Annotated in this window: 46 protein-coding genes (1 of these 46 running past the window's edge); 20 read left to right on the forward strand and 26 right to left on the reverse strand. The window is 38.7% G+C overall.

The features are described 5' to 3' along the window. Positions 1–946: 946 nt before the first annotated feature. Together rpiA and AC07YT_RS17740 are read left to right on the forward strand one after the other, a co-directional pair. Complete coding sequence (gene rpiA, locus AC07YT_RS17735; protein WP_086549404.1) at positions 947–1,636, forward strand: ribose-5-phosphate isomerase RpiA; 690 nt, start codon at positions 947–949, stop codon at positions 1,634–1,636. Positions 1,637–2,152: 516 nt separating this feature from the next. Further along, positions 2,153–2,542, forward strand: a complete 390-nt coding sequence (locus AC07YT_RS17740) for a LiaF transmembrane domain-containing protein (RefSeq protein ID WP_086547638.1) — start codon at positions 2,153–2,155, stop codon at positions 2,540–2,542. A 428-nt stretch (positions 2,543–2,970) separates the two neighbouring features. Here AC07YT_RS17740 and AC07YT_RS17745 read toward each other — a convergent pair whose 3' ends face one another. Continuing rightward, positions 2,971–3,957, reverse strand: coding sequence for a GlxA family transcriptional regulator (locus AC07YT_RS17745; RefSeq protein WP_086547637.1), 987 nt, complete (start codon positions 3,955–3,957; stop codon positions 2,971–2,973). A gap of 143 nt (positions 3,958–4,100) precedes the next feature. On the opposite strand from AC07YT_RS17745, the gene AC07YT_RS17750 reads away from it, so the two are divergent. The 5 genes from AC07YT_RS17750 (at position 4,101) to AC07YT_RS17770 (ending at position 7,919) form a co-directional block, all read left to right on the forward strand. Next, positions 4,101–4,511, forward strand: coding sequence for a transcriptional regulator (locus AC07YT_RS17750; protein WP_086547636.1), 411 nt, complete (start codon positions 4,101–4,103; stop codon positions 4,509–4,511). Between the two features lie 6 nt (positions 4,512–4,517). Continuing rightward, entirely contained in the window at positions 4,518–4,931 is a 414-nt protein-coding gene (locus tag AC07YT_RS17755) for a VOC family protein (RefSeq protein WP_086547635.1), read from the forward strand. A 2-nt stretch (positions 4,932–4,933) separates the two neighbouring features. Continuing rightward, positions 4,934–5,311 carry a DoxX family protein gene (locus AC07YT_RS17760; protein WP_086547634.1) on the forward strand — a complete coding sequence of 126 codons (378 nt, stop codon included), beginning with the start codon at positions 4,934–4,936 and terminating at the stop codon, positions 5,309–5,311. A gap of 159 nt (positions 5,312–5,470) precedes the next feature. Continuing rightward, the gene (locus AC07YT_RS17765) at positions 5,471–6,790 is read left to right on the forward strand and encodes an alpha/beta hydrolase (protein WP_086547633.1); all 1,320 of its coding nucleotides are present in this window, start codon (positions 5,471–5,473) and stop codon (positions 6,788–6,790) included. Positions 6,791–6,950: 160 nt separating this feature from the next. Further along, positions 6,951–7,919 (forward strand): YihY/virulence factor BrkB family protein, encoded by a 969-nt coding sequence (locus AC07YT_RS17770; RefSeq protein WP_086547632.1) that lies wholly within the window; start codon positions 6,951–6,953, stop codon positions 7,917–7,919. Here the strand turns inward: AC07YT_RS17770 and AC07YT_RS17775 are convergent, their stop codons facing one another. From AC07YT_RS17775 to AC07YT_RS17825, 11 genes are all read right to left on the reverse strand, one after another. Continuing rightward, on the reverse strand, positions 7,920–8,342 hold the full coding sequence (locus tag AC07YT_RS17775; protein WP_086547631.1) for a secondary thiamine-phosphate synthase enzyme YjbQ: 423 nt from the start codon (positions 8,340–8,342) through the stop codon (positions 7,920–7,922). Between the two features lie 133 nt (positions 8,343–8,475). Then, complete coding sequence (locus AC07YT_RS17780) at positions 8,476–9,510, reverse strand: DUF2157 domain-containing protein (protein WP_086547630.1); 1,035 nt, start codon at positions 9,508–9,510, stop codon at positions 8,476–8,478. Positions 9,511–9,613: 103 nt separating this feature from the next. Then, on the reverse strand, positions 9,614–11,827 hold the full coding sequence (locus AC07YT_RS17785) for a cation:proton antiporter domain-containing protein (RefSeq protein ID WP_086547629.1): 2,214 nt from the start codon (positions 11,825–11,827) through the stop codon (positions 9,614–9,616). 667 nt (positions 11,828–12,494) lie between these two features. After that, positions 12,495–13,481, reverse strand: coding sequence for a bifunctional riboflavin kinase/FAD synthetase (locus AC07YT_RS17790; protein WP_086547628.1), 987 nt, complete (start codon positions 13,479–13,481; stop codon positions 12,495–12,497). Between the two features lie 11 nt (positions 13,482–13,492). Then, positions 13,493–14,353 carry a YitT family protein gene (locus AC07YT_RS17795; RefSeq protein ID WP_086547627.1) on the reverse strand — a complete coding sequence of 287 codons (861 nt, stop codon included), beginning with the start codon at positions 14,351–14,353 and terminating at the stop codon, positions 13,493–13,495. Further along, positions 14,350–15,081, reverse strand: coding sequence for a tRNA pseudouridine(55) synthase TruB (truB, locus tag AC07YT_RS17800; RefSeq protein ID WP_086547626.1), 732 nt, complete (start codon positions 15,079–15,081; stop codon positions 14,350–14,352). Before truB ends, AC07YT_RS17795 begins: the two co-directional genes overlap by 4 nt. Positions 15,082–15,315: 234 nt before the next feature. After that, on the reverse strand, positions 15,316–16,110 hold the full coding sequence (locus AC07YT_RS17805) for an undecaprenyl-diphosphate phosphatase (RefSeq protein ID WP_086547625.1): 795 nt from the start codon (positions 16,108–16,110) through the stop codon (positions 15,316–15,318). A gap of 129 nt (positions 16,111–16,239) precedes the next feature. Next, on the reverse strand, positions 16,240–16,515 hold the full coding sequence (locus AC07YT_RS17810) for a type II toxin-antitoxin system VapC family toxin (RefSeq protein ID WP_145954270.1): 276 nt from the start codon (positions 16,513–16,515) through the stop codon (positions 16,240–16,242). Then, positions 16,515–16,718, reverse strand: coding sequence for a type II toxin-antitoxin system VapB family antitoxin (gene vapB, locus AC07YT_RS17815; RefSeq protein WP_086547624.1), 204 nt, complete (start codon positions 16,716–16,718; stop codon positions 16,515–16,517). The genes AC07YT_RS17810 and vapB (AC07YT_RS17815) overlap by 1 nt, the downstream gene beginning before the upstream one ends. A gap of 39 nt (positions 16,719–16,757) precedes the next feature. Then, positions 16,758–16,985, reverse strand: a complete 228-nt coding sequence (locus AC07YT_RS17820; RefSeq protein ID WP_029275801.1) for a DUF3098 domain-containing protein — start codon at positions 16,983–16,985, stop codon at positions 16,758–16,760. Next, entirely contained in the window at positions 16,985–17,863 is an 879-nt protein-coding gene (locus AC07YT_RS17825; RefSeq protein ID WP_086549403.1) for a cell division protein FtsX, read from the reverse strand. Before AC07YT_RS17825 ends, AC07YT_RS17820 begins: the two co-directional genes overlap by 1 nt. 251 nt (positions 17,864–18,114) lie before the next feature. On the opposite strand from AC07YT_RS17825, the gene AC07YT_RS17830 reads away from it, so the two are divergent. Then, entirely contained in the window at positions 18,115–18,492 is a 378-nt protein-coding gene (locus tag AC07YT_RS17830; RefSeq protein WP_145954269.1) for a hypothetical protein, read from the forward strand. A 371-nt stretch (positions 18,493–18,863) separates the two neighbouring features. After that, positions 18,864–21,650: a leucine--tRNA ligase gene (leuS, locus tag AC07YT_RS17835; protein WP_086547622.1), complete on the forward strand. Its 2,787-nt coding sequence runs from the start codon at positions 18,864–18,866 to the stop codon at positions 21,648–21,650. A 184-nt stretch (positions 21,651–21,834) separates the two neighbouring features. Here leuS and AC07YT_RS17840 read toward each other — a convergent pair whose 3' ends face one another. The 3 genes from AC07YT_RS17840 to AC07YT_RS17850 all read right to left on the reverse strand — a co-directional run bounded on the left by AC07YT_RS17840 (position 21,835) and on the right by AC07YT_RS17850 (position 26,273). After that, positions 21,835–23,133 (reverse strand): DEAD/DEAH box helicase, encoded by a 1,299-nt coding sequence (locus AC07YT_RS17840; protein WP_086547621.1) that lies wholly within the window; start codon positions 23,131–23,133, stop codon positions 21,835–21,837. Between the two features lie 227 nt (positions 23,134–23,360). After that, complete coding sequence (locus AC07YT_RS17845; RefSeq protein ID WP_086547620.1) at positions 23,361–24,695, reverse strand: MFS transporter; 1,335 nt, start codon at positions 24,693–24,695, stop codon at positions 23,361–23,363. Between the two features lie 240 nt (positions 24,696–24,935). Next, positions 24,936–26,273 (reverse strand): APC family permease, encoded by a 1,338-nt coding sequence (locus AC07YT_RS17850; RefSeq protein ID WP_086547618.1) that lies wholly within the window; start codon positions 26,271–26,273, stop codon positions 24,936–24,938. A gap of 488 nt (positions 26,274–26,761) precedes the next feature. Between AC07YT_RS17850 and AC07YT_RS17855 the strand changes: the two genes are divergently transcribed. After that, entirely contained in the window at positions 26,762–28,633 is a 1,872-nt protein-coding gene (locus tag AC07YT_RS17855; RefSeq protein ID WP_086547617.1) for a DNA topoisomerase IV subunit B, read from the forward strand. A 155-nt stretch (positions 28,634–28,788) separates the two neighbouring features. On the opposite strand, the gene AC07YT_RS17860 is transcribed toward AC07YT_RS17855, so the two are convergent. Genes AC07YT_RS17860 through AC07YT_RS17870 form a run of 3 tightly spaced genes read right to left on the reverse strand, consistent with a single transcriptional unit; the run spans position 28,789 to position 37,109 of the window. Beyond that, a complete protein-coding gene (locus AC07YT_RS17860) occupies positions 28,789–29,811 on the reverse strand; it encodes a YihY/virulence factor BrkB family protein (protein ID WP_086547616.1) in 1,023 nt (340 codons plus the stop codon). A 7-nt stretch (positions 29,812–29,818) separates the two neighbouring features. Then, complete coding sequence (tamL, locus tag AC07YT_RS17865; RefSeq protein WP_086547615.1) at positions 29,819–32,134, reverse strand: translocation and assembly module lipoprotein TamL; 2,316 nt, start codon at positions 32,132–32,134, stop codon at positions 29,819–29,821. Further along, positions 32,118–37,109: a translocation/assembly module TamB domain-containing protein gene (locus tag AC07YT_RS17870; RefSeq protein WP_086549402.1), complete on the reverse strand. Its 4,992-nt coding sequence runs from the start codon at positions 37,107–37,109 to the stop codon at positions 32,118–32,120. Before AC07YT_RS17870 ends, tamL begins: the two co-directional genes overlap by 17 nt. 148 nt (positions 37,110–37,257) lie before the next feature. Here AC07YT_RS17870 and AC07YT_RS17875 point away from each other — a divergent pair, with 148 nt between their 5' ends. The 3 genes from AC07YT_RS17875 to AC07YT_RS17885 all read left to right on the forward strand — a co-directional run bounded on the left by AC07YT_RS17875 (position 37,258) and on the right by AC07YT_RS17885 (position 43,926). Then, positions 37,258–37,746, forward strand: a complete 489-nt coding sequence (locus tag AC07YT_RS17875; protein ID WP_086547614.1) for a cytidine deaminase — start codon at positions 37,258–37,260, stop codon at positions 37,744–37,746. A gap of 596 nt (positions 37,747–38,342) precedes the next feature. Further along, entirely contained in the window at positions 38,343–40,028 is a 1,686-nt protein-coding gene (locus tag AC07YT_RS17880; RefSeq protein ID WP_086547613.1) for a GLPGLI family protein, read from the forward strand. Positions 40,029–41,028: 1,000 nt separating this feature from the next. Then, positions 41,029–43,926 (forward strand): DNA gyrase/topoisomerase IV subunit A, encoded by a 2,898-nt coding sequence (locus AC07YT_RS17885; RefSeq protein WP_086547612.1) that lies wholly within the window; start codon positions 41,029–41,031, stop codon positions 43,924–43,926. A gap of 173 nt (positions 43,927–44,099) precedes the next feature. Here AC07YT_RS17885 and AC07YT_RS17890 read toward each other — a convergent pair whose 3' ends face one another. Continuing rightward, positions 44,100–45,962: a Xaa-Pro dipeptidyl-peptidase gene (locus AC07YT_RS17890; protein WP_086547611.1), complete on the reverse strand. Its 1,863-nt coding sequence runs from the start codon at positions 45,960–45,962 to the stop codon at positions 44,100–44,102. Between the two features lie 455 nt (positions 45,963–46,417). Here AC07YT_RS17890 and pnuC point away from each other — a divergent pair, with 455 nt between their 5' ends. Both pnuC and AC07YT_RS17900 read left to right on the forward strand, forming a co-directional pair. After that, positions 46,418–47,038, forward strand: a complete 621-nt coding sequence (gene pnuC / locus AC07YT_RS17895; RefSeq protein ID WP_086547610.1) for a nicotinamide riboside transporter PnuC — start codon at positions 46,418–46,420, stop codon at positions 47,036–47,038. Between the two features lie 30 nt (positions 47,039–47,068). Then, positions 47,069–48,157: an acyl-CoA dehydrogenase family protein gene (locus AC07YT_RS17900; protein ID WP_086547609.1), complete on the forward strand. Its 1,089-nt coding sequence runs from the start codon at positions 47,069–47,071 to the stop codon at positions 48,155–48,157. Here the strand turns inward: AC07YT_RS17900 and msrA are convergent, their stop codons facing one another. The 7 genes from msrA to AC07YT_RS17935 form a co-directional block, all read right to left on the reverse strand. Beyond that, positions 48,158–48,700 (reverse strand): peptide-methionine (S)-S-oxide reductase MsrA, encoded by a 543-nt coding sequence (msrA, locus tag AC07YT_RS17905; protein WP_086547608.1) that lies wholly within the window; start codon positions 48,698–48,700, stop codon positions 48,158–48,160. Between the two features lie 203 nt (positions 48,701–48,903). Then, a complete protein-coding gene (locus tag AC07YT_RS17910; RefSeq protein WP_086547607.1) occupies positions 48,904–49,953 on the reverse strand; it encodes a hypothetical protein in 1,050 nt (349 codons plus the stop codon). A 96-nt stretch (positions 49,954–50,049) separates the two neighbouring features. Next, on the reverse strand, positions 50,050–50,931 hold the full coding sequence (locus AC07YT_RS17915; RefSeq protein WP_086547606.1) for an RsmD family RNA methyltransferase: 882 nt from the start codon (positions 50,929–50,931) through the stop codon (positions 50,050–50,052). 4 nt (positions 50,932–50,935) lie between these two features. Next, on the reverse strand, positions 50,936–51,319 hold the full coding sequence (locus tag AC07YT_RS17920; protein ID WP_086547605.1) for a type II toxin-antitoxin system VapC family toxin: 384 nt from the start codon (positions 51,317–51,319) through the stop codon (positions 50,936–50,938). Continuing rightward, the gene (gene vapB / locus AC07YT_RS17925; RefSeq protein ID WP_086547604.1) at positions 51,319–51,561 is read right to left on the reverse strand and encodes a type II toxin-antitoxin system VapB family antitoxin; all 243 of its coding nucleotides are present in this window, start codon (positions 51,559–51,561) and stop codon (positions 51,319–51,321) included. The genes AC07YT_RS17920 and vapB (AC07YT_RS17925) overlap by 1 nt, the downstream gene beginning before the upstream one ends. Positions 51,562–51,581: 20 nt before the next feature. Next, positions 51,582–52,334, reverse strand: a complete 753-nt coding sequence (locus AC07YT_RS17930) for an ABC transporter ATP-binding protein (RefSeq protein WP_086547603.1) — start codon at positions 52,332–52,334, stop codon at positions 51,582–51,584. Beyond that, a complete protein-coding gene (locus tag AC07YT_RS17935; protein WP_029275780.1) occupies positions 52,334–53,068 on the reverse strand; it encodes an MlaE family ABC transporter permease in 735 nt (244 codons plus the stop codon). Before AC07YT_RS17935 ends, AC07YT_RS17930 begins: the two co-directional genes overlap by 1 nt. 146 nt (positions 53,069–53,214) lie before the next feature. Between AC07YT_RS17935 and AC07YT_RS17940 the strand changes: the two genes are divergently transcribed. From AC07YT_RS17940 to ispG, 5 genes are all read left to right on the forward strand, one after another. Beyond that, entirely contained in the window at positions 53,215–53,904 is a 690-nt protein-coding gene (locus AC07YT_RS17940) for an SDR family oxidoreductase (RefSeq protein WP_086547602.1), read from the forward strand. 19 nt (positions 53,905–53,923) lie between these two features. Further along, the gene (locus AC07YT_RS17945) at positions 53,924–54,619 is read left to right on the forward strand and encodes a PspC domain-containing protein (RefSeq protein WP_478359753.1); all 696 of its coding nucleotides are present in this window, start codon (positions 53,924–53,926) and stop codon (positions 54,617–54,619) included. Positions 54,620–54,624: 5 nt separating this feature from the next. After that, the gene (locus AC07YT_RS17950; protein WP_086547600.1) at positions 54,625–55,608 is read left to right on the forward strand and encodes a toast rack family protein; all 984 of its coding nucleotides are present in this window, start codon (positions 54,625–54,627) and stop codon (positions 55,606–55,608) included. A gap of 104 nt (positions 55,609–55,712) precedes the next feature. Next, positions 55,713–56,324: an RDD family protein gene (locus tag AC07YT_RS17955; protein WP_086547599.1), complete on the forward strand. Its 612-nt coding sequence runs from the start codon at positions 55,713–55,715 to the stop codon at positions 56,322–56,324. 301 nt (positions 56,325–56,625) lie between these two features. Next, a protein-coding gene (ispG, locus tag AC07YT_RS17960; RefSeq protein ID WP_086547598.1) for a (E)-4-hydroxy-3-methylbut-2-enyl-diphosphate synthase crosses the window boundary here: on the forward strand, positions 56,626–57,671 show its 5' portion. It continues 931 nt past the right edge of the window; only the first 1,046 of its 1,977 coding nucleotides appear in the window; it begins with the start codon at positions 56,626–56,628; its stop codon lies beyond the right edge, outside the window.

The raw sequence follows: 57,671 nt of genomic DNA on the forward strand, positions 1-57,671 counted from the left end.
CCCATCATCTAAATTAACGCTCTCATATACATAAACGCTATAAAAACGATTTATTGTATTGTGATTGAAATTTTTTCGCTTTGATTTGTGTAAGGGTAGTTCAGCTGTTGCGGGCTTCGTCATTTCGACTGAAGCGTAGCGAAATGGAGAAATCTTCAAGTTAGCCCGTCACCCTGAATTTATTTCAGGGTCTATTAAATGAAAAGATCCTTCGACTCCGCTCAGGATGACATAATGTATGGGAAAAAAGAAATGGGGATTCCACTATTGCAGAATCCCCATCATCTAAATTAACGCTCTCATATACATAAACGCTATAAAAACGATTTATTGTATTGTGATTGAAATTTTTTCACTTTGATTTGTGTAGGGTAGTTCAGCTGTTGCGGGGCTTCGTCATTTCGACTGAAGCGTAGCGAAATGGAGAAATCTACAAGTTAGCCCGTCACCCTGAATTTATTTCAGGGTCTATTAATGAAAAGATCCTTCGACTCCGCTCAGGATGACATAATGTATGGGAAAAAAGAAATGGGGATTACACTATTGCAGAATCCCCATCATCTAAATTAACGCTCTCATATACATAAACGCTGTAAAAACGATTTATTGTCTTGGCTGTAAATTTTTTTCGCTTTGATTTGTGTAGGGTAGTTCAGCTGTTGCGGGTCTTCGTCATTTCGACTGAAGCATAGCGAAATGGAGAAATCTTCAAGTTAGCCCGTCACCCTTAATTTATTTCAGGGTCTATTAATGAAAAGATCCTTCGACTCCGCTCAGGATGATATAATGTATGGGAAAAAGAAATGGGGATTCCACTATTGCAGAATCCCCATCATCTAAATTAACGCTCTCATATACATAAACGCTGTAAAAACGATTTATTGCATCAGCTGTAAATTTTTTTTTCGTTTTTGGGATGTTTATCATTAAAACCTATTTTTACCTTATGGCTACTACAAATAAAACCCAACAAGATGCAGAGAAACTGGCGGCTGCCCTGGCTGCAGTAAAATTTGTTAAAGATGGTGATGTAGTAGGACTGGGGACCGGATCTACCACAGCCTTTGCCATTAAGGAATTGGGCAAACTTGTAAAAGACGGACTGAAGATAAAGGCAGCTGCCAGTTCCATCCGAACAGAAGAACTCGCAAAATCTTTGGGTATCGAAATTCTTGATCTTGGGCGTTTAAGTAAAATTGACATCAGCATTGATGGAGCCGACGAATTCACGGAGTCGCTCGATCTGATTAAAGGCGGAGGTGGGGCATTATTCAGGGAAAAAATTATAGCTTCTGTTAGTAAAAATGCCATCATCATTACTGATGCTTCTAAGAAAGTTAAAAAATTGGGTGCTTTTACGGTTCCTGTCGAAGTGATACCTTTGGCTTATCAATATGTGTCCGATCAGATTAATGCGCTCGGAGGAAAGGGGATATTAAGGTTAGTAGAAGGCAAAACATTTATTACCGACAATGGAAACCTGATTATTGATGCTGATTTCGGTCTTATTGATGATCCTGCAAAACTAGCTGCTGATCTCAATCAGATTAACGGATTATTAGCTCACGGCTTGTTCATTAACATCACTTCAAAAGTAATCATGAGCGAGGGGACAGATATTATCATTTTTGAATGATAATTGGTTCACTGGTTCATGAGTCATTGGTTTATTTGTTATTAGCTCATATCCCTATATTCATTGCGAACTGAAGGGCTGGGATTGCGTCGTGTGAAGCAATCTCTACGGTTCATTGTTATGGGTAATTGATTAATCGACTTCGGACTACGGACTCCCGACTGTTGATTAATCTTTTTGAATGATAATTGGTTCATTAGTCATTGGTTTATTTGTGATTAGCTCATAATCCCTATACGTCATTGCGAACTGAAGGGCTGGGATTTGCATCTTGCGAAGCAATCTTTGCGGTTCATTGTTATGGTTAATTGATTAATCGACTTCGGACTTCGGACTCCCGACTCCGGACTGTTGACTAATCAACAATTTCACCGACAATTTCATATGCTCTTATATTCCTATAAATTTTTTACCGACAGTTTTATTTCACTTACCGATAAAACATCCCAACTAAGGGAAAAGCCATTCTCCAGCGTTGGTATTCGTGATACATTTGAATCATAAAAACAAACGGTCATGGAAAATTTAATCAAAAAAAATCACGCAGATAAACAATTTGGTTTAGGTGTTTTAATCATCGTAATCGGTTCAGTGTTCTTGTTAAGAAACTCTGGAATAGATGTTCCACATTGGATATTGAAATGGCATACCATTATGTTAGGTATTGGTTTGTGGATGGGTTACCGTAAAAACTTCCAGGGTAGTAGCTGGTTAGCCTTAACGATAATAGGTGGTTTATTTACCCTTAAAGCGATAACCATCTTTGATTTCGACCTTTCACGAATCAGCACTGCTTTAGTATTAATCGGATTAGGACTGTACGTAATTCTAAAACCTAAAAAAGTGCAAAACTTCGATCAGTATTTTGAAAAGAAACCAGCTGATTTTACTGATAAAGAAAGCTAAAATTCTTAACTCCATCATATATCTTAAAAAGGGACATTTTTTAACAATGCCCCTTTTTTTATTTGAAATAATTGAAGTGCAATTGCTTAATCATTTGAGTTCGATTATTTAGTTCCTTTACTTCCTTGTGATCGTCATGCTGAATTTATTTCAGCATCTTTCAGATATGATTGACCTTGATCCCGATGTTACAATCGGGACAGGGTGACGACTCCAGAGGATAAATATTGGCAGAGGGGACGAAGCCTGGAGCTTGATCGATATGGGCTCTGCTCCATACACTTTGACCACTGCTAAAAAAGAAACGGGGATTCCACCCTAAGGCAGTATCCCCGTCATCTAAATTAACGCTCTCACATACATAAACGCTGTAAATAGAATATATTGTGTGCAGCTTAATTTTTTTTATTTTTTTTCTACAAGTGCTATTAAACCTGTAAAACAGGTATAGCTTTGTGGTATTTGTTCCGGTACTCAATGGGGGTTAAACCGGTAATTTTTTTGAAAACATCCCTAAACGATTTTGTATCGGTATAACCTACATCAAACATCACCTCAGTTATATTTTTTCTGCTCGATTCGAAACTTCGTTTGGCCGCTTCAATTTTAACCCTCTGAATATACTCGATCACGGTATTTTTGGTCGCACTTTTAAATCTCCGCTCGAAACTTCTTCTTCCCAATGCCAGCATATCGGCCAGTTGATCTACTGTAATCCGGTCTTGATAATTGCCGTCAATAAATTCCTGCGCTTTTTTAATCTTCGCATCTTCATGTCCTTTTTGTCCCTGAAACATCATAAAAGCCAGTTGGCTCTCGCGATCGATATCAATGGCGAAGTATTTTGCCGCTAAAATGGCGGTATCTCTATCGGTATGTTTCTCCACCAGGTATAAAAGTAAGTTCCAGTAAGAGTTTGCACCACCGCTGGAGTATAAACCCTGGGCATCGGTAATAATGCTGCCATCAACCAGCTCTACTTCAGGGAACATTTCTCTAAACTGATTGGCAAACAACCAATGCGTAGAACATTTCCGTCCATCTAATAATCCCGTTGCAGCCAGTAAAAATGCACCCATACAAAGCGAAGCTACTTCTGCACCCCTGGCATGATGTTTTATAATCCATGGTAATAAATCCTGATTTGCTTCCATCGCATAACCTATATTGCCGCTAATGGCTGGTACAAAAATAAGGTCGGTATGATCAACCTCATGCAGCAGTTTATCGGCGTGTACAGAGAAAAGGCTGTTATTTAACCTAACCTCTTTCGTCATGCCTATCAGCTCAACTTTAAAAAGCGGAAGCTTTCCTGATGCCTGTAAAAATTCGTTAACAGCGGTAAATAGATAGCGGGGATCTGCAATGGCTTCAATCACGGCAGTCTCTGGAATTAAGATAGATACATGTTTCATAATTCAAATATAACGAGGCTATTTGTCGTAAACAACCCCCGCAATTGTCGTTTCTACATATTTAGCTTCTTAATTTCTGCCCGTATGTTTGTGTTGTTAATCGCTCACCGTTAAATTTTTAAAGTGGCAATGCCGATCATGTTATGGAAGAATATATTTTAAATGAAGATATTAAGGTGATGTGCATTACGGCCGAATCTTTCCCCAGCGGGGTTTTAGCTGCGCACCAAAAACTACATGCCTTGTTTCCGCCCGATAAGCAACGCAGGTACTTTGGGATCAGCAGGCCTAACGAAAAACGGGAGGTTATTTATAAAGCAGCCGTTGAAGAAATAACAACTGGCGAAGCAGAGAAATTTGGTGTCGAAACTTTTATAATAAAGAAGGGAACCTTTATCAGTGAGCTGATTGTCGATTTTATGAAAGACGTTAGCCAGATAGGAAAAACTTTCGAAAAATTGCTTGATCAACCCAACATCGATCCACAGGGCTATTGCCTCGAAATGTATATTAATGAAACCGATGTGCGCTTAATGGTGGGCATCAAAAAATAAAATCAATTGGCAAGTATAAATTCATATCTCACTTTTAATGGCAACTGCCGGGAAGCAATGACTTTTTATCAGAATTGTTTGGGGGGAGAACTGACCCTCGAAACCATTGGAGAATCGGCTATTGTTGATAAAATGCCCAATAATATGAGGCTGAGTATTATACATGCTGTTTTGGCCAAAGATGATTTGGTAATTATGGCAACAGATATGGTAGAAGAACGTGGATTAATTAAAGGAAATTCGATTTCGATGATGCTGAATTGCAATTCGGAAGAAGAGGCCCACTCTTTTTACCATAAACTTTCAGCGGGAGGGAAGGCCTCGCATCCGCTGCAGGAAACATTTTGGGGCGCGCTTTTTGGCGATTTAACAGATCGTTTTGGGAATAACTGGTTAATTAATTACGATAAAAACAGATAAATATGAAGAAGCTAAAAACATGGTATTGGATTGCCACCATTATTTTTGCATTAATGATGATAATGGATGGCATTGGAGGAATTACCCAACAGGAAGCAGGTAAAGAAGTGCTTAAACACCTCGGTTATCCGATGTATCTGCTCATCATTGTGGGGATTGCAAAACTGCTGGGAGCAGCATCCATCTTACAAAATAAATTCGCAGCCATTAAAGAATGGGCATACGCTGGTTTTGCCATTAATTTTATTGGTGCTTTTGCCTCCCGGGCATTTGTTGGCGATGGTATATCCCTTTTAATCCCTCCACTGGTTGCGCTGGTCATTATGTTTATTCCCTACATTTTATGGAAGAAACTGACATCAAATGTTAAAATTAGTTAAAACTAAACGGCTAGTTTAGTTAAAGGCTTTTCAGAACCAAATATTGTTAACTTTGGGTATTGTAAACAACCAAACACAATACATGAAACCTTCATGGTTTTCAGATCCCCACAAGGATAAATCATGATCGCTCATTACCATTAAAACAAAAACACACGAATGAAAAAGAGCCTTTTATTCATAATCGCTTTATTATTTACGACCTCAGCATTTTCTCAAAATGTGATCCAGCTGTTCAACGGTGCAAACGATTTTTTTAAGTTATTACAGGAGGACAAATTTAAAGATGCACATGCTTTCTTTGACGATACTTTAAAAACTAAATTAACAGAAGAGAATTTAAAAAAACTTTGGGGAGATATTGGGACAAAATATGGGAAGGCAGAATCATTAGACGCTATTCAGAGTAAAGCACAGGGCGAATTTTTCGCAGTAACCGTAGAAGGTAAATTTGCCAACGGCGATCAGAATTTTATTTTAGGTTTTAATAAACAACAGAAAATAGTTGGAATTTTCCTCGCACCTTCACGAAAGGCGGCCGCTTATTTAAAACCTACTTATGTGGATACCAGTTTATACAAAGAAACTTCGGTATACATTGGCCCGGCAGGAAAACAGCTGGCAGCCATTATCACCACCCCCAAAAATGCTAAAAATTTCCCGGTAGTGGTTTTTGTGCACGGCTCTGGTCCTGCCGATATGGATGAAACAGTTAGTGCCAATAAACCCTTTAAAGATTTAGCTGGCGGTTTTGCTTCTAAAGGAATTGCTTCTATCCGTTATGTAAAACGAACTTTAATTTACCCGAACGAATTTAACAAGGCTTTTACAGTAAAAGAAGAGGTATTGGATGATGCAACTGCAGCTATTGCGCTTGCCAAAACAGTTGTTGGTGCTAATCCTAAAGCTGTTTATGTATTCGGCCACAGTTTAGGCGGGATGTTAGCACCAAAAATGGCAACACTGACGCCAGATTTAGCAGGGATTATTTTAGCGGCAGCACCTGCAAGAAAACTAACAGATATTATTGTAGATCAAAATAAGTATATGTTCGGTCAGGCTAACGATACAACGGCTGCCTTTAAAAAACAACTTGCAGATGCTTATGTAGAAATTGATAAAAGTAGAATTTCACAGTTGGGAACAACGATAAAACCTGATTCTTTAATTTTAGGTCTGCCTGCAAAATATTGGACAGATTTAAATACCTATAATCAGGTTGCTGTAGCAAAAAGCCTTTCGAAACCTAAAATATATGTATTGCAGGGTGGTAATGATTTTCAGGTAAGTAAGGTTGACTTCGATTTATGGAATACTGCTTTGAGTAAAAAGAAAAATGTGGTTCTGAAATTTTACCCGGATTTAAACCACCTGTTAAGTTCTCAAACCGAAAAAGGAACAATGGCCCAATATCAGGCTGCCGTAAGCGTATCCGAAACTTTAGTTAACGATATTGCAACATGGATTAAGGCCAAATAAGATAAAATCACATCATTTAAAGCACAAAGCTCCGACCAGAAATCGGGGCTTTTTTTTGTGCGTTTAATTTCTTTACACCGGGCAATCGTTCATTAATTAACAAACAATTCAAAAAATAAGCGGTTTAAGTTTAAAGCATCTCATCTTAAATCATTTATTTATGGCAAAGAGTAAAGTCACTTTAAAGGGAATCTGGGGCATTTTAAAAGCTTCGTTTACAGGATTTAACAATCATAAAGTAACCAAGCTTAGTGGCTCATTGGCTTATTATACCGTGTTTTCTATGGCCCCACTGCTGGTGGTTATTATTTCTTTATGTGGCATATTTTTAGGGCGGGAAATAGCCGAAGGTCAGGTTTATGCCCAGCTTGAAGGATTTTTAGGCAGAGAATCAGCCATCTCACTTCAGCAACTTATCAAAAATGCCTATTTGGATGGAAAAAGTACCATAGCTTTAATTGTGGGGATCATAACGCTGTTAATTGGAGCTACTACCGTTTTTGGCGATATCCAGGATTCTATCAATACCATTTGGGGGCTAAAACCTAAACCGAAAAGAGGATGGGTGAAACTGTTGCAAAACCGCTTCCTGTCATTTTCTGTAATTATCAGTTTAGGTTTTGTACTGCTGGTATCATTGGCCGTTACCTCTGTACTCGATGCCTTTAGTAACCGTTTGCAGGCCAGGTTTGCCGAAATATCTGTTATCGTGTTTTATATCCTTAATCAAGTTGTAACCTTAGCCGTTATTTCATTAATATTTGGCGTAATATTTAAGGTTTTACCCGATGCAATTATAAAATGGCGTGATGTAATTGCCGGTGCGATAGTTACCGCTGTATTATTTATGATCGGCAAATTTGCCATTTCAATATACATTGGGCAAAGCAATGTTGGTGGAACATATGGCGCAACAGGCTCATTAGTCGTTGTGCTTTTATGGACTTATTACTCTTCTATCATTTTATATTTTGGCGCCGAATTTACCAAGGCCTATGCCGTTGCTTTTGGATCTGAAATTTATCCTTCTCATTATGCGGTTACCACAAAAGAAATTGAGATAGAAACAGAGGGTAAATCTATTCAGGATAACCATCCCGAAATTAAAAAAGAGGTTAAGAAGGCTTAATTATTCTCCCCAGGCTGTAATAACTAATCTTCTTTGCCCGCCACGGTTGCGGTGTTCGCAAAGATAAATGCCCTGCCAGGTTCCCAGCGCCAGTCTGCCATTTCTAATCGGAATAGTTACAGAACTGCCTAAAAGTGCCGATTTTAAATGGGCAGGCATATCGTCCGATCCTTCATAGTCGTGCTCGTAATCAGGATCGTTTTCCTTTACGGTTTTATTAAAGAACATTTCAAAATCTGCCCTTACTGTAGGATCGGCATTTTCATTGATCGTAAGCGAAGCTGAAGTATGCTGTATGAAAACCTGACAGATGCCGATATTAATCTCATTTATTTGAGGCAGGGCATCTTCAACTTCATCGGTAATGATATGAAAACCTCTTCTCCGTTCTCTAAGTGCTAAAGCCTGCTGATATATTTTCATTTGATTTTAATTCCTTATCAATTTCTGAAACATTGCCTCGGAAATTGATATGTTTTAAGATTGAAATATTAATTATAGATTTTTCTACTACGGTCGAGATGATGACTACTGTAATTTAATTAATTCCTGGATTTTACTTCAAAAACTCTACATTCCATATCTTTTCTGCTTTTCTGCCAATTAACCAAAAAGACGCAGCTAATACAGAAAAAAACAAGGCTTTATGCCAGCTGTCCCAGAAATACTCAAAATAACGGGTATACAGGTTAATAAAGAGAAAAGTAATCCCGAATTCTCGGGCGATATCATCACGGTATTTTAAACCAAATAAAGTACTCGCCACACAAATCGCCCCTGAAATTAAAGCCCAATAAAACAAGCTTAGCTGCCTCACTTTGTACCATTCTTCTAAACTGGCAAAGTTGCCGAATACTGATAAAGCCCAGAGCGACACAAACAAATAAACCATCCCGGCGATATAAGTAACTTGGAAAAAGTTTTGTGTTTTCGGAAAAGCTTTCATGATAAACGATGCTGCAGTTAATGCGGCACCAAATGCCACAAAACGCAAAGGATAATTCATGCCAAGGAAATAATAATTCCACCGGCTTAAATACCCCGTTTCCGTACCAAACCAGGCCCCTAAGGATATCAAAGCAAAAATCCAGATTAAACGCGAATTGAAGATATAACCTAGCGCACCGTAAATAAAAACTGATATGAGAATTAGAATAGAGAAATTGCCTGAACCGTTATCCATTGCCTTTCCAAAATAAGCAACGGCATTAGCGGTGAGTAAAATTGCAGAAAACACAATGGCTTCATTGCTAAACTTTAAATGCGCCAGTTTCTTCTTCCGTCTGAAACCCAGAATATAAAGCCATGCTGCCAATCCACCAGAAACCAGGGCAATTACAATGTTTGGTGTATTGTAAACGCGTTTGAGATAGTCTAAAATCGAATTATCAATCAGTAATGATCCAAGTGCAATAAAGCCACAGGCCAAAGCTACCCAAAATGCATATTGGGCTAAACGGAGCCAATCAAAATTTTTAGCCTCATAACTTTTGCGAAGTTTATCACCTGTTTCATCATTAATTAAGCCGTCACTTTGCCATTGCTCAATCATATCATCAAGAAATTCACTCTTTTCTCTGTCAACTTTCATAGGTTAGGTTATACACGAAGATAGGTTTTTTAGTCCTTAGTCAAAAGTCCTTAGTCCGAAGTCTAAATTGACTAAAGACTCCAGACTAAAGACTCCGGACTATCTATATAACCTCTTTAATCTTCTTATTGTTCCCAACAATCCAAATGACATCGCCGTTATCGAATATAAAGTCTGATGAAGGATTCAATATCCGGTCGGTACCCCTTTCTATACCAACAATTAAAGCCTGAGCCTTTTCGCGGATACCTGCGTTTCTGATACTAAGCCCATAAACAGCCGATTCGGCATGAACAACAACCTTTTGCAGGGTCATTTCTTTATTTGGGAAATTATTTTCTTCGGCTGTTTCCGGTGCATCAACTTCTAACAATGCTTTAACCGCAGCCAATTGATCATCAGCACCAATCAATAACAGTTTATCGTTTGGATAAAGCCGTTCATCCCGGCCCGGTGTTGGAATGTTATTTCTTCCACGCTCTATTAAAGCAATGTTTACCCCATATTTTTCCCTGATCATTAATTCGGTAAGCGTTTTTCCAACCACTTCCGATTCAGGAGAAACCGTGAGTTCTGTTAAGTGGGTATCCCAGGGTAAAATATTCGGTTTCTGGCTTTCACGTGCATTTAAATTCAACATGAAACGCCTTTCCAGTTTATCATAAAATGACTGCAGTTTCCGTGAGAAGATGAACATACCGATGATGATTAGGCCCAATGCAATCACAGCGGCAACCCAGGTATCAAAAAACTCATACATTAAAAAACCTACAAAGAAAATTCCTAAGGCAATTCTGAAAAATTCAATTGCAATTAACGGGCCGCGCGTATATTTTTTGTTCAGCCAAAGATGGGAATAGGCAGTCCGCTGGATTCTTCGTAAAGATAATGCCCATAAAAACGGCGACATTAAAATAAAAGAAACCACTACGCTGATGATAATAGAAGTTAAACTATTGGCAATACTGCTCACAATAAATGGCTGGACGTACCTGTAGGCCAAAAAGATGATCGCGATGATAATTACCGAATGGATAATGGTATTAAAAATATATGACCTTAACAAAACCTTCCAATCGCTCAAAGTGGTAATTCCTTCGGTACTGGAGCTATATCTTTCTATACCATCAAGCCATTTTTTGGGTAAAGCACGGTTCAGATACTGGTAAAAAGGTTCAGATAGTTTAATCAGATATGGCGTGGTAAATGTGGTAATCGCCGCTGCTGCAACTGCGATGGGGTAAAGAAAATCGCTGGTTACTTTAAGGGTTAAGCCTAATGAGGCAATGATGAATGAAAACTCACCAATTTGCGCCAAACTCATACCCGATTGTACTGAAGTTTTTAGCGGCTGGCCGGATAATAACGCGCCTAAAATGGTAAATATAATTTTCCCTAAAATAATCACTAACGTAGCCACGATAATAGGCACTGCGTATTTAACCAGCATGGCCGGATCAATCAGCATACCAACTGAAACAAAGAAAACAGCAGCAAATAAATCTTTAACCGATTTGGTTAAATGCTCTATTCTTTCGGCCTGCGTGGTTTCGGCTAAAATAGATCCCATAATAAATGCACCTAAAGCAGGAGAGAAGCCCACCTTATCGGCCAATAATACCATTACCAAACATAAACCTAACGATACCACCAGCATGGTTTCATCATTCATTAATTTCTTGGTTGCTTTAAGAAATGAAGGAATCAAAAATATTCCACCCAGGAACCAAAGTACCAGGAAGAACGCCAGTTTTAAGATGGAATAGAGCATTTCTGTGCCCGCCGATTGCTGACTTACCGCTAAAGTAGAAAACAATACCAGTAACAAGATGGCAACCAGGTCTTCAACAATTAAAACCCCAAAAACCAGTCCTGCAAACTTTTTATGCTTTAAGCCCAGTTCTTCGAAGGCTTTAATCGTAATCATGGTTGATGATATGGATAAGATTCCACCTAAAAACAGACTGTCCATATCTTTCCAGCCCATACCTTTACCAACAAGATAACCAGCCAGAATAATAAATAAAACTTTTACGATGGCGGTGATGGAAGCCGAACCACCAACTTTAACCAGTTTTTTGAAACTGAATTCTAAACCAAGGCTAAATAGAAGGAAAATCACACCAATTTCGCCCCAAATGTTAATACTCTTGGTATCGGTAACAGATGGAAAAAAATCTAGATGTGAGCCAACGAGCAGCCCAGCCAATATGTAACCCAAAACCAGGGGCTGTTTAATTTTTTTAAATATGAGTGTGGTTATTCCTGCAGCGGCAAGGATTAATCCTAAATCGGCGATTAAATCGGGTAAATGCATCTATAAAAAATGGTAATGATGTTTAAATAATTTATTCCCAGATATCATTTAACACCTGGCATTTTATTGAAAAACCCACATTGAAGGGGTTGAAAAATGAAATTACTTACCAAAAAACATGTTTTGGATAGAGCATCTTAAACAAACACCAATAATTATACTTTAATCTTTTGATGACAACTTTGGCATTGATTGTTTTGTTCTTGAAAAAAAGGAGTAGCAAAAAAGACAGGAGAATACAAACAACCGAAGATATTTTTACAATAGAACTGTTGATGAAGTCTTTTTGCAGGCTTTCGTTATCTTGATTGAAATCGGAATGGAGTTTGATGATTTTTTTGCCTGTAATGAAACTTATTTTGGTGTTTTTAAACGGGACATCATTTCTTTTATCCTGCGATGCGAAGGCCGCAAAATTTATGGAGATACACAAAAAGAAGATGACGTAAAAAAGCCTCATTGCCGCTAATATAACGAAAATGAGGCTTTTTTGAAAGGAAAATTGGATTTAAATTGATCTGATCTTGCTGTTTTAACCTTAATTTCTAAATTGTACTATTATTCAATAGTCTCGTCATGCTGAATTTATTTCAGCATCTATTAGACCCTGAAATAAATTCAGGGTGACGACCTCGTTTATTTACATTCTGTAATGGGAGTTAACATATTACTCATTAAAATAAGCTAGTGTTGCCTCCTTGTCTTTTTGTAGTTGAACGGTTAAAGCTTCTAATCCGGTAAATTTTACATCATGACGCAGGAATTTTAAGAAATTCATCTTGATATCCTGCCCATAAATTTCCTGGTTAAAATCGAAAATATTAACCTCGATATTTCTGGTCATTCCGTTAATGGTTGGACGCTGCCCGATATAGGCCATACCTTTGTAAGGTTTAAGGTTTAAGGTTGAGGGTTTAGGGGCTATATCTTCGGACTCCGGACTTCGGACTTCGGACTCCATTTCTACAGTTACTGCATAAATGCCATCGCCCGGAATCAGTTTGTACGTTTCTTCTACAAAAATGTTGGCTGTTGGGAAACCAATGGTTCTGCCAATTTTATCACCTTTAATTACCCTTCCGAAAATAGAAAAAGGATACCCGAGGTAATCGTTCGCTAAACTAACGTCTCCTGCTAAAAGTGCCTGACGGATTTTGGTCGAGCTTACCGCAACGTCGTGAATATCCTGTTCCATAATTTCCTCCACACTAAAGCCATAATGTAAACCAGCGGCTTTCAAATCGTTTAGATTGCCCGAACGGTCTTTCCCAAAACGATGGTCATAACCAATAATAATGTGTTTGGTGCCGATATTGTTCACCAACGTGTTTTTTATATAATCTTCAGGCAGCTGATTAGAGAAATCTCTGGTAAACGGGGTAATAATCAAATGATCTACACCTAAACCTTTTAAAATTTTGGCTTTTTCATTAATAGTATTAATCATTTTTAAATCCTGGTTTTCAGGATCGATGATCATTCTCGGGTGTGGGAAAAAAGTTAATATTACGCTTTCTCCTTTATCGGATTTTGCTTTTTCTACCAGTTGTTTAATAATTTTTTGGTGCCCGAAATGTACACCATCAAAAGTGCCAATGGTTACAATGGCATTATCTAATTTTTTAAAATCCGAAAGGTTATGATATATCTTCAATGGGATGGAAATTAATGTAAGGCATGGCGTTTTACTACCCCGCCTTTTAAATCGGCAATTTGTTGTTGTATGACAAAGGCATCCGAATCGATCTGTCTGATAGCGGTTTGCAATTTGCTCATTTCTAGTTTGGTAACAACGGTGAAAATAATATCGATATCTTTTTGTTCTCCGTAACCACCTTCACCTTTATAAATGGTAACGCCGCGTTTCATTTCGTTAATGATGAATCCCTTTATGGCTTCCTGGTGTTCTGAAATAATGGTAACACCGGTGTATTGTTCTATGCCGTTTACAATGAAATCGATAGTGCTTGATGCTGATAGATAGGTTAAAATAGCATATAAAGCCGTTTCGATGTTTAAGAAATAAGCAGCGAAAAAGAAAATAATGATATTTAGAATGAGGATAATATTTCCAACAGTTAAAATGCTGTTTTTACTAATATAAAGGGCTAAAACCTCTGTTCCATCGATTACACAGCCGCCGCGCATGGCCAATCCAATTCCTCCACCCAAAAATAAACCACCAAAAAATGCAATAAGCAATTTGTCGTGCGTAATGGGCTGAAAAGGCAGGAAAATTAAAGCCAGAGAGAGCGCCCCAATAGCGATGGCCGTTTTAAGCGCGAAACCTTTACCAATTTGTCTGTAACCTAAAATAACGAATGGAATGTTAATGATGGCAATAAGGTAAGATAAATTCCAGCCTGTTAAGGTGCTTAACAAAAGGGAAATACCGGTAACACCACCATCAATAAAATGACTGGGCATTAAAAAGCTTTTTAGGCCAAAACATGCCGAGGTTACACCTGCAATAATTAAAAGAATCTCTTTTATAAATCTGATGTTCCTGTTTTTGATGCGGTTCATGCCTCTGCTTCAGTTTTAGCTTCTTCTTTCTTGCTACGAATATAATTAACAAGTTCTAATACCTCAAACGCATCTTTAAGCAAAAAGTTTCCGCTTCGGGTACGGGTAAGTTTAGAAAGGTAGGCTCCTCTGTTTAAAGTTTTGCCAAAATCAGATATCAAAGAGCGGATATAGGTGCCTTTGCTACAAACGATTCTAAAATCAATTTCGGGTAGCTCGATCCGTGTAATTTCAAATTCCAGAACACTCACAAAACGTTTACGCAGTTCAACTTCCTCACCCAATCTTGCTTTTACGTATAAACGTTCGCCATTTACTTTTACTGCAGAGTGTGCAGGTGGATATTGTTCTATATCGCCAATAAAAGGTTTGCAGGCGGCATAAATTTCGTCTTCACTAATATTGCTGATGTCGAACGTTTGGTCCACTTCCGTTTCCATATCGAATGATGGAGTAGTAGCACCCAGAATCATGGTTCCAGTATATTCTTTCTCTTCCGCTTGAAAAGTGTCTATCTGCTTGGTTAATTTGCCGGTACAGATAATTAAAAGTCCTGTTGCAAGAGGATCTAAAGTGCCGGCATGACCAACCTTTAGCTTTAACGGCTTTAAAGAATTACGGATTTTGCCCACCACATCAAATGATGTCCATTTGTATGGTTTGTTAATTAAGAGCAATTCGCCTTCAGCAAAATTGAAGTCTTTAAATTTTGAATTTTCGGTACTCACAAATCTTTTTTGCGCAAAGATACAGATTCAATGTCGTTTGCTTAAGTTTTTTTAACCACAGATAAAAGCATAAGATTCTGTCATCATTACGGGTTTGTCATACTGAGCTTGTCAAAGGACTTATTTAAATACCTCTCAAAGTGTTTCGACAGGCTCAGCATGGCATCATCTTCGAGGAAATTGTTTTATGATACAACTTCATCTGTGCAAATATGTGGTTAATATGCCTGCAGATTATATAATTTGTAAGTTGTGGCCACTCAGTAACAAGATAATAATAATTAAGCCGGCAGCAATTCTATACCATCCAAAAACTTTAAACCCATTTTTGTTTAAGTACCCGATAAAGCTTTTTATCGCCAAAAGTGCCACTATAAAAGCAACCACATTACCAATAATTAAAAGGTTAGTCTGCTCATGGGTAATGGTGTGTCCTTCTTTGTAAAAATCATATAGTTTTTTTGCTGTTGCAGCAAACATAGTAGGTACTGCGAGGAAGAATGAAAATTCTGCGGCAACTTTTCTGCTTAATTTCTGGCTCATGCCACCAACAATAGTTGCGCCTGAACGCGATACGCCCGGTATCATGGCAATACACTGGAAGAAACCGATTTTCAATGCTGTTAAATAGGTTACTTCCTCTTCTTCATTGATAGTGGGTTTGTTAAACCATTTATCAACAAATAATAAGATAATGCCACCAACTAAGAGTGAGATGCCAACAGCCATCGGACTTTCCAATAATTCATCTATTTTTTTACTTAATAGTAAACCAAATATTGCCGCTGGAATAAATGCCACTATTAATTTAATGTAGAAGTTTATTGATTTGAAGAATCTCTTGAAATAGAGTACAAGCACTGATAGTATTGCACCCAATTGGATGGCAATGGTAAATAGTTTTACAAATGGTTCTGATGCAATGCCCATAAACGATGAGGCAATAATCATGTGTCCGGTGCTCGATACAGGCAAAAATTCAGTTAATCCTTCAACAATAGCAAGGACAATGGCTTCAAAAGAGTTCATATGTTTTGATTAATGGGCTAGTCCCATTGTAATTTTACTTTGTAGTTTTTTAATTTTTTGTCTCTCGAGATCAGGATTAAATCTTCTGAAATTGCCTGTGATACAATAATGCGGTCAAAAGGATCATTATTAATGAAATTCGAGGCTTAATAATGTTGTAAGATGAGTTTCATTAATAGAGATGATCTCGATCTGATTTCTTTCTGCAAAACGAAACAATTCATCAAAGCCAATTTTTAAATCGAGTTTTCCAATTTGTTTTTTGATGGCAATTTCCCAAAGAGAAGCAATGCTTAAGAAACAAGACTCGTTTATATCAGATAGCTTTTCCTTTACTGAAACCGGAAGTTGATCATCTCCAGCCACAAACCACAAAAAGGTATGCGTATCTAATAAGTAGGCCATTAAATATAATCAGAAAACATTTCTAAAGGCTCATCAAAATCGTCAGCCAATTTGATTTTGCCTTTTGCGTATCCGAATTCGCGCGCTTTTAACTTCGGCTTATTTTTGTGCTTTGCTTTTAAGAATTCAACAAAATCTGCCACTTCCTGTCTAAGGTTTAGGGGAAGCGAATTTATTTCGATATGCAAATTTGTTGTGGTCATATTATAAAGTTAAAAAAACACCTTAGCTAATACAAACAATTATTTCTTTAAAATCGCATAAATGCCAAAAGCAAAACCTGCTAACACTACTATCGGTGCCAGTAAAGTTCTTCTGAAGTCATAAATATCACCAGTGGTGCCCATCATCAGGATAAAGCCAACCGCAACAATTGCAATGCTGATCAATAATAACTGGTAGTTTTTTTTGGTAAAAACCAATTCGCTTTTAACGTCCTTTACAACCGGACCTGTTTTTTTTTCTGCCATTATCTATAAAGATGATAAGATTTTAAACGTAAATACCTGCTTACTGCAAACCATGTACTAATACCTGTTATAAAAATACCCACTATTAAAAGGCCTATAAATACGAAGCCGAATTCCTGGTAGTTATTTAAAATAATAATTTCCGGCACTTCTTTACGTGCATAAATTAAAGTTGCCAATAAAATAATGATAGCAATAAATGCAGCAATTAAGCCATGCAAAGCAGCATACAATAAGAAAGGACGTCGAATAAAGTTTTTCGTTGCACCAACCAGCTGCATACTTTTAATTAAAAAGCGTTGCGAGTAAATTGCTAATCGTATGGTGTTGTTAATCAGGGCAATAGAAATGATCAGTAGTAGCGCTGCAAAGGCTAAAATAATTAAACCAATGGTGCTGATATTTTTATTTACCATGTCAATTAAAGAACTTTGGTAAACCACCTCTTTCACTACAGGGTTTTTAGAAATACTGGCTTTTAAGGCATCGATGCTTCTATTGTTCGCATATTCTGCTTTTAAATACACATCGAAGGTAGAAGTTAGTGGATTGTATCCTAAAAAGTTAACAAAATCTTCCCCTAAATCCTGCGTTAAATTTCTTGCAGCAAGCTCTTTATTTACATATTGAGTTTGTTTTACTGCAGGATTTGCATTTAATTCTTTCTGGAAGGCTAAAACATCAGCTTCTTTAGCACCTTCATCAACAATAATGTTTAAAACGATGTTTTCTTTAACGTAGTTAGAGAGGTTTTTGGCATGTACAAGTACCAAACCAAGTAGCCCCAGCATTAGTAAAACCAAGGCAATACTGATTATAGTAGAGATATAAACGGTTTTGGTTTTCTTAGATGCATCACTTACTTCGAATTCTTCCATGTATTTCATTTTTGTTTCTGCGAAAATATAAATTATACCTGATAAACACCAATTAATGATTGCTAAATGAATACTAACGTACACGATTAGCTTTTAGTTTGAGGATTAAGTTCTTAAACAAAATTTGATTTTTTTCGAAATGCGGTACGAAATTTGTTGAAACGGCGTTAATTATGGATATCTTAAAACTAAATTTAACTATGAAAAGACAAATTACTATTCTGAGCCTATTCTTACTTATCGCCTCTACAATGGTTTCTTGCAAGAAAGATGATACTTCTTTAAAAGCTCAAATGATGGGCAGATGGACTTTAAATAGAATTGTAACTACAGGTTATACAGCAGAAGACACCCTAAAAGATCCTAAAAAAGTAAATGGGGATGTGAAATATGGCACTACAAGCGATTATATAGACTATAAATCAAATGATGACGATCAGGTAGAGTTGAGTTTGTCTGGTAACAGAACAATTGGTACATATCTGATTATTTACTCTGATCAATTTACAATGGACCTAAATGATGGAATGAATTATTGTAAAGTCAACAGCATTACCCCAAACAAATTAGAGTTTACTGCTAAAATTGATAAAACAAACGTTACTAAAGTATATTATTTAACCAGATAAGATCTTAATCCCCCGATTATTTGCTGCGCCATTGGTTTTTTACATCAATGGCGCATTTTTTTTATCTTGAATCTTAGGTTCGTCATGCTGATTCATTTCAGCATCTTTCCCACAAGATAGACCCTGAAATGAATTCAGGGTGACGATCTCGTTAGGTAATAGAGCTAAAATTGTTTATTATGATAAATATTTAGCAAAACGTTTATTTGGCATAAAGCATCAGATGATATCTAACTACACAAAAGAAGCTGAGGTTTTACCCCTAACTTCTTCTGATTCTGCATTTCTGTTGGCAAAATATTATCCCGAATCTGCTTTTTTAAGCCCCTTAATTTCCGTATTTTCGCACCTTTAAAAATTTAAAACTGGCAATGGATTACCAATTCAAAGAAATAGAACAAAAGTGGCAGAAATTTTGGGCAGATCATCAAACGTTTAAAGCCGAAAGCAATTCTGAAAAACCAAAATATTATGTGTTAGATATGTTTCCTTATCCATCAGGAGCAGGCCTGCACGTTGGTCACCCACTGGGTTACATTGCCTCAGATATTTTTTCGAGATATAAACGCCTTAAAGGTTTCAACGTATTGCACCCCATGGGATACGATTCGTTCGGATTACCTGCAGAGCAATATGCCATACAAACCGGACAGCACCCTGCTATAACTACCGAAGCTAATATTGCAACCTACCGCAGGCAGTTAGACCAAATTGGTTTTTCTTTCGACTGGAGTAGAGAAGTGCGCACCAGCGAGCCCTCCTATTACAAATGGACGCAGTGGATTTTTATGCAGTTGTTTAATTCATGGTACAACATCGAAAACGACAGGGCAGAAGATATTACCACTTTGATCGAAAAATTCAATGCTTCTGGTACGGCTGATGTTAAAGCTGTTTGTGATGAAGATACTAAAGAATTTATGCCGAGCGATTGGGCAACCTTTACTGATGAAGAGAAACAGATTGAATTGTTAAAATACCGTTTAACTTATCTTCGCGAGAGTACCGTAAACTGGTGCCCGGCATTAGGAACGGTTTTAGCTAATGATGAAGTGAAAGACGGTTTCTCTGAGCGCGGCGGTTTTCCTGTGGAGCAAAAGAAAATGATGCAGTGGAGCATGAGAATCACGGCTTATTCTGACCGGCTTTTACAAGGTTTAGATACCATCGACTGGCCAGAACCGATTAAAGAAATGCAGCGCAACTGGATCGGTAAAAGTGTTGGTGCATCAGTTAAATTTCAGGTAGAAGGAAACGATAAACAGATTGAAGTTTTTACCACTCGTGTTGATACTATTTTTGGTGTTTCTTACCTGGTTTTGGCGCCGGAGCATGAGTGGGTTGCAGAACTGACTACTCCTGAACAAAAACAGGATATTGCAAATTACATTGCTTTAACTAAAAAGAAATCGGAATTAGACCGTATGGCCGATACCAAAACAGTATCTGGTGCTTTTACGGGAACCTATGTGATTAATCCGGTTAGCGGCGAACGCGTGCAGTTGTGGATTGCTGATTATGTGTTGGCAGGTTACGGAACTGGTGCGGTAATGGGTGTTCCGAGTGGCGATCAACGCGATTGGTTATTTGCTACACACTTTAATTTGCCGATTATCCAGATTTTAGACGGACAAAAGGATATAGATGTTCAGGCAGACCCGACAAAAGAAGGAAAATATATTAATTCGGGTTTTATTAACGGAATGGAATATAAGGAAGCCGTTTCGTTTTTGAATAACTGGTTGGAAGAAGAGAAAGTAGGAAAAGCTAAAGTAAACTTTCGTCAGCGTGATGCGATTTTTGGTCGCCAGCGTTATTGGGGTGAGCCGATTCCGGTTTATTTTAAAGATGGATTGCCTTATCTGGTTAATGAAGAAGAATTGCCTTTATTACTTCCTGAAATTGATAAATATTTGCCAACCGAAACAGGCGAACCGCCTTTGGCCAGGGCCGAAGATTGGGTTCCTAAAGATGGTGGTCACTATGAATTGAGCACCATGCCAGGTTGGGCAGGAAGCAGCTGGTACTGGTATCGTTATATGGATGCCAATAATAACAACGATTTTGCTTCAAAAGAAGCTGTAGAATATTGGAAAGATGTTGATTTATACATCGGTGGTTCTGAGCATGCTACAGGTCACCTGTTGTACAGCCGCTTCTGGAATAAGTTTTTGAAAGATTTGGGTTATACCAAAGAAGAAGAACCTTTCAAAAAACTGATTAACCAGGGCATGATCCAGGGTAGAAGTAATTTCGTTTACCGTATCAACGATGAGAACGGAAAACCAACTAATACCTATGTTTCAGCTGGATTAAGAAAAGAATACAAAACTTCAGCATTACACGTTGATGTGAACATTGTTGAAAATGATACTTTAGACATCGCTAAGTTTAAAGCCTGGAGAGAAGAATACGCTACTGCAGAATTTATTCTCGAGGGCGGAAAATACATTTGTGGTGTTGAAGTAGAGAAAATGTCGAAATCAAAATTCAATGTGGTTAATCCAGATGATTTGATTGAGCGTTACGGAGCTGATACTTTAAGGATGTATGAAATGTTTTTAGGTCCGTTAGAGCAGAGTAAACCCTGGAATACGAATGGTATTGAAGGTGTATTTAAGTTCCTGCGTAAATTCTGGCGGTTGTTCCACAACGAAGACTGGACTTTCCATGTAAACGATACTGTGCCTACAAAAGCTGAATTGAAATCGTTGCATAAAATCATCAAAAAAGTACAGGATGATATCGAGCGTTTCTCGTTCAATACTTCTGTATCGAGTTTCATGATTGCAGTAAATGAGTTAACTGATCTGAAATGCAAAAACCGTCAGATTTTGGAAGATATGGTGATTATCCTTTCACCTTATGCTCCACACATCTGCGAAGAACTTTGGGTATTATTAGGTAACGAAGCTGGAACTTTATCCTATACAGCCTTCCCTACATTTAAGCCTGAATATCTGGTAGAAGATGAGTTTGCCTATCCGGTTTCAATCAACGGTAAAATGAAAATGAACCTGAACTTGAGTTTAACCCTGGCCCAGCCAGAAGTGGAAAGCATTTTATTGGCTGATGAGCATTTCCAGAAATTTTTAGACGGAAAAGCACCCAAAAAGATCATTTTCGTTAAAGGAAAGATTATTAATGTCGTAGTTTAAAGGTGAAAGGTATAAGGCCTAAGGTTTAGGGTTTTCCTTTCTCTTCCCTTAAAACAGAAAAACCCGATTTGCGTTTTGCAAATCGGGTTTTTTGTTATCACTTATAAGATACGTCATGCTGAATTTATTTCAGCATCTATTTTGTAAGTAAGATTCTGAAACAAGTTCAGAATGACGACCGCGATTATCTTTCGCCTCTTTTCCTGTTCCCACCAAATCTTCTGTTGTTGCTGGCGTTACGTGGTTTGCCGCTCATATTGCCATCACCACCTTTTTTGCCACCTCCGCCTTTTGACTGTGCTTGTGGTTTGCGTTTAACCTGATTTTTGGCCAGCATACTTTCCCAGCTTAACGGGTAAGGATGATCGTCAACAATAGGTAAGGTAATTTTAATCAGTTTCTGAATATCCAGTAAGTATTCGTTTTCTTCCGCATCACAGAAAGAAATTGCAATACCGTTTGCACCAGCACGGCCGGTACGGCCAATTCTGTGTACATATGATTCAGGAATGTTCGGTAATTCGAAATTGAAAACGTGCGATAGCTGATCGATATCAATACCACGTGCTGCAATATCGGTAGCAACCAAAACACGGATTTTCCTGTCTTTAAAATCAGTTAATGCCCTTTGTCTGGCATTTTGCGATTTGTTACCGTGGATAGCGGCTGCTTTAATTCCGGCATGCGCTAAATCCTTAACAATGCGGTCTGCGCCATGTTTGGTACGGGTAAAAACCAGTGCCGTTTGAATATTTTTATCTTCTAACAGATGGATCAATAATTTTTTCTTATCTGGCTTATCAACAAAATAAACCGACTGAACAATCGTTTCTGCCGTCGACGAAATAGGGGTAACTTCTACCTTTGTCGGACTCGATAAAATGGTATTTGCCAGCTTCTGGATTTCATCAGGCATGGTTGCCGAGAAAAATAAAGTCTGACGTTTAGCCGGTAATTTAGCTACTACTCTTTTCACATCGTGAATAAAGCCCATATCCAGCATACGGTCGGCTTCATCCAATACGAAAAGTTCGATGGTATTTAAGCTAATAAAACCCTGGTTCATTAAGTCTAATAAACGACCTGGGGTGGCGACTAAAATATCAACGCCTTTTCTTAAAGCTTCTACCTGCGAGTGTTGATTTACCCCACCGAAAATTACCAAATGGCGTAAATTTAAATGACGGCCATAAGCTTTAAAGCTTTCTTCAATCTGAATGGCAAGCTCACGTGTTGGCGTTAAAATTAATGCCTTTATGTTTTTTGTAGCTTTGGTATTAATGTGTTTCTCGTGCAGTAACTGCAACATCGGGATGGCAAAAGCTGCTGTTTTTCCGGTTCCGGTTTGTGCACAGCCTAATAAATCTTTGCCTTTTAATATTGTTGGGATGGATTGCTCCTGTATCGGTGTAGGTTGTGTATAACCTTCGGTCTCAAGGGCCTTTAGAATCGGCTCAATGAGGTTTAATTCTTTGAATAACATGTATGTTTCTGTGTAATATTTATCGAAGAAGCTAGAACAATCATTTGTTGAAGGACTAACTTGCGGAGAGAATATGCCATTCAGAATGGCAAGCCCTTATTCCTGCTTCGGCGGCAAAGATAGGTAAAATATGTGAGATAGGCGAAATGTAAGATGAGTGAGGTAAGATGGAAGATGTTGGAGGGATGTTTAGGTGCAATGCTCAACGCAAAACACCAAGCTCCAAACTACTTCTCCTCTTTAAACCGGCTAAAAAACAACAGCGCAATTAAACAAAGTCCGAAGCCTACAATTCCATTCAGGCGTAGTCCAAAATCGTTACCTGGGTCTTTGCCATAAATGGTAAGCATGGCGAAAATGGCAATACCTAAGGTTTGGCCGAGTTTTACAAAAAGGTATTTCACGGCGAAGAACATGCCCTCGTGGTTTTCACCTGTTTCTAAAGTATCTCTTTGGGCAATATCAGCCAAAATAGCCGTGGGTAAAATACCGAGGGCAGCTAAGGGAAACGAGGCTGATAATACCAGAATATAAATCTGCGTATGTGGCCCAAAAGGTAATTTCCCTAAAAAGAAAATGGTAACAAAGATCAAACAAAGTACAGCGAAGGCAAGCAGCACAAAAGGTTTTTTGCCAATTTTAGCCGAGCCAAAATTAACCAGGGGATAAAACAGCAGGGAAGCCAAAACCATGGCACCCATAAATTTTCCACCTTCCGATTCTGGAAGCCCTAGTAAAACCGTGCAGAAAAACAATAAACCACTCGAGATGATGCTTAAGGCAGTATAAAAAGCAAAATCAGATATGAGGTAATATTTAAAATTACTGTTTTTAAAAGTACTCCTAATGGCAGGCCATAAAGGTACATGGGTAGGTTTAGCCACCGAAAACTCTTTTTCGTTGATGAAAAAAACCGGTAATAACATCACCAGGCCCGATAAAATACATAAACCCCATATGGCAATCTGAATAGCTTCGCTGCGGTTGGCCACATGGAAATTATCTTCAACCAGGTCGGCAAAGTTGTTGGTGCAGGCCGATAAAATAATGCCAATTACAAAACCAACCTGCTGATAGCTGGACAGTTTAACTTTTTGCCTTGGCGTATTGGTTACTTCGGCCAGTAAAGCGTTATATGGAATGATATAAGTGGTAACCGATACAAAAAATAAGCAAAGGGTAATGGTAAGCCACCAGGCATTGTGCAGGCTCTCTGCTTTTTGGATGGGATAAAAAACAAGTCCGCAGAAAAGCATGGCGGGAATAATAGCCCATTTCATAAAAGGCATCCTGCGACCATTTTTGTTGGTGCTGGCATCGCTTTTAGAAGCAATGAAGGGATCGTAAATGGCATCAACCAATCTGCCAGAGGCGGCAATAATGGAAAGGATATTAAATGCACCCAATAAAACAAGTTGTGGAACCAAGGGCGGTAAACCTGCATTACTTGGCGGAAGATAGAAATAAGGAAGCATGACGATGATAATGTTTGTCATCGTGCTCCAACCAATCATACCGGCAGCGTAAGCAATTTCTTGTTTTAAGGAGAGTGTTTTGTTCATTAATTATTTAAAATTTTTTTATGCTTTTTGTAAAGCAGGTTTCTGTGTCAATCGGTTAGATCAGTCCTGCTTTCCATTTTATCCCGATGAAAAATCGGGATGTTCATTCCAATCAGGTTTATTTTACTTAGGTCTGCCTTTGGCAAATCCAAAGCGCTGGCGTCATTCCCGCGCAGGCGGGAATCTTAAAGCTTATGCATTAGGATTCCCAATCAAGTTGGGAATGACGGTCCGCTGGTACTATTTTTTATTAAACCACCTGCTTACAAAATAAATCGCCAGAAAGCCTGCAAAAATATATAATCCGTTCAGCGCTGCATTCGGATCATCGGCATAAATGCTAAAGGCCACGAAAGTATAAGCAGCTATAAAAATAATAGGCAATATAGGATATAAAGGAACAGTGTAGATGGTTTTTTTATCAAGATGTGCCGTTCTTTTTCTGAGGATGAAAATTGTTGCGGCAGAACTGGCCATGCTGATGCTTTCTAAGAAAATGGTATAATTTAAAATCTTATCGAAAGTTTTGGCATAAAATATAATCACCACCGCGATTAAAGTAAAAATGCTAAGGCTGATGGTTATTACCTCGGTTTTTTTATTCATCCTGCTGAATATTTTGGGAAGCGCACCTTCTTCGCCCATAGCAAACATCGCCCTCGGGTTACTTAACAGGTTTACGTTTACATAACCCATTACCGAGAAAAAGATAATGACAGAAAGGGCATTAAAGCCGGCAGGGCCAAATATTTTCGAGGCCAGTATCGCCGCTATACTTTCTGCTGTTTTTAATTCTTCGAAACCAATAACCTTTACATACACATAATTGATGGCCAGATAAAGGATCACTATTATGGTTAAACCAATAATAATCGAACGGGGAATTACTTTTTTTGCTTCCTTAACCTCGCCCCCAAAGTTGATGGTTTGTGCATAACCCGCGTAGGAGAAAGAAACCGCAATTAAACACAAGCCTAATGCTTTCCCGTAATCGGACCAGGTTGGCATTGCCCCACTTACTGTTTTAAAAACAGGCGTAACGGTTTGTGTTTGTCCGCCGAAAAATATAGCACAGATTAAGGTTAAAATCATTCCGATTTTAATTACCGTTAATACGTTTTGTGTCTTGGAACTCGCTTTTAGGCCGAGCAGGTTAATAAAATAGAAAGCCAAAATTGTGGTGATGGCTATAGCAACACGATAGGTTTCAGTTTGTTTATCAACAGGTAAGATAATTTTACTCAGGTATTCTGCCCCAATAATTGAAATTGCCGCTACGGATGCAGCACTCGAAATAATAACGATACAATTAATAGCGAAAGCGATGGAAGGGTGATAAGCCGCCGAAAATATTTTATAATATCCACCAGTTACAGGAAAACGCGAACCAATTTCGGCATAGGTTAAAGCACCACAAAAAGCCACAAAGCCCCCAATAAACCAGGCCAGGTAAAATAACTCCGGAATTTGTGCTTTCGCCGCTACGTTTACAGGCGTACGGAATACACCCATTCCAATAACCAGACTCACCACAATCATGGATAAATCGAATAGTGAAAGTTGCTTCTTTTGTTGCATTAAACAGGATTTTGAATATGGGATGAAGATAGGGAAAATTGAATGATTGAATGAGAGAATGTTTGAGGGATGGGAGAAGTAAAATGGAAGATGGGAGATGGAAAAGGGATGATGGAGCATGGAAGATGAAAATGAATAACAATTAGCAGTTGGCGATTGACAATTAGCAGTTCTCAACAGGAATTAATCAGGTAACCAAATGAACCAATGAATTCATGACTCGCCATCATCCATCTTACATTATACCTCCTCCATATTTTTGTGGAAACTTTCTTTTGCTAGCCTCATGGAATAAATCTATTATTGTATGATATTTCTGAACAGGAGATTTGAAATTAGCTATTCTAAGCTTTTCGGGTTTTTGAGATCGGATTTATTTCTACAAATTTGTCATGTTGATTTAAGACATGCACCGAAATCGCTCGGTTTTGTCGCTTTGCAAGTCAAAAAAATGCAGGGTTTTCAAGTGATGAACAGATAAACACAGTATGGCAGAAGTAATTTATAACGACGACAGTATTCGTTCATTAGATTGGAAAGAGCACATCAGGCTTCGTCCGGGGATGTACATTGGTAAACTTGGCGATGGTTCTGCTCAGGACGACGGTATTTACGTTTTGCTAAAAGAAATTGTAGATAACTCTATCGATGAGTTTGTGATGGGCACTGGAAAAACCATCGAGATTACGCTTTCAGAGCAAAAAGTAAATGTACGCGATTATGGCCGTGGTATTCCATTAGGTAAAGTGATAGATTGTGTAAGCAAAATTAATACAGGTGGTAAATACGATAGTAATGCCTTTCAAAAATCGGTAGGTTTAAATGGGGTGGGTACAAAGGCCGTTAATGCGCTTTCTACCAGCTTTACCGTACAATCGTATCGTGATGGAAAAACGAAGAAAGTTGAGTTTTCTAAAGGGGAAATTGTAACCGAGCAACCTGTTATCGATACTACTCAGCGTAATGGTACAGCCATTACTTTTTATCCGGATGAAACCATTTTCAGGAACTACCACTATATTCCTGATTTTGTAGAAAGTATGGTTTGGAATTATGTGTTCTTAAACACCGGTTTAACGGTAAATTTCAATAACCAGAAATATTTTTCGGAGCGAGGTCTTTACGATCTGCTTTCTAAATTTAATAAGCCAGAGGAAATCCGTTACCCGATTATCCATATGATTGGGCCAGATATCGAAATTGCAATGACCCACGGGCAGCAATATGGCGAAGATTACCATTCTTTTGTAAACGGACAGCACACCACACAGGGTGGAACACACCAGGCAGCTTTTAGGGCGGCGGTAGTGAAAACCGTTAGGGAGTTTTTCAAAAAAGAGTTTGATGCGGCTGATGTGCGTTCATCAATTATCGCGGCAATTTCTGTACGTGTACAGGAGCCGGTTTTCGAATCGCAGACCAAAACAAAACTGGGTTCGCAAAACATGGGACCGGAAGGCCCATCGGTAGCAACTTTTATTAACGATTTTGTTAAAAAAGAGCTTGATGATTACCTGCATAAAAATCCGGATGTGGCCGATGCGCTGCTGAAAAGAATTATGCAATCGGAACGGGAGCGTAAAGACATTGCAGGTATTAAGAAACTGGCAAACGACAGGGCAAAAAAGGCCTCGTTACACAATAAAAAACTGCGCGATTGTAAGGTGCATTTTAATACCACACACGAGAAACGTTACGAAACCACTTTGTTTATTACCGAGGGAGATTCGGCATCGGGTTCCATCACAAAATCGCGTGATGTGGATTGCCAGGCGGTATTTAGTTTAAAGGGTAAACCCTTAAACTGTTATGAATTAACAAAAAAAGTAGTTTACGAAAACGAAGAATTTAACCTGCTCCAGCACGCTTTAAATATCGAGGATGGTTTAGAAGGTTTACATTATAACAATATTGTAATTGCAACTGATGCCGATGTGGATGGCATGCACATCCGTTTGTTGATGATGACTTTCTTTCTTCAGTTTTTCCCCGATCTGGTTAAAGCAGGTCATGTTTATATTTTACAGACACCGCTTTTCAGGGTTAGGAATAAAAAAGAAACCATTTATTGCTATAGCGATGAAGAACGCAAAAATGCGATCGAAAAACTAGGCAATAAACCAGAAATTACCCGGTTTAAAGGTTTAGGTGAAATTTCGCCTGATGAATTTGGCTTGTTTATCGGAAAAGATATCAGGTTAGACCCGGTTATTTTGAAAGACCAAACGATAAAAAGTTTGCTTGAATATTATATGGGCAAAAATACGCCCGACAGGCAGCAGCACATTATCCGTAACCTGAGGGTAGAGAAGGATGAAGTAACGGAGGAACCTAAAGTGATTACTGACGAAGTAGCATAAAAAAAGAAGTCAAGTTTAATTACCAATGACAGATTGTAAAGGATTGGTCGTCATTCCCGCGCAGGCGGGAATCTTAAAGCTTATTGCATTAGGATTCCCAATCAAGTTGGGAATGACGATCTGCCAAAACTTGTCATGATCATACTAACGGTTAATTATTCTTTTGGTACATTCACTGTATCTTCAGGGTGTTGCGGAGGTAATACATCTACCTTTTTTTCAACAATGGTGATTTTGGTAAACACCGCATATTTACTTGGAGCGATGCCATTATCGTATTTTTCGGCATAAGCCTGTGTAAATTCAGCGCCGAAGTAGAGTATAATCGAGGTATAATAAATCCACAATAAAATAACGATGATCGAACTGGCTGCTCCAAAGGCCGAGCCCGGGTTCCCCTTTTCGATATAAATCCCGATTAGGTATTTACCTAAACTGAAAAGAACAGCTGTAAATAAGGCACCAATTATTGCCGATTTCCAACGGATAATTACATCGGGTAATACTTTAAATATAACCGCAAATACAGCGGTAACGGCAGCAAGCGTAATTACATTGTTTAAAATGTAAATCAGAATGGCCATGGTATCGTTTGCAACGGGGATTACTTCATCTATTTTGCTTTGTGAGAGTAGGTTGCCCAATTTAGAACCCAGACCTACTACAACGGTGTTAACCACCAGCGATACCAGCAATAGAAAGCCCATTGAAACAATTAAAGAGAAAGACAATAACCTGTTAGAAAGCATTTTTATCCAGCCTTTTTTGGGCACAGCCTTTACTTTCCAAATCATGTTGATGCTATCTTGTATCTCAATAAAAATAGCAGTTGAACCAATAATCAATGTGCCTATCCCAATAATTAAACCAAGGGTAGACTGGCCTGATTTATTGGCATGTTCTACAAAACCCTGAATTTGTGTAGCTGCCTCTTTGCCAACCATTTCGGTCACCTGTCCATAAAACTGAACTCTTGTTTCCTCATTTCTTTTGTCGCCAAAAAATAGGGTAGCGGCGGATAACATGATAATGATAAGCGGTGTAAGTGAAAAAATAGTGTAATAAGCAAGCGAAGCACTTAATTTAGTTACCCTATCTTCTACAAAACCTTTTCCGGCAGCAACGAAAAGATGATATAACGCAATGAAGAAATATTTGATCTTATGAAGTACTCTCATCGAAAAATTAAAACGGATATCCTATCCCAATGTTAAAAATTAAATTCTGCTTACGCCAATCCTTATTACCGAAGGCAATATCATCAAACACCCATCTTTGTCCTTCTGGTAAGTAAGGTTTACGCACCGGGAAGGCCACATCTAAACGGACTACAAAAATGCTGACATCTACCCGTAAACCTGCGCCAGTACCCACCGCCAATTCGTTAAAAGCGTTTTTTAATTTAAAGCCAGATCCAAGTCTTGCCGTCTCAGGTTTGCCAGGTTCTCCAAGATCTTCTTTTCTTAGCCAGATATTTCCGGCATCTACAAATAAGGCACCATAGAGTACACTCACGATCTTAAACCTCAGTTCTGAGTTGAGCATTAACTTAATATCACCACCCTGATCGGCAAAAAGAGCATCATCTCGAACTTTGTAAGTTCCCGGGCCTAAGGTTCTGGCCGGAAAAGCCCTGATATCATTACTACCCCCGGCAAAAAACTGTTTTACAAACGGGAGTGAAGTTGAGTTTCCATAGGCATACCCATAACCTAAGTTTAACCGGTTTGCCCAGATTAAGTTTCTGGTAATTTTATAATAATCTCTTAAATCGGCTTCAACCCTAATAAACTGCGTTAATGCTTTGTTAAAGATAGACCGCTGGCCATTTTCATCCTTTGGGGTAAACAGGCCCCAAACATTACCACTCGTTTCTAACCCACCAAAGAAATAGGTATTATTTCTACGACTATCTTCCATTTGGTTGGTATAGGTGAAATTATAGTTACTGCCAATAATAAACTGGCTTTCTAAAGTCGTTCTCAACAATGGGTTTTGTTCATATATTCTCTTTTCAGTTGTATCAGATGGGAAAGAAGTAGAAACATAACTAATCGAGATCGGATTAAAATTATGCTCTTTGTACAGGTTTTCTTTAAAGTTGTAACCATACTGTCCTTTAACTGCATGCAAAGTATATTCAGAACCACGGTTTAGCATCTGGTAAGACAGCGAAGCAATGGTTTTCGGGATGAAAGCATTGGTGCTATTCGGTTTGTAAAAAGGTACAATAAACCTGGGGAAGGTTAATTTTCCTTCAGCCGTTAACGACAAGGAGTTTTTGCCTAAAGAAGTTCCTTTGGTTTGTGTTTCGAAACCACCACTAACACTCAAGTCTAATTGTTCGGCATTTCTAAACAGGTTTCTGGTGGTTTGGGTTACTTTCACTTCCGAACCCACGAAATTGTTCGATTTACTCGTTCCGACCACCGAAAAGGTCAGTGAGTTTTTCTTTAAGGGCGTTAAATAAATATTCAGGTCGAGCTGATTATTTCTGAAACTATCAACCGGTAAAAATTCAGCCCTTACATCCTGAAAGGCGCCTACATTTACCATGCGGTTTAACGATTGGTTATGATCTTTACGGTTATAAGGTTCGCCTTTTTGAAAGAATACCAAACGGTCGAAAAGTTTTGGTTTAAACGTATTCCGGTCATCGTAGATATTGAAATCGTTATACTGTAAGGGCTTTAATTTTCTGAGTGTCGTATCTCTCCTTAACGAATAATTAGGGTATATGTTAATGTTTTTGATGGTGTATGGTTTTAATGCTGCATCAGGCGCAATATCTTTAACCTTAACCGAAACGTTAACGAGGTTTTTGCCAATGGTGCTATCCACCTGCATAATTAAATAATCGGGACTGAAATAAAAGTAGCCATTTTCTTTCAGGTCGTTATCAATCCTGATCCGTTCATTTTTGTAGGTATCGATATCGTAATAATCGCCAACTTTTAGCAAAGTTTTGTTTTTGTTGGCATTGATGATTTTGGTAAGCACCCCAGAATCGGGCGGGAAATTAATCTTGTTAATTTTATACCGTTGTCCGGTAACTGCAGTATAAATGGCTTTACCCTTTTTTTCTTTCACCACGGTATCGCCGGTAACATTTGCCTGTAAATAGCCTTCACTAATAAGGTAACTGGATAATACATCATTATTGTATTTCAGCTTTACATCATTCAATAATACAGGCGCTTCCCCTTGACGGCGCAGCCAGTTTCTAAAACCTTTAGGCTTTTTGGGCTCGCCTGCGAGATTGTAAATGCCCAGTTTAAATTTTATACCCAAAATCGACTTATTGGGACGTGGTCTTGTTTTAGCCTCCAGATCGGTTTTAATCTGTTTTTCATTATCAATTTTTCCTGATGAATCAGGATTGATTTTTACCTCAGCACCGGTATACAAAATTTGTCCTGGTTTTAAGGATTTGGTACTGCTGCAAGCCGCCCAAACTAAACAGGCCAATAAAAATAAAAGAGGTCTAATTAGTTTTCTCATCTTGTGCTTTCTGTTCAATGTTTCTTATTCTTCTTATTCTTTTCTTCTGAAAAATTTCTCTGAATTTATTGTAATCTACCACCAGCGTAAAGCCCAGGCCTGTTTCAACAATTTGCCCTTGTACAATCATATCATTCTGGTTACGGCGGTAAGCCCTTAACCGGTATCGTCCATCGGCAGATAGCGCATATTCTACGTTCACATTTCCGGCAATATTGGTCGATTTTTCTCCTGGCGCCTGTGGTCCTTCTAAAGCAAATGAACTTCCTACGCTAACGGTTAACCTGTCGTTTAGCAGTTTTTTAGATAAGCCAACCTCCAGATCGGTTTTTTGCTGCATTGACCCAGTTGAATAATCTTCAGATGAATTTACGCCAAAATTAAGATCAACACCTTGAATTAAATCGGAGGTTAAATTATTCAATTGCTCGGTTAACAGTTTACTTACACTCGAACGGGCAAGCGTAGAAACCCCACCGCCACCACCGGCCAGACTTTGGAAAGGATTATTTGCAATAAACCTGTTTAAGGCAAGTAAAGAAAGAACCTGTTTGTTCAACTCACTTTCATCGCGGTTTACATTAATCAATTTGGTATAAACCTGACCATTTAAAGCACCACGTTCGTTTTCTGGTAAGTCGAGTTTAAATGAAATGGTCGGCTTTAATAATTCGCCTTTTATCATCAAATAAACCTGGAAAGGTAGTTTTGTTCTGGCCTCGTAAAGATCCGGTTGATTTAACAGATCGATAGGCGCTGCGTTAACTTCGTATAATGCCGTAATATTGGCAGTTGCTGAAGTAGGTTCACCGGTCCAGATAATGGTACTTCCTTTAACCAGTTTAAATTCTTTTTTTACTACAGCCAGCGTTAAATTGTATGAACCGTCAACTATTTCGTAGCGACCGGTCATGCTGATTTTACCACTAGGATCCATGGTTACATTTAAGTCGGCGTTGCCCCTCACTTTTAAATTATCGCCAGTAGACGGATCTACAACCACATTCAGTTCTGCTTCAGGATCTACTTTTACATCGGCCACAAGATTTAAGCCTTTAATTGGCGATTTACTGATGCTGTCAACTTTTAAAGCTTTTTGTCCGTTAAAGGGAGGTGCATCGGCATCAATAAACTGCACGATACCTTCCTGATCAATAATCGCCGGATCACTCGAAGGCAAAGCGAAGAAAAATTTAGTACCCTTGTTCACATTGATATTCATGTTTACATCCGGCTGGTTTAAATCTCCGCGTACTTTGATGTTGCTGGTTAAAAATACCGTTCCATAAATCATATCATTATCGGCTGCGGTAGAATTAATCGCCCTGAAATTGTTCATTCTGATATCTAAACCGAAGCGGTAGTTTTTAAAATCGGTGGTATAAACCTTTCCGTTTATGGTTGCTTTTTGATTTAAGGAATCGATCAGTGTAAAGTTGTTAAAGCTGATGCCCTCATTTGTAAATGATATTTTCTCATTTGGCATACGGAAATACGAGTTTACATAAGCCACTTTGATGCCCGCATTATTGAAAGTTAAATCGCCAAGTATTTTTGGCGCTGTTAACGCACCTTTAACAGTAAGCGCTCCGGTTAAGGTGCCTGTGCCATTTTTAAGCTGGCCTGCAGATAAACTTTCGATGTTTTTCATTTCAATCTTATCGATATTTACGGTAAGATCTAAAGCACTTTCTGGTGCGGTATAATAAAAGCCGTTAACCCTCAACTCATGCACGCCAGTTAAGGCAACATTTACCTCGAAAGCATTTTCGGTATTGTTGTTTACGGCGAGGCGTAAGGTACCCAATTGATCTTTTTGATAACGCAATTGATCAATGGTTAAGTTCGCCTCAAATTTTGGTGTGCCGGCCAGGTCTTTAACATTTGCCGTTCCGTTTAAACGACCACCAACCAGAGTGGTATCAGTTTCTGCAAATTTGGTTAAGGTTTCCAGCTGGAAGTCTTTAAACGCTACGGCTAACGGTGCATTTGGTTCAGTAGGATTGCTGTTGATGGAAAGCGACTGACCACTGTTGCTGATCTGGAACTGATTAACCAATATGCCTGATGCGCCAAACTGAATGTAATTATCCTGCGAAACCACCCACTTCTGATAATCGAGCAATAGTTTTTGTGGATCTAAAGTGAATTTAAAATCCTTGTTAATCGATTGGAAAGTACCACCAATTACATATTTGTTTTTAAGTTGCCTATCGCGAAGGAAGATATTAACCCCTAAGTTGTTGTTGGCTGCATCGCCACTTACTTCTGTATTGAAAAGTGCAATAGATGGACTTTGAAGACTTTTAACCGTTAAGCTATAAGCTAATTTATTATTATCGTTATTGATGTTTAAAACTGTGGTATCTACTTTAAAATCACCATATACCACCTGAGGGAAATTACCCTTAATCTGCAAGCTGTCTTTTTGTGTATCAATTAATCCGTAAAACTGCGATTGTTTGAATACCGTTAATTCTGGTACAAATTCCTTTAGTAATTTAGAATCGTATACCTGTACAAAAAACCTTAGCCTTTGGTCGGGAACTTTAGCAACCGTACCGAAAGCGTAGTATTTGTTAATTTCGTTGATGATGGCATCGCCTACTTTGGTCAGTTGGTACTTGCCATCAATTTTTGCCGATAATATTTCAGATTTTAAGGTCAGTTCATTTTCGGTAGCGGTTGATTTTGCACGAATCGAAATCGTATCCACATTAATCTTTTGTTTGTCTTTTACCAGTTGCAGGCTGGTGATATCAACTGAACCGTTCAAATAATCGGCATCGGCGGTGGCCAGGTCTACTTTAACCAGACCTGCTGCACTTAATACCGTTGGACTAAAGTTTAAAGCCTGCAAGTTTACCTGCTTCAAATTTAAATCGGCTTTTACGGCTGGATATTTTCCTGCCAGATTCACTTTCGCATCTAAATTAAAGTTGGCATTGCTATCGGGCATGCTGCTTTTAATGCTGATGTTCTGGTTGCTGTAATTGCCGGCAAGGTTTAAATTACGATAGGTATATTTGTTGTAATAAGCACTAATCACCTTAGCGTTAAATTTTGCATTAATCTTTTTAGGATCGAGCCCTGTACCTGCAACATTTGCTTTAACCGAAACCCTGCCCAATTTAGGCTGCATTTTTAAAAGCCTGCCTACATTAAAGTTGTTTAAACTGATATCGGCCTTATAACTTTCTTTACCTTTAGGCCCTTTCATCCCGGCCAGCAAAATAGCGCCACCCATATCAGTCTGGATATTCAAATTGGTATTAAAATCGGTCATCGAACCTTTAAAATTACCTTTGGCATCAATTACATTTGGCAATTCGATGGTTGGAGGCAAAGATTTTTTAGGTACAGCCACCAAAATATCCCCTTTGGTAACATGAAGTTTTTTAATGTTTAAATCGAGATAGGTTTTTTTGATGTCGGGCAAACCTTTTGCTTTTCCACTGATATCAATCTGGGTATTTTTCAATCCGCTGATCTGCAATTTTGGAATGTTCAGGTTATTCAGGTAGCCATTAACATCGGCATTCAGTTTTATTTTTTCATTACGGTAATTGGCTGGAATGGCATCGCTGAAAAAACCGGCATCTTTTAACCCAATGCTGGTGTTTTTAAAAGACAGATTTAATTTCACACGTTCGGGATGTTTGGTTAAATCCTCCATTGAGGTAAAATTTAATTCCGTCGCATTTTCGATTGAAGTATTTGGCGTCTTTAAAATGAAATTACTCAGTTTAATCTGTTTATCGTTATACACTGCATCACCCCTCAACTGATCCAATACAAAACCACTTTTCTCTTTTAACGATCCGTTTTTAACATTCGCTTTTATACCTGCAGCACTATACGCTACATCACCAGCACCTAAATTAAGCTGGGTAATTTTGAGGTGGTTAAAGTCCATGCCTTTGGCAGCAGGTTTTGCCCCAAGATTATCGAACTGAACATTGTTATCGGCCAGACTGATATTTTTAATAATCAAACCCAGAGGCGATTTTTCGGGCACTACGGTATCCTTAACTTTCTTTAAATCGTTACTCGGCACAGGTTTAAAAGCAAAGAGAATATTCGATTTGTTTAAATGGGCATCATCAACAGCATATTTACTGTTGGTTAAATCTACTTTCAGGTTCACCAAACCCAGATCGTTTACATCGGCAACAGCTTTGGTTGTGGATAGCTGGTCGTCGTAATTTACCTTTACCTTACTGAAAATGAAGTTCTGCACTTCAATTAATGGTAATTTGCCCTGTTCCTTCTCACTGCTATCAACACTGTTAGTGATGTGTTGTACCAGATGGACTAATGGTTTTTGCTGTAAATAACGTAACGAGGTATTCACCAGGCTTAACTCTTTAATTACATAATGCTGATTGGCTAAATCGAAATCTTTGATTTTAGTTTTAAATGCACCAAGGTATAATTTCACGTCGTTACCAGCCACATCATCGCGATAGTTGATGCCTATATCTTCGAAAGAAACTTTATCAACAGAGAATTTAAGGGTAGAGGTGGTGTCTTTTTTTACTTTCTCTTCTGGTTTTTTTTGGTCGCTTGCAAAAGCATCAACCAGGAAAGAAAAATTAAAGGTGGTATCAGGACTGATACGTTTCACATTTGCACGTACATTTTTGAGTTCGATGTTATTGACCTCGACCGTATTTTTTAACAGTTTAAACAGGCTGATGTCAACGGCCAGTTTTTCGGCATATAACAAGGTATCGCCTTTGCGGTCTTCGATATAAAATTTATTTAAAACTACGTCTTTTGGCAAGGCAATTTTAATGCTTTCCAAACTGACTTCTGTTTTGGTTTTGTTTTTAAGATAGTTTATGGCTTTACCCTTAACGAAATTCTGAACGGCAGGAATATTTAAAGATAGTGCTAAACCAACAACCAGGATGATGATGGAAGCAATTACCCACAATAAAATTTTGAGACTTTTACGTACGTATCTATTCAAAGCTAAGCGTGTTTGGTGTTTGATAAATGCCAAAAGCATGCCACTAAAATTAATTTTAAGGCACTTTTTACTAAATAATACAAAAAATAACTTAAATTGTTCGCCCGCTATAAAAATTTAACATTGGCGGTTTCATAATTAGTTACAAATGAATTCAATAAATCTAAATATATCTTTTGAACAATACGAAAGTATTGCAGAATTAACATTGGCTGATAGAACGCTTTGTGCACTTGCCGAACAGGCTTTAAATACTTCATATTCTCCTTATTCTAAATTTAGGGTGGGTACGGCAATCCGCCTGGCCTCTGGCGAAACGGTACTGGGAAGCAATCAGGAAAATTTAGCCTATCCCTCAGGACTTTGTGCAGAGCGTGTTGCCCTTTTTACCATTGGCGCTACCTATCCAAATGCGGTGATTGAAAGTATGGCCATAACCGCCCAGACGGATAACTTTGAGATTTTGAAACCCGTTACCTCTTGTGGTGGTTGTTTGCAGGTGATGGCAGAGTTTGAACGTAAACAAAATGCACCGATTGAAGTGATTTTTTATTGCTTAAACGGAGAAATACTAAAAGTGCCCAGTGTAAAGAGTTTACTGCCTTTTGCTTTTGTAGAGGATAGATTGGAAAGATAGTTAGTTCAGTTGGCAGTTTTCAGTTATCAGTTTATAGTTAGTCTTTTCAGTCAGCAGTTCGAATTTAATGCGTGCGGCTGAGAGTTTTGAGCGTACCAGCATCTGTTGAATAAACTGTGTAATAGATTTTTAAAATCTGCGGAAATCTGTATGATCTGCGGGACAACTTTTTGCATTTATTCCCGCTGATTTAAGGTGATCAACGCAGAATCGATTTGGTATTTACAATTTTCAGTTGTTATAGATATGAGTATTGCACTGAAGTAAATAAACTTAAGAGTATTGTGGGGAATCACAGACCACGAATGTAGAACAGGCTATTATTTTGAGCGGAGTAACGCAATTTGTCATGCTGTCCCGAAGCTTCGGGATCAGCATCTTTTTAGCATGAAAGACCCTGAAATTAATTCAGGGTGACGACCCTTTTAGAAAAAAGTCGTTCAAATGTTACAAAGCAAACCAGTAATTGAAATCAGATTTCCAGATAGATCTGTCTCCTAAATATTCGGAACTTTGCTTCAGTCCGGATTGACATACTTCTTTCTTCTGACCTCCGGACCTCCGACTTATTTTCTATATTTGGTTTTTTAACCACAATGAAACATCTCTACATCCTTACATTTTTCCTTTTTATTTCTTTTGGTGCAAACGCCCAGGCCTTACTTAAAAGTAACGTAGTTTATAAAATAGTTTATTTCCGATCTTCGGATGGCAAACCGAAAGAAGACCGGAATGCTACAGTGATACTGGCTTCGGCAAATCAGAATTTAATCAGCAATGCCGCTATTCTTGATCATAAAGCAAAATACCCTTACGAACAGAGCATTGTAACCAAACCTGCTCAAATTTTGTTTCAGGTGGCCGATTTAAGTACGGATAAACAGATTGCAACCGCCGATAGTACAGCAATTGGCAAGCAAACCTTTGAATTGAGCAACGAAACCAAAGTGATTTTAGGTTATACCTGTAAAAAGGCCACAACGGTTGTCAATTCCAATAGAATAGACTTATGGTACACCACCGATGCGGGGATAAAAGCTGCGCCAACCAGTTTGGGCCAGAATCTAGGGTTGGTTTTAGAGCAGGTGCGTAATGGAAGCAGCTATGTAACGGCTACAAAAATTGAAGCAGTTAAAAATCCGAAACCAATCGATTTGCAACAAATAAGTGCTAAGCTTACTGATGGATTAACCTATAAAGATTTACTCTGGAAAAGCAGGTTTACCACGCTAAGTATTTTTAATAACGAAACCATTAATTTTATTGATAAACCACAATCTAACGATTCTGTATTCCGTTTTGCGGGAGGAACAGTGATTGCGAGGAAAGTTAAATTTCCTGAGCTGCAGTCCAAACCTAATGTTTTTGTCGATTTAACTGAACAATCAAACGGTGATGCTTACGATAGAACAGGCTCGGTCTTTATCATCCCGACAGATAAACAGATCAGTTTAATGGATGCGCTTAAAAATTCTGTTAAAGACCTGCCTGTTTACGATAATGGCAATGGAAAGAAATATCAGGGCGTTGTGGCCACCGCAAATTACAACCCGGTTATAGAATTGATGCGCTTTTTTACTCCTTTTGGTGTGGGCAAGTACAATACTTTAAAATTGAAAGATAAAAACTGGGCGGAGAAAGTTTACTACAGACAGGATGTCTCAGAATTGTTTCCGCTGGTAAATGGCAAGGAAGTTTGGGTAGCGGTTTTTGTTGGTAATTATGATAAAGGCGGCCATAAAGTTTCTTTAAATATTACACTGCATAATGGTGGAAGACAAAAAGAAGCCAAGGAAGTGATTTTGCCTTTGTTTAATTCAACCAATGTAATGGAAATGGCTGGTCAGGAGTATGCAACCATGTTTAGCAGCGATAAAGGTTTAGAAGTTTCCTTTACCTTAGCAAAAGACTTAAAAGATGCCAAATTGCGTTACATTACAACCGGTCATGGTGGCTGGGGAAATGGCGACGAATTTGTGCCTAGAAAAAATACCATCTGGCTGGATGAAAAGGAAGCATTCGCTTTTACGCCATGGCGACAAGATTGTGGTTCGTACCGGTTATCGAACCCTGCCTCTGGTAATTTCGAAACTGGTCTTTCTTCATCAGATTTAAGCCGTTCGAACTGGTGCCCGGGAACCGTTACGAATCCTGAATGGATCAGTTTGGGTGATTTAAAAGCCGGGCCACACACCATAAAAGTAACCATTCCGATGGGTAAGCCTGAAGGTTCGAGCTCAAGCGCATGGAATGTTTCGGGTGTGTTATTGGGGGAGGAGTAGTGCAATATTTTTTCGGGAGATGAGTACCCTCATGCGAATCGTCATTTCGAGCGGAGTGCAACGCAGTCGAGAAATCTATAATTAAAGCGTTATTTTGCAGATCACACTACCGATCAGCTTCCTACCGTTGTGACACAGATAATATAAAGTTTTTTCTGCTCTATGCCGCAGGGGCATGCTACTTTGGAGCGCCAAAGTACCCAAAGCGCTTTGTCAATCCAGCAAGGTGGCTTCTCACTGCCCCAGGCTCATCAAAAAAACAGCGGCACTTCGTTTTGTGTTCAATACCTTTTAACCTTGGAATCATGATTGTTGAACACAAAACCACTGCGTTTCAGGTTTGGTAATGCTGACTATATTATTTGTGCACCTGTTTTTTGATTCTCCTGCCACTTGGGATTGACGGCGTTCTTCGGTTAAAGCTATGGGCTATTAAGGTTAGCTTAGCACAACGCCCTATAAAATCTAACCCTAAAAATGTATTCACACAATAGGCCTGCGCGGGAATGCCGCCAACATTAAAATTTATCACGCAATCCAGCTCCTCCTTATATTTAAGAGGAGTTGGGGGCATTCTATACATCCTGCAGCCCCCAATAGCAGCACAAAACGATTTTGCTAAACCGGATTGAAGGGGAGATCCTTTTTTGCTGTGCTGGGCAGAGCAGGGGGGCTAAAAAAGATCGCATCGGAAAGCCGGAGGAAACATTCACAAAACCTGGAGAACCTTGCTTTCCAAATCAACACAAACAAGTTTAGATTTCGGCAGGTGAGACACCAGTCGATAGGATGAGCAATCATTTTATAATATCCAAACATTAAGATTAGCTTCGCTGAGCACTGCGTGGTTTCCGCCTGCGCGGGAATGACTGCAAGCGCTAAGGAAAACGCAGCTTGCCCTTGTTTTTTAACAAATTTTCGATCTTGAAATGTGAATAACCTCTCTTCATTCTATGAAATCATTTTTATTATATTTACGGCTGCCAATTTTTGTAAATAAATGAGTGAAGAATTAGATCAAAACGTAAACGAAGAGCACAAACATACCATAACCCCAATCAACGGTTTATACGAAAACTGGTTTCTCGATTATGCGTCTTATGTAATTCTCGATAGGGCCGTCCCGCACATTAACGATGGACTAAAGCCTGTTCAACGACGCATTATGCACTCGCTTAAGGAGATGGATGATGGGCGTTTTAATAAGGCGGCCAACGTAATCGGTAACACCATGAAATATCACCCGCATGGTGATGCTTCTATTGGTGATGCCATGGTGCAGATTGGTCAGAAAGATTTATTGATTGATATGCAGGGTAACTGGGGTGATCCGGTTACTGGTGATAGTGCTGCGGCACCACGTTATATTGAAGCACGTTTATCGAAATTTGCCAACGATGTGGTGTTTAACCCCGATACTACCGAATGGCAACTCAGTTACGACGGGCGTAACAACGAACCGATAACTTTACCGGTAAAATTCCCTTTGTTATTGGCGCAGGGTGCTGAAGGTATTGCGGTGGGTTTGGCGACTAAGGTAATGCCGCACAATTTTATCGAATTGCTTGATGCTTCGATAGATGCGCTGAGAGGCGTGCGCCCCAATATATTGCCCGATTTCTTTACGGGTGGTATGGCCGATTTCTCTAATTATAATGAAGGACAGCGTGGAGGTAAAATCCGCGTGCGTGCAAAAATAACCGAGAAAGATAAAAAGACATTGGTGATTAGCGAAGTGCCATTCAGTACCACCACCGGTTCGGTTATCGATAGTATCTTATCGGCCAATGATAAAGGCAAAATCAAGATTAAAAAAATTGAGGATAACACGGCAGCCAATGTAGAAATTGTAGTGCACCTGGCACCGGGTATTTCACCTGATGTAACCATTGATGCACTTTATGCTTTTACGGCCTGTGAGGTGTCGATTTCGCCAAATACCTGTATTATTCAAGGTGATAAGCCACTCTTTTTGAGTGTAAACGATATCCTGATTGAAAATACAAAACACACTAAAAATTTATTAAAAAGAGAGCTGGAGATTCGTCTGCACGAGTTGCAGGAGAAAATTTTCTTTAGTTCATTACTTAAGATATTTATTCAGGAGGGGATGTATAAAAATCCTGAATATGAAAACTCAACCAATTTTGAAACCGTAGTTGAGGTATTACACATTTTATTCGATCCGTTTAAACCTTCACTTTACCGCGAAATTTTGCCTGAGGATTTTAAGAAGCTGATTGATAAACCCATGAGTAGCATCACCCGTTTTGATGTGAAAAAGGCCGATGAGCAGATGAAAAATCTGGAAGATGAGATTAAGGCGGTTAAAAATCATTTAAAACACCTTACCGATTACGCCATTGCCTGGTATCAGAAACTGAAAGATAAATACGGAAAGGGAAGAGAACGTAAAACCGAAATCCGTTTGTTTGATCGGGTAGAGGCTTCGAAGGTGGCACTGGCCAACGTGAAGCTATACATGAACCGGGAGGATGGATTTATCGGATCGGGTTTACGTAAGGATGAATTTGTGGCCGATTGTTCGGATATCGATGAAATAATTGTCTTCCGTGAAGATGGTAAATGCATCATCACCAAGGTAGCTGATAAAACCTTTGTGGGCAAAGGCATTATTCACGCCCAGGTATTTAAGAAAAACGATGAGCGTACCATTTACAACATGATTTATAAAGATGGTGCAAGTGGTACATCATATATTAAAAGGTTTGCCGTAGTTGGGGTAACACGCGATAAGGAATACGATTTAACCAAGGGATCGAAAGGTTCGAAGGTTTTATACTTTACCGCTAACCCAAATGGTGAGGCTGAGGTGGTGAACGTTGCCCTGAAACCGCATTCTAAACTGCGCAAGCTTCAGTTCGATCAGGATTTTGCAGAAGTGGCCATTAAAGGGCGTGGATCGCAGGGAAATATCATTTCGAAATATCCGGTCAAAAAAATCATTCTGAAGAGTAAAGGGGTTTCTACCTTATCAGGTCTGAAAATCTGGTACGATGATTTATTAAAACGCCTAAATGTGGATGGCCGTGGAAAATACCTGGGTGAATTTGATGGCGATGATCGTATTTTACAGGTTCATAAAGATGGTTACTATGAATTAAGTTCTTTCGAACTCAGCAATCACTTTGATGATGGACTGATTTTGATTCAGAAATTTGACCCGGAGCGGATTTTTGCTGCTGTTCATTTCGAAGGCAAGGCGCAGAACTATTTTATCAAACGTTTTGCATTTGAACTGCAATCTGTTGGCCGAAAAACTATTTTCATCAGCGAGGAGCAGAAATCGAGGTTATTGTTCCTTACCTCTAATCCGGCAGCGAAAATTATCGTTGATGTTTTAAAAGGCAAAACCCAAATTCCTGAAACTTTGGATTTAACCCTGGCAGAACTGATTGATGTTAAAGGCTTAAAAGCAAATGGCAATCGGCTATCCCCTCATGATGTACAAAAAGTGGTGTTAGAAGAGCCTGAGGTAGCCATTGAAGAACCAGAAGAAACAACGATTGAAGAAAGTGAGGATGAGGAACCAGCGGCTGATGAAGAAGTGAGCAATGAAGAAACGGTAACGGATAACGAGCAGCCTGAAGCAATAATTAAGGATGAACCTGTTGTGGTGCAGCCAAAGCCAAAATTCGAACGTGCAGAAGTGCCTGCAGTTAAAGCCGATCAACCAGAAGTAAAAGAAAAACCTGCTGCGGTAGAAAAGCCAGTGGTGGAAAAACCTAAGCCAGAACCTGCGCCTGTTAAAAAAGAAGAAGTTAAAACTGAAGATAAACCCGAGGCAGAAGAAAAACCTGTTAAAAAGATCGATTTCGAGATCACCAATCCGGATGATATCGATATTGACGATAAAGGGCAGCTGGGATTATTTTAAATCTTACCAAGATCGTTATCCCGGCCGTATGTTCCAAAGGAACTGCTTCGCGGTGATTTTTTTAAGCTTAACATCGTTTGATGGCCATCAGGAGATAATAAAAAGCCAATATAGCATCCGAAATCATGTGATTTATGGTGCTATATTGGCTAACTTATTTTAATGAAGCGATACTATTTTATCGCTTTTTCAAATGCACTAATTCCACCCACTATAGGTAAAGTAAGTGTGGTTGCATTTAAATCAATGGTTAGCTGTGTTCCGGCTTTTGGCCAAAGCGTAAATTCTTTATCACTCGAAAAAATCATCAGGGCAATTTTTTTACCTGCAGGTATAATCTGATCATCTGGCTGAAGGTTAAATTTGAGTTCGTAAAATTTGCCGGGTGTTAAAGGCGCACTTTCACTTAGCGACTTATTGTTTTGAGGATCGGCCCAGCCACGTGTAATTACATTATCCATTAATTTTACGCCGTTTCCTTCCGTCCAGGGTAGAGCAACCAACCAAACCGAGAAATTGGCGGCCAGTTTATTGCTGGCCAGCTTAACTGTAAATTGTGTTAAGCCCGATAGGTGAACAGCTTCTTTTAATGTAGGACTTACATAAAGCAAGCGGTGTTCTGAGTTTTCGGCTTTTGCGAGGTCGCTACCTGAAAAAGAAACATCATCTGTTAAAGTTTCAGCGGCTTGTTTCTGTGGTTTAGCAGTATATAGGCTTCCATTACCATTTCCACCGGATCCCAGGAAAAGTTTTACATTACTGGCATCTGGGTTTGGGTAATCGACATATGGTGTTGGGTTCGAATTGGGTTGGTTTTCCCTCACGATCCAGGCTTTGGGATCTTTCTCTACACCATTTTCGATTCCAAACAAATAACGGGTAAACCACCTGTTCATCATTTTCATGGGCGGCGGACCACCGTGTCCTTGCTGGTGATAAAAAATCTGCACAGGTAAACCTTTGGCCTCGGCTGCTTTATAAATCCGATAGCTATGTTCAGGCATTACATTCCAGTCGTTAAAACCGTGCGACATCAGTAAGGCTGCTTTCATCGGTTTCATGGCATTTAAATAATCTCTACCTGCCCAAAATTTATTATAATCGCCAGTTATGCGATCCATTCCCTGGGCCATCTCGCCATCTCTTATCGTTTTATTTCCATAGGCTCTTTTATCTTCTGCACCACTGTGTATGTAATCGTATAACACATCAACATCTTCTCCTAAATATCCACCCGGACTTCTTACTAGGCCATTTGAGCGGTAGTAATGGTAATAGGAGGTGTTTGGTGCAATGGGAATGATTGCTTTTAACCCATTAACTCCGGTAGTTGCTGCGGCTAGCGGTATGGTTCCGTTATACGAAGTTCCTGTCATTCCAACATTTCCGGTACTCCAGTAAGCTTTAACTTTTTCGTTCCCATCTGCAGTGGTATAACCATTATCCTTTCCACCCAGCCATTCGATAACGGCTTTTGGAGCCAGCGATTCGTTTATTCCACCTACTGTTGGCGATCCTTGCGATAGTCCGGTGCCGGGTGATGAAGAGTGTACTACAATAAAACCCCTTTTTACCCATTCCCTAATTAAAGAGTTTGAGATAATTGGTCTTTTACCTGTACGTATTACCTCAGGGTGTACACGAGTTACAGATGATTTTTCGCCAATTTCGTGTTTTACATCCCAAAACACCCCCTTCTCATTTCCGGCCGTTCCGGCATAATAAGGGCTTGATTCGTAAATAACAGGGAGTTTTAATCCCTCCGTTTCGGTCTGGTAAGGTCGTGTTACATCAACATGCATACGGTCAGGTTTTCCATCTCCATCGGTATCAAATGTTGTTTGTACCCATAAATCGGTACGGATCCACTTGTCGGGCGTATCAAATAAGGTTACTATTTGTGCCTCGCCATCTTTAAATACAGGAAGGGTTTTAGCAGTTTCGTTTTTTTCTTGTGCAAAAGCAGAAAAAGCCAGTGGAAATAATAAAATAGGAAGTTTAAATAATTTACCTTTTTTAAAATTAAGGTTTATCATGGTTTTAAGATTTAAATAGTTTATTGGTGTTTCTTTTGTGTTGTAAAAACAAAAAAGAAGATTTTTTTTGAAACTTGCTGCTTCGAAATTAATTAATTATGGTTAGATAATGTTATTTTTTAAATGTAGCCCGTAATATTTAATCATCCGGATGAAAAAGAACAGATAGGTGGTCACTGATTATTATTTCTTATATTTGCCTTGCTCAAAGGGGTGCTTTTTGATGTTGCAATGTCTGTTGCCATCAATTTGCTGAGATTATACCCATTTAGAGGTTTAAGCCAAAAGGTTTAAGGTATAGGGTTTAACCTTAGGCCCTAAGCCTCAAACCTTACACCTTCTAATGAACCTGATGCGGGTAATGCCGCCGTAGGAAGAGGTTAAAATTTACAAAACTGTTTCGCCCCGAAAACGGTATCTAATTATTTTACCGGCTGCAAAGCAAATTATTGTAAATGAATTTTCAAGATTGGTTTAAGCTTTTTCAGGAGCAGATTTTACACACCTCATTAATTGAATGGCTGGCTGTGGGTTTTGGGGTATCTGAGGTTTTATTGGCGAAGAAAAATAGTATCTGGCTTTATCCAACAGGAATAATTTCGATCCTGTTATCGATGTTTCTACTCTTAAATGTAAAGCTGTACGCAGAAACCTTACTCAGTATTTATTATCTGGTGATGAGCGTATACGGCTGGATAATCTGGAAAAAAAGAAAACAGGAGGGAGAAAACCAGGTTTCGTGGTCGAGCAATAACGAATTAACCATTGCTGTTTTAATTTCTGTTATTGGTTTCGGGGTGCTTTATCTTGTATTGAGGCATTATACCGATTCAGATGTGCCTGTTTTTGATGCCTTTGTATCTTCTACAGCCTGGGCGGGCATGTGGCTGTTAGCCAAGCGTAAAATCGAAAACTGGATATTCCTGAACATTTCTAATATTGTGGCCATTCCGTTGCTGTTTCATAAAAAGCTTCCACTTATGGCCTGTTTAACTACGTTTTTGTTTACCGTAGCCATATTTGGATTTTTAGACTGGAAGAAGATCATTAACAAAAGCAAACTCAAACTGGCTTAATTATCTTCTTACCCAAAGCACAAAAAAAACATGCAAGAAACATTAAGCACCACCTGGCAGGAAAAAGTAAAAACTTATGCTGCACGTTCAGAAGAAATGGGTAAACTTCATCCCGAAATTCTGGAGCTGGCATATCAGGAAAATTGGTTTAAACTTTTTGTGCCAGAAATTTACGGAGGGCCAAACAAAAAACTGCCCGAAATTTTAAGATTGGAAGAAGAATTGGCTGAAGCCGATGGCAGTTTAGGCTGGACCATCACACTTTGTGCAGGTGCAGGTTGGTTTGCCGGCTTCTTAAATCCTGAACTGGCTGAAGAGATTTTTGCCGACCGTGAAGTTTGTTTTGCCGGGAGTGGTGCTGTGGGTGGGGTAGCCATTAAAACACAAGCAGGTTATCTGCTTAACGGAAAATGGAATTATGCCAGCGGTGCATTGCATGCAACCATATTTACCGCCAACTGCACGCTTAAAAATGAAATTGGTGATGATATTTTGGATGAAAATGGAGAACCTGAAATTACATCATTCATCCTTAAAAAAGAGGAAGTAAATATTTTGCCGGGTTGGTCGTACTTCGGTTTAATAGCCACAGGAAGTCATGCTTTTGAAGTTTGCGATTTAAATGTTGATGAAAACAGGACCTTTAAAATTAACCAGCACATCGAGGTGAAAGATGCCGGCTTTGATTATCCCTTTTTACAGCTGGCAGAAACTACGTTAACGGTAAATAGTTTAGGCATGACCAATCATTTTATTAAACTGGTAGAACAATCTTTTTATTCGCGTTCTGGATTAGGGAGATATAGCGAGGCACAAATTTTGTTTTTTAACGGTGAGCTTAACCGTTGCAAAGAAGAAGTGTTAAATCTTCGTACAAAATTCTACCATATCTTTGATGAATCCTGGGATCAGTTAATAGATGCTGGCGAAATTGCTGAAGACAAGTTAATTGAGGTGAGTTCAATTAGTCGTAAATTGGCCCATGCCTGCTGGAAGTCGGCAGCTACTTTATTTCCGTACTGTGGTTTAGACGCTGCAAAAAAAGAATCAGAAATTAATAGGGTTTGGAGAGATATCCATACTGCAAGTCAGCATGCCTTACTTACCTTCGAAATTTAACTATTCCAAAAGCTCCGGCTTAATTTTATCTTTAAAATCAGTAGCGAACTTATTCAGTTTTGGTTGTATCACAAATGCGCAATAAGGTTTCCCCTGATTGTGGTTGAAATAGTTCTGATGATAGTCTTCAGCTTCATAAAATTCAACTGCGGGCGAAACTTCTGTCGCAATAGGCTTGTCGAAAATATGCTGGCGGGTTAAATCTGCTATCATTTCTTCCGTCTGCTTTTTCTGATCTTCATTTTCGTAAAACACCACGGAGCGATATTGTGTACCAACATCATTACCCTGCCTGTTTAAGGTTGTTGGGTTATGGGTTTTAAAGAATACCAATAGAAGCTCATTGAACGAAATGACATTTTCATCAAATGCGATTTGAATCACTTCTGCATGACCGGTATCGCCATTACAAATTTCCATATAGGTAGGATGCTTTAAATCTCCCCCCATGTAGCCCGATGTAACCTGGCTTACCCCATTTAACGTTTGAAAAACGGCTTCGGTGCACCAAAAGCAGCCTCCGCCAAATGTTGCTGTTTGCATATCCTACGTATATAAAATCTAATCCAATTTTTAATCAATCAAAAAAAGACATTTTTTTGATATTAAAGATTGGTTGCTTACCGATTATTCCTGTAAGTTTTAAGTAGAAGCTGTTTGGATAACATTTAGGATAATACATTAAGAAATGTATCTATGCAGAAGGCAAATAAAAAGCCTGTAATGGTTATTACAGGCTTTCAAATTTATTGATATTGAATATATATCGGTTTTGGTGTAAGCTTTAATAGCTCTTCAGGAGTCATCAAACGCTTGGGCTCTTTCTTTAAATCATTTTTATAAAATAGCTTGAAGCCGGTAAACTGTACCGGTTCGCTCTGTATAAAGTGGCGATAAGTACCTTTTTTTAATTCCGGTTCGCCCCATCCATCCATATGCATTACCACCTGCACCTCAGGACGTAATTTAATATTAGGCGAATTGGTTACCATCTTCTTTGTAAAACGGTGCAATACAAAAACTTTTGGAGGCAAATTGTATTTTTTAACAATATCTGCTAAATAACCGGTTACATAATTAACATCGGCAGCATCGTAGGTGCCAATTTTTTTACCTGGTAATGATCCGTCTTTCATTGAAAATTCAGGATCAATACCTAAATGAACATATGGCAGTTCCAGGTATTTTGCAATATGAGGCAGCTCTGCTTTAATCGTACTTAAAGCGACCTGAAGATCCAGGAATACAATGGTGTTAGGTTGCATTTTGGCAATTTTTAAAACAGAATCAATCTGTTTATTACCCATTCTGTTAATGTATTTTCCATCTTTACCTGGTGTTCCGCTGGCTACTGCAGCAATATAGTGCAGGCCTGGTTGTACCGGCGTAGAAGGATCAGCTTTTTCCCAATGTTTAACCTCTGCATTTAAACGCTGCCACATTTCTTTAGGTGCATATTCGCCAAGTGCACCCATTTTTTTCGAATGCAGGTTTCCGTAATAAACAACAATGCGTTTAAAAGGTAAAATCGCTCCGGCTAAAGGATAAGGTTGTTTTTTTACCGGCCATCTTCCGGTAGTATCTCCGTTTGCCAGTTTCTTTACCAGCGAATCGTAAAGCTTTGGATCAACCGGTTTCATTACGTTAACCGTTGAGTCTGTTTTCTTTTTGGTTGAATCAGATGAAAAGATTTTACCGATACCGCCACTGCTCTTGCCGTCTGAATTACAGTTGGCAAATAAGCTGATTGCGGCAAAACCAAGTATTAGTGTGCCTGCTAATTGAGGGAATTTCATAGATATTATAAGTAATTAAAGTTTAAACAGTTTTCCGAATCTGTTTTGATGAAAGTAGGGTGGAAATCTGGTAGTTTAAAATAAAGTAATCAACATTTACACATTGCAGAATTTGCCAAAAACACCCAGAGGCAATTTAATGCCCGATGTGGCCTGTAGAAACAGTTCTCCTGTTTCGAGGTTTTTAACAGATGGGAATGATGTGCGGATTAAATTTTCTACAATTACCGAAGAAAAACCTAAAGAGTAAGTATTTAAGATTAAGAAATGTTCTTTTTCATCTAGCAGTTGTACTACATCCTGCATCATTTCCTGGATATGATCTTCGAGTTTCCACTTTTCGCCATTAGGCCCGTGGCCGTAAGCAGGTGGGTCTAATATGATTCCGTTGTATTTTTTGCCTCTTTTAAGCTCTTTTTTAACAAATTTTAAAGCATCTTCTACCATCCACCGGGTATCTTTCAATCCCGAAAGTTCCTGGTTTTCATTTGCCCAGGTAACCACCTGTTTAATCGAATCTACGTGAGTAGTTTCGGCACCTGCCGCATTGGCAATTAGTGATGCCGCACCAGTATAAGCAAATAGATTTAAAACTTTAGGCTGTGGCGTTTTAAATTTTTTAATCGAAGCAGAAATAAAGTCCCAGTTTACAGCCTGCTCAGGGAATACGCCTACATGTTTGAAAGAGGTTAAGCCTAAGCGGAGTTTAATACCCACTTCGTTGTTTTTATATTCTACATGCCAGCGATCTGGAATTGATTGATTTTTTTTAACCCATTCACCAGAAGTAGCCGAACGCCCCCTGAAAGTAATATTGGCCGCTTTTTTCCAATCCTGTTCGGAGTATGTTTTTTTCCATACGGCCTGAGGTTCAGGACGGATAAGGGTTACATTTCCAAAACGTTCTAATTTTTCAAAATCCCCGCAATCTATCAGTTCATAATCTTTCCAGTGGGTTGGGGCAAGTAATTGTATCATGTATTTAAAATAGCTTTAAATTAGGATAATTTTTGATGTATTGATCGTCAGTTATTAGGATTAGCTTATCTGCTAATGCTTGTGAAATAATCAATCTGTCAAAAGGGTCCCTGTGAATTAGCGGTAAGGCTAAATATTTGTCGAAGTGGTGTTTTTGTATGTTTAAAACAGACAGGTTAAATTGATCTATTACTGCATACATTTCATCCAAGTCTCTGGTAACAATTAGCTTTCCTATATTAAGTTTAATAATGATTTCCCATAAACTGGCAATGCTTATGAACTTATCATTCTTAGTATCTTCAATGCTGTTTATTACTGATACTTCAAGACCATTATCTTCATTAATTAAGGAGATAAAAATATGAGTATCTAGCAGAAGCCGCATTACATATACTCTTTTAAGTCATCTAATGGCTCGTTAAAATCTTTAGGGATAATAAAAAGGCCTTTTGCAGCGCCGTATAAGCTTTTTGGTTCTTCAACAATGTTTTTTTGTTCGCTTTTTGACTTTGGAAAACTCTTCGAATGTTTAGCTTTTAAAAAATCAATAAAATCTTCTACCTCGTTTACCATGCTTTCTGGTAAGGTTTCCAATTTGTGAATGATATTTTTTGTGGCCGTAGTCATGTACAAATATAAGAATTTTCTTAAAATTTATCTTTTGCAGCTTTCATGAAGCGGCTGGCGAATACGAAATCGTTTAATTCTTTAATGTCAGTATGTGCAATTTCCTTGTTGCTGCCTTCCCAGAATTTCTTTCCTTCATGCAGGAACAAAATATAATCGCCAATACCCATTACCGAGTTCATATCATGCGTTACCACGATAGTTGTGGTTTTATATTCTTCTGTAATTTCCTGGATCAACTCATCAATTACGATTGAAGTTTTTGGATCTAAACCCGAGTTTGGCTCATCACAGAACAAATACTTCGGGTTCATCGAAATGGCACGCGCAATACCTACACGTTTTTTCATTCCACCCGATAATTCTGCCGGGAACAATTTGTTTTTACCTGCAAGATTTACGCGCTCTAAACAAAAATCAACTCTTTCAAGCTTTTCTTTTCTGCTTTGATCAGTAAACATATTTAGAGGAAACATGATGTTTTCTTCAACTGTCATACTATCGAACAAGGCAGAACCTTGAAATAACATGCCAATTTCTTTACGCACTTCAATACGCTGTTCGTAGGTCATGGGTGTAAAATCACGGCCATCGTATAACACCGAGCCCGAATCTGGCTGATGCAAACCCACCATACATTTCAGTAGAGTTGTTTTTCCTGATCCGGAACCACCGATAATTAAATTGGTTACACCTTCTTCAAACTTTCCGGAAATGCCTTGTAATACATCATTTCCGGAGAACGATTTATAAATATCTTTAATTTCGATCATTACAATAAAAGTTGAGTAACTAAATAATCGCAAACAAGAATAGAGATACAGCTAATTACAACTGCTCTGGTACTGGCCTGCGAAACTTCTAAAGCACCACCACGAACATAAAAACCTTCGTAAGCCGGAACTGAGGTAATAATGAAACCAAATACAAATGCCTTCACCAAAGCCACGGTAATGGTATAAGGGTTAAAATCAGTGGTTATACCTTGAATATATTCAGCCGGGGTAACAGCACCAGAAATAGAACCGCCAATATATCCACCGGTAATACTTAAGAACATAGAAATGATAACCAACATGGGTACCATGGTTATGCCTGAAATAATTTTAGGGAGGATGAGGTATCCAGGGGCATTTATACCCATAATTTCTAAGGCATCAATCTGCTCCGTAACACGCATTGAACCAATTTCTGATGAAATGGCCGATCCGATTTTTCCTGCCAGTACAATTGCACTAATGGTTGGGCTTAACTCCAATATACTGGAGTCGCGGTTTACAGAACCAATAATTGTTTTTGGAATAAAATCGCTAACCAGCTGGAAAGCAATTTGTAAAGTCATTACCGCACCGATAAAAGTAGAGATAATCGCAATTAAACCTAAAGAGCCTACACCAACATAATCCATTTGTTTGGCGATTTCTTTCAGGTATATTTTCAGTTTTTCCGGCTTTCTGAATACAGACTTGAGTAGCAGGATGTATCTGCCGAAATTGGTAAAATTCATTCCGTATGTATTTGCTTAATTTAAATGATCGTTCTATACTACTACAAAGAAACGATAAAAATTTGTCGCTCTTTGCTAATTGCAAAAATATTCGTGGTTTTGAATATAAATATGGTTTTTTGTTAACAAAAATTAAACCATAAATAATGAAAGCTGTAATAACCGGAGCAACTAAAGGAATTGGTAGAGCTATTGCGATTAAATTTGCCCAAAATGGATACGATTTAGTTTTGGTAGCAAGGGGTTTAAACGAACTTGAAAAGCTAAAACAAGAACTAACCCCTTATGGGAATGCTGTTTTTACTCAGGCAGCCGATTGTTCAGTTAAAGAAGAAGTGTATGCTTTTTTAAATTCTACAGCTATAAATTTAGATCAGGTAGATGTTTTAGTAAACAATGTGGGGATCTTTTTACCTGGCAGCCTGCTTGATGAGGATGACGAAACATTCGAAAAGCAACAACATTTAAATACGAATGCCGGTTATTACATCAGTAAATTTTTTGGCAGAAAAATGCGCTCAGCGAAGCGGGGCCATATATTCAACATCTGTTCGGTGGCCAGTAAAGCACCTGTAAAAAATGGAGGCAGTTATAGTGTAACAAAAGCAGCGATGTTAAGTCTTAATCATGTATTGCGGCAAGAGTTAGCACCTCACAATGTTAAAGTCACTGCTTTTTTGCCAGGCTCTACCAAAACTTCATCGTGGGAAGGAACAACAATTCCGGATGAAAAATTTGTACAGCCTGAAGATATTGCAGAAACTTTGTTTACCATTTTAAACTTAAGTAAAGGGGTAAATGTAGATGAGGTTTTGATTACTCCGCTTGATTTTTAAACACAAAATGAACAACGTTATGGAAAAGAAGCTTTTTAGAAACGAACACGATAAGATGATTGCCGGTGTAGCTTCGGGACTTGCAGATTACATGCAGGTGGAGGTTACCATAATTAGATTATTGTTTGCATTATCGGCTATATTTATGGCTGGCGGCGGCTTAATAGCCTATATAATTATGTGGATTATTGTTCCGGTTAATAACGATCCGGCTGCAAGATTCTCGAAATTTAACGATTACTTCGGTAATAAAAATCCAAATGCACAACCATTTGGAACGGCCGATCCTTTTGCCGGGCCTGCAAATGCAGGAAATCAAAATTGGACGCAACCTGTTGATGGCGGGCAGAAAACACCTTTCGAAACCCAGCCCAATTTTGACAAATTCAATAAATCTAGTGATACTGGCCGCACGATAGGCGGATTAGTATTGTTAGTAATAGGCTGTTTCTTCCTGATGCGCGAAATGGATTTTATACCCGATTGGTTTAGTATCCGCAATTTATTCAGGTACATGTGGCCATTGATCTTTATTGCACTGGGTGTAAGTATTATTGCTAAATCAAAAAGAAAAAACGATTGGGCGGCCTTTCAGAACCAACAGGAAGCTGAGCAGAAAAAAACTGCCGATTTTACCGAAACTGTTGTAGAAAATGAGCCAGCAACACCAGTTAACAAAGATGATAATTCAACATCCGCTAACCCTCAAGTATAAATAAAATGAAATTAGATAGATTAATTTGGGGTATTATCCTGCTTTTTATTGGCGGTGTACTTCTACTCGAAAACTTTGGCGTAATCAATTTTTATTGGCGCAATGTTTGGAGCTTTTGGCCGGTATTCTTAATTATTGCAGGCTTAAATATCCTGTTCAATAAAAACAATTCGCAAACAGGAAGTATCATTTCTATTGGTGTTTTAGTGGTGGCCTTGTCGTTTCTTTTTTATAAAGGACAGCAGGTTCCGGAGCGTGGCAATTGGTGGGGACGTCATTTTAAAAAAGATGTCGACATTAATATCGAACACAATAATGGCGACAACGATGATGACGATAATGATAACGACACTTCGTATAATCATTTAAGTTTATCCGAGCCCTTTGTAGCTGCAGATAATGCGAAAAAAACGGTATTAAATATTTCTGGAGGAGGCATCTCATTTAATCTGGATGGCGAAACCACTGAGTTGATCAATGCCGATGTAAAGAAAAAACATGGTAACTTCTCTTTAAAGAAATTGCTTACGGATAGCGCTACCGTGCTTACTTTCCAGATGGATGATAAAAAGAACAAATGGAACTTTGGCGATGGTGATAACGATGTTAACTTTAAATTAAATAAAGAGGCCAACTGGGATATTTTAATGAAACTGGGCGCTGGTGAAGCAAACTTCGATTTTGCCAGTTACAAAGTACGCACCTTCCGTTTTGATGGTGGAGCAGCAGCTTTGGATATTAAATTCGGAGATTTATTGCCCATAACCGATGTAATTGTGAAATCTGGTGTGGCCGATGTAAAAATTAAGGTGCCTGTCAACTCAGGTTGCCGGATTAAAACCAAAACCGGTTTATCAGCTAAAGATTTCGAAGGTTTCGAGAAATTGAGCGATGGTGTTTATGAAACCTCAAATTATAAAGCCTCGACCAAAAAAATCTTTATTAATTTAGATGGTGGATTGAGTAACTTTGAAGTAAGCAGATACTAGAAAGGTTGAAGGTTAGAAGGTAGAAGGCGTAAGGCTTCATTAACGGAATCTTTATAAAATGCTGATCTTACCGTCCTAGAATCTCATAATCCTGATCCAATCTAATGAATCCTGATCAATATATTGTAGTAATTAATGGAAAGCCACAAGGCCCGTATAATTTAACCGACCTGAAAGATTTAAACATCAGTGCGAATACTTTTATACGTAAACCCGGAATGGACGATTATAAAGAAGCTCATGCAATTCCCGAATTGCGTGAGCTTTTGGGTTTTAGCTATCAAAAAACTGCGCCTCAATATTTTGCCGCTTTCGATCAAAGGCTGCTGGCATCGGTGATAGATCACTTTATTATTTTTGGAATATATAGCATCATTATTTTAACGAGCTATATTTTTATCGAAGGCAAAGATCAGCGGATTATGGCTTTTCTCATTCCGTTCCCATCCATATTTATCATTAAACTTATTTATGGCAGTATTGCCGAAGCATCAGCCGGTCAGGCCACCATTGGTAAAAAACTCCTCAATATTAAAGTAACCGATTTAGAAGGTAGCCGGGTTTCATTTGGTATTTCTCTGGTCAGGAATTTTTCTAAAATATTATCTGTAATTCCTGTTTTTTTTGGTTATCTGTATAGCTTTTTGAATAAGAAAAACCAGTGCTGGCACGATATTGCAGCTAATACTTTGGTGATCAAAGACAGGTTGATATAAGTTAGAAAAGCAAAGTCAATACCACTATTTTCGTTAGCCGGGCTGTACGCTATATCTCCGATGAAAAATCGGAGGATGCCGCTGTCATCCCGTTTATTAAACCTGGGCCGGTGCAATGGTGCCAAACCTACCCACCGTTAAAAAATAACCCGATCAAAGCGGGAGCAGGACTGCAATTGCCAGGCAATATGGCTCTTTCATTTCCAAAAAAAAGCTTTGAATTTTTGTTATAAGATCAGGTCGATTTAATTACAACATTCCAACATTAAAACATTCCAACAATCCTTATCTTTGCAAACAGATGGAAAATATATTGGCAAAACATGATCTGGCTGGCGGATATTGCAACAGTTTAACCGCTTATTCGAGGTATTTAACCCGTGAAGTGAACATTGGTGATATCGCCTTAGGTGGGCATAATCCAATCCGGATCCAATCCATGACAACTACCGATACCATGGATACTTTGGGTACCGTAGAGCAGACAATCCGCATGGTAGAATCAGGCTGCGAATATGTTCGTATCACTGCGCCAAGCATTAAAGAAGCTGAAAATCTGGCCAATATTAAAAAAGAACTACGCTTCCGAGGTTATAATGTGCCGTTAATTGCCGATATCCATTTTACGCCTAATGCAGCCGAAATGGCCGCGCGTATAGTAGAAAAGGTAAGGGTTAACCCAGGCAATTATGCAGATAAAAAGAAATTCGAGAATATAGAATATACGCAGGATGCCTATAATGCAGAGTTAAGCCGGATTTACAAAAAGTTTATTCCTTTAGTAAAAATTTGTAAAGAGTATGGTACGGCCATGCGCATCGGCACCAACCACGGATCGCTTTCCGACAGGATTATGAGCCATTACGGCGATACGCCCCGCGGAATGGTTGAGTCGGCAATGGAGTTTATCCGCATGTGCGAAGACCAGAATTATTATAACCTGGTGATCTCGATGAAAGCCAGCAATACCCAGGTGATGGTTCAGGCCTATCGTTTGCTGGTAGAAACCATGGCTAAAGAGGGGATGAATTATCCTTTGCATTTAGGCGTTACTGAAGCCGGTGATGGAGAAGATGGCCGTATTAAATCAGCCGTTGGTATTGGAACCCTATTAGAAGATGGCTTGGGCGATACCATTCGTGTTTCGTTAACCGAAGATCCTGAATTTGAAGCACCAGTAGCTAAGGCTTTGGCAGACCGTTATGCTTTAAGGAGTCCGAAGAATGAAGTCGGAAGTCCGGAGTCGAATGATCTACGCTCTACGCTCCACGCCCCACGCTTAACTTACAATCCTTACGAATACAACCGCCGTATTACTAGCCCTGTTCAGCACATTGGCGGCCATCA

The sequence above is a fragment of the Pedobacter sp. GW460-11-11-14-TSB4 genome, from assembly GCF_059423705.1.

Coding starts and splice junctions, on each gene's coding strand:
- AC07YT_RS17930 (WP_086547603.1), bottom strand. CDS start 52,334: ATGATCGAAATTAAAGATATTTATAAATCGTTCTCCGGAAATGATGTA.
- AC07YT_RS17915 (WP_086547606.1), bottom strand. CDS start 50,931: ATGATACAATTACTTGCCCCAACCCACTGGAAAGATTATGAACTGATA.
- AC07YT_RS17910 (WP_086547607.1), bottom strand. CDS start 49,953: ATGAAATTCCCTCAATTAGCAGGCACACTAATACTTGGTTTTGCCGCA.
- AC07YT_RS17875 (WP_086547614.1), top strand. CDS start 37,258: ATGAATTCAATAAATCTAAATATATCTTTTGAACAATACGAAAGTATT.
- leuS (WP_086547622.1), top strand. CDS start 18,864: ATGGATTACCAATTCAAAGAAATAGAACAAAAGTGGCAGAAATTTTGG.
- AC07YT_RS17945 (WP_478359753.1), top strand. CDS start 53,924: ATGGAAAAGAAGCTTTTTAGAAACGAACACGATAAGATGATTGCCGGT.
- AC07YT_RS17765 (WP_086547633.1), top strand. CDS start 5,471: ATGAAAAAGAGCCTTTTATTCATAATCGCTTTATTATTTACGACCTCA.
- AC07YT_RS17760 (WP_086547634.1), top strand. CDS start 4,934: ATGAAGAAGCTAAAAACATGGTATTGGATTGCCACCATTATTTTTGCA.
- AC07YT_RS17770 (WP_086547632.1), top strand. CDS start 6,951: ATGGCAAAGAGTAAAGTCACTTTAAAGGGAATCTGGGGCATTTTAAAA.
- AC07YT_RS17920 (WP_086547605.1), bottom strand. CDS start 51,319: ATGCGGCTTCTGCTAGATACTCATATTTTTATCTCCTTAATTAATGAA.
- AC07YT_RS17940 (WP_086547602.1), top strand. CDS start 53,215: ATGAAAGCTGTAATAACCGGAGCAACTAAAGGAATTGGTAGAGCTATT.
- vapB (WP_086547624.1), bottom strand. CDS start 16,718: ATGACCACAACAAATTTGCATATCGAAATAAATTCGCTTCCCCTAAAC.
- AC07YT_RS17740 (WP_086547638.1), top strand. CDS start 2,153: ATGGAAAATTTAATCAAAAAAAATCACGCAGATAAACAATTTGGTTTA.
- AC07YT_RS17750 (WP_086547636.1), top strand. CDS start 4,101: ATGGAAGAATATATTTTAAATGAAGATATTAAGGTGATGTGCATTACG.
- pnuC (WP_086547610.1), top strand. CDS start 46,418: ATGAATTTTCAAGATTGGTTTAAGCTTTTTCAGGAGCAGATTTTACAC.
- vapB (WP_086547604.1), bottom strand. CDS start 51,561: ATGACTACGGCCACAAAAAATATCATTCACAAATTGGAAACCTTACCA.
- AC07YT_RS17745 (WP_086547637.1), bottom strand. CDS start 3,957: ATGAAACATGTATCTATCTTAATTCCAGAGACTGCCGTGATTGAAGCC.
- tamL (WP_086547615.1), bottom strand. CDS start 32,134: ATGAGAAAACTAATTAGACCTCTTTTATTTTTATTGGCCTGTTTAGTT.
- AC07YT_RS17845 (WP_086547620.1), bottom strand. CDS start 24,695: ATGAACAAAACACTCTCCTTAAAACAAGAAATTGCTTACGCTGCCGGT.
- AC07YT_RS17805 (WP_086547625.1), bottom strand. CDS start 16,110: ATGAACTCTTTTGAAGCCATTGTCCTTGCTATTGTTGAAGGATTAACT.
- rpiA (WP_086549404.1), top strand. CDS start 947: ATGGCTACTACAAATAAAACCCAACAAGATGCAGAGAAACTGGCGGCT.
- AC07YT_RS17795 (WP_086547627.1), bottom strand. CDS start 14,353: ATGAACCGCATCAAAAACAGGAACATCAGATTTATAAAAGAGATTCTT.
- msrA (WP_086547608.1), bottom strand. CDS start 48,700: ATGCAAACAGCAACATTTGGCGGAGGCTGCTTTTGGTGCACCGAAGCC.
- AC07YT_RS17785 (WP_086547629.1), bottom strand. CDS start 11,827: ATGCATTTACCCGATTTAATCGCCGATTTAGGATTAATCCTTGCCGCT.
- AC07YT_RS17855 (WP_086547617.1), top strand. CDS start 26,762: ATGGCAGAAGTAATTTATAACGACGACAGTATTCGTTCATTAGATTGG.
- AC07YT_RS17900 (WP_086547609.1), top strand. CDS start 47,069: ATGCAAGAAACATTAAGCACCACCTGGCAGGAAAAAGTAAAAACTTAT.
- AC07YT_RS17810 (WP_145954270.1), bottom strand. CDS start 16,515: ATGGCCTACTTATTAGATACGCATACCTTTTTGTGGTTTGTGGCTGGA.
- AC07YT_RS17780 (WP_086547630.1), bottom strand. CDS start 9,510: ATGAAAGTTGACAGAGAAAAGAGTGAATTTCTTGATGATATGATTGAG.
- AC07YT_RS17840 (WP_086547621.1), bottom strand. CDS start 23,133: ATGTTATTCAAAGAATTAAACCTCATTGAGCCGATTCTAAAGGCCCTT.
- AC07YT_RS17950 (WP_086547600.1), top strand. CDS start 54,625: ATGAAATTAGATAGATTAATTTGGGGTATTATCCTGCTTTTTATTGGC.
- AC07YT_RS17890 (WP_086547611.1), bottom strand. CDS start 45,962: ATGATAAACCTTAATTTTAAAAAAGGTAAATTATTTAAACTTCCTATT.
- AC07YT_RS17825 (WP_086549403.1), bottom strand. CDS start 17,863: ATGGAAGAATTCGAAGTAAGTGATGCATCTAAGAAAACCAAAACCGTT.
- AC07YT_RS17885 (WP_086547612.1), top strand. CDS start 41,029: ATGAGTGAAGAATTAGATCAAAACGTAAACGAAGAGCACAAACATACC.
- AC07YT_RS17935 (WP_029275780.1), bottom strand. CDS start 53,068: ATGAATTTTACCAATTTCGGCAGATACATCCTGCTACTCAAGTCTGTA.
- AC07YT_RS17880 (WP_086547613.1), top strand. CDS start 38,343: ATGAAACATCTCTACATCCTTACATTTTTCCTTTTTATTTCTTTTGGT.
- AC07YT_RS17860 (WP_086547616.1), bottom strand. CDS start 29,811: ATGAGAGTACTTCATAAGATCAAATATTTCTTCATTGCGTTATATCAT.
- AC07YT_RS17830 (WP_145954269.1), top strand. CDS start 18,115: ATGGTTTCTTGCAAGAAAGATGATACTTCTTTAAAAGCTCAAATGATG.
- AC07YT_RS17820 (WP_029275801.1), bottom strand. CDS start 16,985: ATGGCAGAAAAAAAAACAGGTCCGGTTGTAAAGGACGTTAAAAGCGAA.
- AC07YT_RS17775 (WP_086547631.1), bottom strand. CDS start 8,342: ATGAAAATATATCAGCAGGCTTTAGCACTTAGAGAACGGAGAAGAGGT.
- AC07YT_RS17955 (WP_086547599.1), top strand. CDS start 55,713: ATGAATCCTGATCAATATATTGTAGTAATTAATGGAAAGCCACAAGGC.
- AC07YT_RS17850 (WP_086547618.1), bottom strand. CDS start 26,273: ATGCAACAAAAGAAGCAACTTTCACTATTCGATTTATCCATGATTGTG.